This is a genomic window from Lysinibacillus sp. GW821-FHT14F06, from assembly GCF_058803665.1.
The window spans coordinates 1-46,041 of record NZ_JBXAPF010000041.1; the positions used below are offsets into that span (position 1 = coordinate 1).

Sequence of the window (46,041 nt, forward strand, 5' to 3'; positions counted from 1 at the left end):
CTGGAACGGAAATCACCTTCATTTTGACTAAATATTCACAAAGAGTCCCTTGACTATTTAATTTTTCAACACTATGAAAAGGCTGTCTTTAAAAAAGACAGCCTCTTCTATTCTAATTTTAATGGTTGTACAGCAGGACCTTCAAGAACCTCTCCCTTAGCATTGAAGCGGGAGCCATGACAAGGGCAATCCCAAGTTTCATCAGCTTCATTCCATTTTGTTTTACAGCCTAAATGCGTACAAGTTGGTGCACTGGCATTTCTAAGATAGCCACCGACAAATTCCTTGGCTACAAATCCTCCTACCTTAAGCATTTGCATAAATTGAGCGCCAAATTTTGTACGTGCTGGTGAATAAAGAGCAATTGCACCGTCTTCACTCCTTGAACCTGTAATCAAGGAAGATAATATATCTCCAGCTACAAATGAGTTGGAGATTCCCCATTTACGGTATCCAGTTGCAATAAGAACATTAGGCAGCGATTTTGTAATCCTTCCTACATAAGGAATCATGTCAGGTGTTTCAATATCCTGTGCGGACCAACGATAGATTGGTTCTTGATCGAAATGTGCCTTCATTTCTCCTTCAATGGCCTCATAATAGGGCGCTGTCTTTGCTGTTCCACCTGCAATATGGTTAGCGCCACCTAGTACTAAATAATGCTCATTGTTAATGGTTGCGGTACGAATCGAACGGGAAGGGAAATCTACGCAGAGATATTGTCCTTGCATCGTATCATTAATTTTGCTGGCAACCATATAGGAACGGCTGTTAGAAAGCTTAAAAAGCTGTAGCCCTTTAAAGGCTTCAATGGGGTAATGTGAACACAAAATAAGTTTGTTATATTGAACCGACATGTTATTTTCGGTATGTAGATTATTTTGTGATATGTTTAATTGTTGCACACGGGTATTTGTATAGAGTTTTGCACCCATTGACAATGCTTCTTTTGCAAGAAAATTACATACCTCCACTGGATTTATTTGTGCCTGCTGCGACATACTAAGTGCTTTTGTAATTGGGAAAGGGAGCTCTGTTTCAGAGGTGATCTTTGCTTTGATATTTAAAACTTTATAGGCATTCCATTCTTTTAATAACTGGGCATATCCTGTTTTTGTTTGGCAATAAAGTAATGAATCAACTTGCTGGATACTATTCTTCGGAAGTAATTGCATCGCCTTTTCAATAGCGAGCTGATTGAGCTGATAATAAAGCTTTGCTTCTTCTACTGATAGTTTTTCAATAAGTTCTGAATAAACTAAGCTATGCTGTGCAGTTAATTTTCCTGTTGAATGACCAGTTGTGCCATGGCCTAAATGTGTATTTGCTTCAAGTAAGACTACGTCAACACCCGATTTTGCCAAGACATAGGCCGTATAGAGACCTGTCAAGCCTCCGCCTATTATGCATACATCACAATTTGTAGAAGCATTCAGAGATGTTAAGGAGATGGAATCAGATGTTGCGAGCCAAAGAGATTGTGTCATACATAAAACCCTCACATTGTTTTTATGTTCAGTATGTAGATTGGTTTGAAAATTTATGCAAAGAGGCATAAAAATTGCCTTGCTGTAAAGACTATCGCTACAATGTAGCAAAAAGGAGTGTGTTGGTTGATGAAAATTGAAATATGGTCAGATTATGTATGTCCATTTTGTTATATTGGGAAAAAGCAGTTGGAGCAGGCAATAGAGGATACAGGTTTTGCAGGGCAGGTAGAGTTTGTATATAAAAGTTATCAACTTGATCCAACAACACCTGTTGATACAAATGTATCCACGTTTGAAGCTTTAGCGAAAAAGTATGGGATGTCTTTAGAGAAAGCAAAAGAAATGACGCAAGGCGTGGCTGCTAGGGCCAAAGAGGTTGGTCTAAACTATAATTTCGATAAGTTAATGGAAGAAAATACATTAAAGGCACATCGTCTAGTGAAATGGGCGGAGCAGCAAGGGGATGCTACAGCACTTGTAGAAGCGCTATTACATGGTTATTTTATTGAAGCAAAACGGATCGGACAGGATAATGTATTAGTTGATATAGCTGAGCAAGTAGGTCTGAATCGTGATGAAGTTGCGAAGGTTCTTGCGACTGAAGAGTATAAAAGTGAGGTTGAATCAGATATTCAAGAAGGGCTAGAGCTTGGTGTACGTGGTGTACCGTTCTTCGTTCTCAATCGTAAGTATGGTATCTCTGGTGCCCAATCACAGGAAGTGTTTGAAGATACTTTGCGTAAAGTAGCGCAAGAAGAGGGCTTAAAACCAGCATTAAAAATGGCTGGCACTGACGATACTAGTGTATGTACAGATGAAAGCTGTAAATTTTAAATACAAGGTAGTCATACATCAAGAGGAACTGGAAGTATAAATCAATATGTCTATATAAGTATTTCAGTCAAAAGTGTTGACTTTTGACTGAAATTTTTTTAGACTAAGAAAGTCATATATCTCGAAATCAAGATATATTAAATTATGATTTTTAAGGGAGATTTTATATAATGAACGTATTAGTAATAAAAGCTAACAACCGACCAGATGGTATTTCAACTAAAATGTATGAGACATTTATGGAAAATGTACAAGGTGTTAATGTTACAACTTTTGATGTGTATAAAGAAGATATGCCATATTTTGGTCAAGATCTATTCAATGCTTTTGGTAAAGTCCAAAATGGAGGGGAGTTAACTGACATTGAATCTCGTCTTTTAGCTGCAAAGCAAAAAGCGATGGATGCTTTAACTGCAGCTGATGTAGTTGTATTTGCTTTCCCACTTTGGAACCTAACAATTCCAGCTACATTACAAACTTTCATTGATTATGTATACCAAGCTGGTTTCACTTTCAAATATAATGAGCAAGGGCAAATGGTTAGCTTAATGACAGACAAAAAGGCAATTATTTTAAATGCTCGTGGTGGTTACTACACTTCACCAGAAGCTCAACCATTGGAAATGGCAGTTAACTATATTAAAAATGTTGCAGGTGGCGTATTCGGTATGGAAATTATCGAAGAGGTTGTTATTGAAGGACACAATGCTTCACCAGATAAAGCTCAAGAAATTATTGCAAATGGCCTAGAAGAAGTTAAAAAAGTAGCTCAATCTTTACAATCTGTCCATGCATAATCATTTATTTTTTAACGAAAGTTCTCTCTAATCTGAGAGGACTTTTTTTATTGTGTAGCAGAGGTACGGTGGTGGTATAGTAGTCTGATATATTGATGCTAAACACTTATTGTCAATTCCATTAAATAACATTACATAGTAAAGAATAAAGGGAAGTGGTATTAATTTGTGATTTTCTAGTAAAGTGCTTTGCTAATCATTCAAAAGTACATACAATTAGGTCTATTTATTCAGTGAATATATGTATTAGTATAATATAATAGAAATCGTAGGAAAATATTGGATTATTAAGGAGGCTGTTACATGAATAAGAAATTAATGACTAAATTCTTATCGATGTTACTTCTTCTAATCACGTTGCTACCATTTGAACTGTCTGCAAATGCAGCATCGAACGACGTGACACGAGGAGACTACGTGAAAGAATTAGTAGAAAAATTAAACATTGAGCTAGATGATGGTTCTAAACTGTCCTTCACGGATGTTCCAAAGGATTTAGCCCCTTATGTGGAAAAAGCAGTAGAGCTGAATTTGATTAAAGGTAAAAGTGTCACATCGTTTGCACCAGATGATAAATTAACACGTCAACAAGCTTTTGTTATATCTGCCCGTGGACTAGTTAATGAAAACGCATCACTTTCGGTGTTGGATAAATTCAAGGATGCCGATTTAATTGCTATGACACATAAGCAAGATTTAGCAAATGCTGTTGCAGCAAATATTTTACAAGGCTTTGATGATAACACAATTCGCCCTCGTGACTATGTGACTTTCGAGCAAATGCAAAGTATTGTGGAACGTTTTACAGCTGAATATAAATTACCAACAGCTAAAACTACAATGGATCTACAAATTTTAGGAACGACAGATATCCATACGAACCTTGCTAATTATAATTATTACTTAGATGCTGAATCAGCTGATGTAGGATTAGCGAATACTGCCGCATTAATTGAGCAAGCACGTGCTGAAAATCCAAACACATTATTGTTCGATAATGGCGATTTAATTCAAGGAACGCCATTAGGCTCTTATAAGGCGTTAGAAAATGTATTACAGCCTGGTGAAGTTCATCCAGCTATCGCAGCACTTAATGCATTGAAATATGATGGTGGTACATTAGGTAACCACGAATTCAACTACGGTTTAGCGTTTTTAGATGAGGTATTAAATGATGCACAATATCCAGTCGTAAATGCAAACACTTATGATGCAAAAACAAAAAAGCATATGTATACGCCTTATGTCATTTTAGATAAAGAGGTTGTAGATCATACAGGTAAAAAGCACACAATTAAAATAGGTGTGACAGGTATCGTGCCTACAAAAATTGTTGAGTGGGATGCCATTCATTTAGCGGGTAAAGTTGCTATGCAAGAACCTGTTGAAGCGATAAAAGAAGTTGTGCCAGAAATGCAAAAAGCAGGCGCAGATGTAATTGTTGTTCTTTCACATTCAGGTATTGGTGAAGATACGTATGTGGAGGGCGCGGAAAATGTTGGCTATCAAATTGCTGATATCGAAGGTATTGATGCTTTAATTACAGGTCACTCTCATTTAACCTTCCCAGGTGACTATAAGGATCTAAAAAATGTAGATCAAGAAAAAGGAACAATTAATGGAGTACCTACTGTTATGGCAGGTAGCTACGGTAGTCATCTTGGTGTTATTGATTTAAAGCTAGAGCTACAGGGCTCAAAATGGGTTGTTGTGGATGGACAAGGTTCTATTCACTCTATTAAAAAAGAGGGATTACAGCCTTCTAATATTGTTTTAAATGCAATTAAGGAAGCCCATGAAGGTACATTAAAGTATATCCGTCAACCTGTTGGTGAGACAACTGCTCCAATCCATAGTTACTTCTCTATGGTGCAAGATGATTCTTCCATTCAAATTGTTACACAGGCTCAAAAATGGTTTATTGAAAAGGAATTAAAAGGTACTACTGATGAAAAGACACCACTGCTTTCTGCCGGTGCACCTTTCAAAGCAGGTTCTCGTAATAATCCTGCTGATTATACAAATATTCCTGTAGGTCCTCTTGCAATTAAAAATATGGCAGATATTTACCATTATGATAACACTGTTACAACGATTAAAGTGACAGGTGCTCAAGCTATTGAATGGTTAGAGATGGCTGCAGGCATTTTTGCAACAATTGATCCAAATAAAACAGAAGAGCAAAATATTATCGATCCAGAGGCACGTTCTTATAATTTCGACGTGCTAGATGGTTTAACTTATCAAATTGATGTGACATCGCCAGCAAAATATGATCGTCGTGGTAATCTTACTGATGAAAAGGCAAATCGTATTAAGAATGTACAATATGCTGGTAAACCGATTGATTTAAAACAAGAATTCATCATTATTACAAACAATTACCGTGTTGGCGGCTCATATGGGGCGACATTTAAAAATGCTAATGGCTCTAATGTAACGAATTATGCGTATGAAAATCGTCAAGCGGTTATTGATTACATTATGGACAATAAAATAATCAATCCTGCTGCTGATGATAACTGGTCGTTTGTACCATTCCCAACAAATACAAAGGTTATTTACCAAACTGCCAAGGATGCTCAAAAAGTTATCCCAGCAGGTAGCTCTATTAAATATTTGGGAGATACAGTGGGCGGCTTCGGTAAATATTTAATTCAATAATGAAATTGAAAAGAAGAGCGCGAGTTAATCGCTGCTCTTCTTATTTTGCCGTTCAAATGTATGATAACGTGTGCCTTGGAACGTTAGTAATCCAAAGTCGCCATCTGCAAGTAGTCCAAAATCACGACCATTCATTTTTAGCTCTATCCGATCACCACTTTGTACCTCAAACGTTACATAATAGGATGTCTGGGCACTAGTGTTACCAGACCCTCCACTTGTATTGGATCGTTTCGTAACGACTTTAGCTGGTACTGTTAAAACAGGTGAATTATTGTTTTTTGACCATTGTAAAATGCTGTTAAAAACAGTGAACACGATACCTCCAATAACAATTAAAAAGATTATTGAAATAAAAATAGACACAAATGAAAAATCATTAAACCAAAGCATAAAGTTCCCTCCTTACCTATGTTACAACAAACAAAATAGTTAGACAGGACTTATTTCAAGGTCAACAACAACATCAATCTCATCACTAATTAATACACCACCTGTTTCAAGTAGCATGTTATACACTAAATTAAATTCTCGCCGGTCAATTTGTGCCTTTGCTTGGAAGCCATATACTTCTTGTGCCCAAGGGTTTACTCCATTTCCAGTATATACTGTAGTAAATGTAATGGGCTTTGTTATGTTTTTAATAGTTAAATCACCATGAATAGCATATTTTTTATCTTCAAGTTTTTTGATATCTGTGGATGTAAATAATATTTTAGGATAAACATCGGCATCGAAAAAGTCAGGAGATACAAGATGAACATCTCGATCGAAATTTTTCGTGGAAACACTGGCAACTGCAATGGTAAAGGAAATGCTTCCTCCTTCAACTTGTTCAATACCTGGTAAAGCTATTTCTGCATTGTACGATTCGAATGTACCATGTATTTTTGATATCATCATATGTTTTACTGAAAAGCCGATTGTTGAATGGCTGAAATCAATTGCATACTTTTTCACTGGAAAATCCCCCTAAAAACAGTATCTTACAACGAATGATAGAGTAAAAAATTCAATGATTCAATGGATTACTCGTAAAAATTAGCAAATATACTATGAATAATCGTGTAATTTGTGAATATTTAAAATTATTATAAGAAAAGTAATCATGAAAGTATGAATGTCTGCTTTCTATTTGAGGTTAATTGAGAAAGTATTGGCTTTTGAAATAATCATATTGTGAAGAGTGAAGGCATATAGTGAGTTGTCCTGTACAAGATTGTTTTTCAACTACTGTGACTAAACGTTTATTTAAGACCAAGGTTAAGAGAAGGCTATAATTTTATCATTCGATTTAATGTGAATTTCTGTACATTAATTTAAAAAATACATAATTCAACTTAAACTTACTTTTAGTAATTAAATATATAACAGTAAATAAATTACTAGGTGTAAATAAGTTACTTCAAATTTACTTTTGTAAAAATAATCGTTACAATAGAATACATAAGAGGTGAAAGAAATGAATGAGACGACTTTATGTCCTCGTTTAGCTAAAGCAATGGATTTAATTGGAAAACGCTGGACAGGGCTAATTTTATATCAACTATTAGATGGACCGCAACGATTTAATGAAATTGAGTCTGCATTACCAGTAAGTGGTCGTTTGTTATCAGAACGCTTAAAGGAGCTAGAAAAAGAAGGGCTTGTGGAGCGAAAAGTGTATTCAGAAGTACCAGTACGTGTTGAGTATTCGTTAACAGATAAGGGTAAGGCGTTAGAAGGAGCTATTCGTAATATTGAATCATGGGCAACAAGCTGGCTTTAAAAGAAGCCTATATATTGCTGATAAGGGTAAGTTGGTTATATATGTTTCTTGGAATGATCTTGAATTTTCTTTATAATATTCAACATCTCTGCACAGGGTGTTTTATAACCCATGAAACGAGATAAAAACCCCTTCATTTTACTTGTCAAATCGAGGTTCTAAATCCATACTAGTGTAGAGTAAGAAGGATGTTAGAAAGGAACTAGCTCTCATGACAAAAGAACAATGGGCATCGGATTTAGCACAAAGCGTAAATCCAGCCAATATTAAATTAAATGAATCATTACAGCAATATACGATGACTAAATTAGGCGGTAAGGCAGATGTTTTTGTTTTACCTGAAACAGAAGAAGAAGCGATATCAGTTATTCGCTATGCACACATAAATAATATTCCATTATTAATGTTAGGTAATGGGTCCAATATGGTTGTTCGTGATGGCGGACATCGAGGGATTGTAGTTACATTTTCATATTTAGATGAAATTCATATAGCTGATAACCATGTTTACGCGCAAAGCGGTGCACTCATAAAAGATGTATCTAAATTAGCTGCTGCTGCCACTTTAACAGGCTTTGAATTTGCTTGTGGGATTCCAGGCTCAATTGGTGGAGCGATGGCTATGAATGCAGGAGCCTATGGTGGAGAAATTAAGGATATTATTATTTCCTCTAAAGTGTTAACTAAAGAAGGAGATGTTTTAATACTAAACAAAGAAGAGCTTGAACTAGGCTACCGTAAAAGTATTATTGCTAAAAAGGGTTTCTATGTACTGTCATCTGAATTTCAGTTAGCTAAAGGCGTACAGGAAGAAATTGATGCTAAAATTGCAGATTTAACGCTCCAACGAGAATCTAAGCAACCATTAGAATACCCATCTGCAGGAAGTGTCTTTAAGCGCCCTCCAGGTCACTTTGCAGGTAAGCTCATTCAAGATAGCGGCTTACAAGGAAAGGGTGTAGGTGATGCAGAGGTTTCAACGAAGCATGCAGGCTTTATTGTTAATAAAGGCAATGCCACAGCTTCTGATTATATCGCAACAATCCAAATGGTACAGAGAGTAGTTAAGGAAAAGTTCGGTATTGATTTGGAGACAGAAGTAAAAATAGTTGGTGATGACTTATAGCATACTACGCTCTTCGCTGATGGCGGGGGGCGTTTTTTTGGAGGAGAGAAGAAAATGAAATTTATTTCTTGGAATGTCAATGGAATCAGAGCCTGTATAGGCAAAGGTTTTTTAGATTTTTTCAATAGCATGGATGCTGATTTTTTCTGTATTCAAGAAACGAAGTGTCAGGCAGGACAAGTGGAGCTTTCTCTTGAAGGATATGAGCAGTATTGGAACTACGCACAGAAGAAAGGCTACTCAGGGACTGCTATCTTTACAAAGCATACGCCACTTTCTGTACATTATGGTGTAGGTGAAGATGTTTCTCAGGATGAAGGGAGAATTATTACGTTAGAGTATGAAGGTTTTTACCTAGTAAATGTCTATACACCAAACGCTCAGCGAGATTTAGCTCGATTATCTCTGCGTTTGGAGTGGGAGAGTCGGTTAGCTTTATATTTACAGGAGCTGAATGCCAAGAAGCCTATTGTATACTGCGGAGACTTAAATGTTGCACATATGGAAATTGATTTAAAAAATGCAAAATCGAATATCGGAAATTCTGGTTTTACATATGAAGAACGCGCCAAAATGACAGAACTTTTAGGAAGTGGCTTTATCGATTCCTTCCGTCACCTACATCCGGATACAACAGACCACTATACCTGGTGGTCTTATATGAATAAAGTACGTGAACGCAATATTGGCTGGCGCATTGATTATTTTATTGTTTCTGAGAGATTAAAAGACAGCATAGAAGAGGCGATTATTCATGCGCACATTTTAGGAAGTGACCATTGTCCAATCGAATTACAGCTTCGTATATAGTATCTAAAAAATCGTATTTTCCGTTAGGGAAGATACGGTTTTTTTAACATTCCTCAGTAGTATGGATGATTCATATTATTTATACTGTTCCTGTTCTATAAATCGCTAAATTTCGCTAATTATTTTACATTTAAAAGGATTTGATAAGCAAAAACCAGAATATATTGCAAAGAAGGGGGTTTGCATGTGAGAAAGTTTACATGGAAAAAGTGGCTGCTTGCTATTATTGGTTTTTTAGCAGTAGTTGCGATTGCGTTATTTATCAGCTTTACATGGTTTATGAATAAATCGAAGCCAGTTATTGATGGGGAACTTGCTGTAAATGTGTTGGAGCAGGATGTAAGCGTCACAAGGGATGACAAGGGGGTCCCTCATATATTCGCTCAGACAAATGCAGATTTGTATCGTGCACAGGGCTATGTACAGGCACAAGATAGGCTGTTTCAAATGGATTTAGCTCGTAGACAGGCAAGTGGTCGCTTGTCGGAGATAATTGGAGAGGCAACCATTAATTCAGATAAGCATTTTCGAACGTTTAGTTTACGAGATGCAGCTGAAAAATCATTATCTGCCTATGATCCAGAAAGCAAGCAGGTACTTGAATGGTTTGCTGAGGGTGTAAATGCTTTTATTGCAGAGGCAAAAGAAAAAAACACGTTAAGCTATGAATTTGCATTATTAGGCTATGAACCAGAGAATTGGTCTGTTGAAGATTCTATAACAATTGGAAAATATATGGCCTATGATTTAGGCGGTAATTGGAACGCACTTGCATTCCGTCATTGGGCTTTACAAAACTTCGGTGAAGACAAAGCGAAAGAATTATTTATTAAATATCCTGAAAATGCGTCATCTATTATTGAAGCTAATAAGGAAAATCCAGTCGCAGTAGTAGGGCAATTCCAAGCAGATTTATTGCCAAACGAATTTAATGGCAGTAATAACTGGGTAGTATCAGGTGAGAAAACAGCGTCAGGCACACCCATTTTAGCAGATGATCCACATTTAGGCTTAAGCACACCTTCTATTTGGTATCAAATGCACCTACAATCACCTGAGCAAAACGTTAGCGGCGTAATTTTTGCTGGTATTCCCGGTATTATTTTAGGACACAACGATGATATTGCATGGGGAGTTACTAACGTTGGACCTGATGTACAGGATTTATATATTGAAATACCGAATCCCGATAATCCAACTCAATTTCGCTATGATGGCAAATGGGAGCAAGCCGAGGTACGTGATGAATCAATCAAGGTGAAAGATGGAGATACGGTAGATTTTGAGGTCGTTGTTACGAGACATGGTCCGATTATGACTAATTTAGCATTTAAGGATACGGAGCCGACAGCACAATTTGCCATGCAGTGGACAGCACTTCAGCCAACTGCAGAGCTAAGTGCGATACTGGGCTTTAATAAGGCGAAATCGTGGAATGACTTTGAAAAAGCGTTGGAAGATTTCAAAGCACCGGCTCAAAATTTCGTATTCGCATCAAAGGATGGCACGATTGCTTATAAAGCCAATGGTCAAATACCAATTCGTAAGCAGGGTGATGGACAGCTGCCAGTTCCAGGTGATTCCAGTGACTATGGCTGGGAGGGCTTTATCCCATGGGATGAACTGCCGACTGTAGTCAACCCAAAAGAAGGCTTTATCGCGACAGCAAATAATGAAGTCATTGGAGAAGAATATCCTTACCATATAACAGACTTTTGGGCACAGCCTTATCGTTTTGAGCGAATCAAGGAAGTGTTAGAAGCAAATGATTCTATAACAGTGGAAGATATGATGCAATTACAAATGGATCAACAGAATCTATATGCACGTGAGTTTTTACCAAATTTATTAACATCCATAAAAGCAAAAGATCAGGATGAAAAGTATGCAGATACTATTAAATTGTTAGAAGAATGGGATATGACAGATGCTAAAGAATCAGGTGCTCCACTAGTCTTCCATACATTGATGGTAAAGCTGCAGGAAGTATTATTTAGAGATCAAATGCCTGAAGATATGTATAAATTAATGTCTGGGAAGTTTAATATCACTGATCAGCTTTTACGTACAGCATATGCAGGAAATAAGAGCATTTGGATGGAAGAGCAAGGTGGTGTGGATACAACAGTTTATAAGGCATTTGAACTTACCGTAGCGCAATTGGAAGATCAATTTGGACAAAATGTATCAAAGTGGCAATGGGGGAACTTCCATCAGCTTACTTTTGATCATACATTAGGAAGTGCTTCACCGATTCTTGCAGCATATTTTAATGCTAAAAAGGTTCCTATTGGCGGCTCCAAGGTTACTGTTCAAGCTGCTGATAATGATACGGCTGGGAATGTCGACCATGGTGCATCATGGCGCTTTGTTGTAGATGCGGGGGATTTAAGCTCAGCCTATCATATCGTTGGCCCAGGTCAAAGCGGGCATGTGAAATCCGATTGGTATCAAGATCAAGTAATGGATTGGGCAAATGGAAATTATCATCAAACATTTGTGAGAAAAGAAAATATTAAGGGAACAACATTACTATTAAAAGCAAAATAAACAAAAATCAGCGTACAAGTATGTGCGCTGATTTTTATTTACTTCGAAAGAGTGTTATTAAAATTTTTTTATGGAAATAATGATATAAATCCTATACATTCAAATAATCGTTTGAATAAGATGGAATATTATGTTATAGTCAAAACAATCAAACCAACATTTGAATGAGGTGAGGAAATGCCAAAAGAAGTATGTGAAGTGACACTGGTTCATGAAGAAGCGGTCATAAAGGTGCAAAATCAAATGCCTGATTTATCAGGAGTAGCAAAATTTTTGAAAGCATTATCCGATGAAACAAGATTAAAAATTGCTTTTGCCTTAACGGTGGAGGATGAATTATGTGTGTGTGATGTTGCTTCGATTATTGGTTCATCTGTAGCGACAGCATCCCACCATTTACGATATTTAAAAGAAAATAATTTAGCGAGATCGCATCGTAAAGGGAAGCAAATGTATTACTCTTTAGCGGATAGACATGTATATCAAATTGTAACGATTGCCTATGAACATGCGAAAGAGGGGATAGCAGATGACAGCAACGACTCCAACTAAACAAGAATATAGGCTACAAAACTTGTCATGTGCCAGCTGCGCAGCGAAATTTGAAAAAAACGTAAAAGCTATTCCAAAAGTACAGGATGCACAAGTTAACTTTGGTGCTTCTAAAATAACAGTTATTGGTGATATCAGTGTTGATCAAATTGAGGAAGCTGGTGCTTTTGATGGCATAAAGGTATCACAATCTCCAACTAGATCTCTGGAAAAATCAATACCTTTTTATCGAAAAACAGAAAATATATTAGCTGGAATATCATTATTATTTGTAGTGCTTGGCTATATTTTTGGGGCATGGCGTGGAGAAACAGATCCGCTGCCGATTGGAATGTTTATTATTGCGATTCTAGTTGGCGGTATGGGAATTTTTAAAACAGGCTTCCGCAATTTAGTTCGGTTTGAATTTGATATGAAAACACTTATGACTATTGCGGTTATAGGTGCAGCAATTATTGGCGAATGGGAAGAAGCGGCTGTTGTTGTTTTTTTATTTGCAGTAAGTGAAGCATTGGAAGCTTATTCAATGGATAAAGCACGTCAATCCATTCGACAGCTGATGGATATAGCTCCGCCAACGGCAACGATAAAACGAGCGCATGGGGAACATTTTCATGAGATGGAGCTGCCAACTGAGCAAATTGAAATTGGGGACATTTTAATCGTTAAGCCAGGTCAAAAAATTGCGATGGATGGCATCGTTATTAATGGATTATCTGCTGTGAATCAGGCCGCGATTACAGGTGAATCGATTCCAGTTAATAAAACAATTGATGATGAAGTATTTGCGGGAACGTTGAATGAAGAGGGAGCACTAGAGATACGTGTAACGAAGCGAGTAGAGGATACAACCATTGCCAAAATCATTCATCTCGTTGAAGAGGCACAAGCAGAAAAGGCACCTTCCCAGCAATTCGTTGATCGTTTTGCTAAATATTACACTCCAGCTATAATGATAGTTGCATTGCTTGTAGCAGTTATCCCGCCTCTTTTTGTGGGGGATTGGCAGCATTGGATTTATCAAGGCTTAGCGGTTCTTGTTGTTGGTTGTCCATGTGCACTGGTTGTTTCAACGCCAGTAGCAATTGTTACGGCAATAGGAAATGCTGCTCGACAAGGCGTTCTTATTAAGGGTGGTATACATTTAGAGCAGCTAGGTCATATAGAAGCGGTGGCATTTGATAAAACAGGTACCCTTACAAAAGGTCAACCAGCTGTAACGGATATCTATACAGCTGAGGAGCTTTCTGATGATTACGTTTTACAGTTAGTAGCAGCTGTTGAAAAACAATCACAGCATCCACTAGCAAAGGCAATTTTAAAGAAATTACATGATGAAAATTTAACAGAGCTAATCCCTACTGATTTCCAATCTGTTACAGGTAAGGGTGCTTATGCAACGGTTGATCATCAGATTATCTATGTTGGTAGCTTAAAATGGATTGCAACATTAGTAGCAGTCGATGAAAAAATAATGGAACAGGTTAAGAAACTACAAAAGCAGGGTAAAACAGTAGTAGCGGCTGTTAGTAATGAACAATTTATTGGGATGATTGGAATTGCGGATCAATTACGACAAGAAAGTAAAGATGTACTGAGTAAATTAAGTGCGCTTAAAGTGAAGCATACAGTAATGCTGACAGGTGATGCGGAGTCTACAGCAAAAGCAATTGCAACCTCTTTAAAGATGACAGATGTACGCGCAAGTTTATTACCAGCAGATAAATTGATGGCTATTAAAGACTTACGCACTCAATTTGGTGCAGTAGCAATGGTAGGTGATGGGGTTAATGATGCTCCTGCACTAGCCTCCGCTAATGTTGGTATTGCAATGGGCGGTGCTGGCACGGATGCGGCTCTGGAAACTGCGGATATTGCGTTAATGGGTGATGACCTAACGAAGCTCCCTTATACAATTGGTTTGAGCAGAAAAACATTACGCATTATTAAAGAGAACATTATATTTGCCCTAGCCTTAAAATTAATAGCGCTGTTACTCGTCATTCCTGGATGGTTAACATTATGGATTGCCATTTTTGCAGACATGGGTGCAACATTATTAGTTGTTTTTAATTCATTACGATTAATTAAAACAAAAAAGTAGTAAAAATGATTTAAACTGTTGAGGTTGTATAGGAAATTTATCTTACTGAGGATCTAGTAATTTTGTTGATATAGATGCTACTAGGGATTCTTGAAAAAGCCCGCTGTTAACGCTATTATAATTTCAGGAGCAATGTAACAATTAAACATAAATGAGGCGAAAGTTTGAATATGTCAGATCCTATTTTAGTAAATGTTACAGAGGAAATTGTGCGTGGTTTAGTTAGCTTCCTATTACGAGGACCAGAATATCAAACATTTTGTAAATGTGAAATGTGTGAACTTGACACAGTAGCACTAACATTAAATGCATTGCCTAGTAAGTATGTTACATCTATGGAATCACGAGATGAAGCATTTAGAGTCATGAATACACCTGAAAATATCGAACGTATTAACAGAGAAATTATTCATGCATTACATGTGGTCAATAAGCATCCTCGACATAAAGTAGAGCCCACTTCTATCTGAAGCAGGCTCTTTTTATGTTATATACAGAAGGATGAAATATCAGTGGACGACGTGAATTACGCTTTTTTATACAACTTAAGGAGATACAATTTGTGTTATACATGTAGCGATTTTCTGGCATATGTATTTTCAGTTAACTTTTAAGCCAAGCTTGTAGTAAACTAGAGAGTAAGAATAGGAAAGAGAGGGAATAAGATATGCCAACACCTAGTATGGAGGACCATATCGAACAAATATATCTATTAATCGCTCATAAAGGATATGCTCGTGTGTCTGACATAGCTGAAGCATTATCTGTTCTTCCTTCTTCTGTTACAAAAATGGTTCAAAAATTAGATAAAGATGGTTATTTAGTTTACGAAAAATACCGTGGTCTTACATTGACAGCCAAAGGAGAAAAACTTGGAAAACGTCTTGTGCAGCGCCATGAGCTTCTAGAGCAATTTTTGCGAATCATTGGTGTAGATGAAGAGCGTATTTATGATGATGTAGAGGGAATCGAGCATCATTTAAGTTGGAACTCAATTGACCGCATTGCAGATCTTGTGCAGGTAATGGAAGATAACCCAGACATTGCGAAAAAATTAGAGGCTTCTAGGACACACAATTTATAAAATTTTTTGCGAAAATGATGGTGTGAAGGAAAGGAAGACAATATGAACGAATTAAAATCAGGTGAAGTTGTTACGTTAACGATATTAGAGCAACAAGCATCAAGATGGATTTTAACAAATGGAGTTAAAGAACTACCTTTAAATGCTTCAGAGGTAACAGAGCCACTTGCTGTAGGTGATCGCCTTGAAGTATTTTTATTTGTAGATCGCCGTGGAGAATTAGCTGCGACAACAGCTATTCCTTCTTTTCTACAGGGCGAGTATGGCTGGGCTCGTGTCCTTAAAGTAGTGGAGCGTGAGGGTGCTTATGTAGATATTGGTACTTCACGTGAAGTGCTAGTAAAGGCAGAGGATTTGCCTGCATTAAAGGAGCTTTGGCCAATACCAGGAGATCATTTATTTATGACATTACGTACTGATCGCAATGGTGACTTATTTGGTCGTTTAGCAACAGAAGAAAAAATTTCTGAGCTATACGAAGGTGCATTTGAAGAAATGCATAATAAAAACATTACAGCACGTCCTTATCGATTGCTGCCAGTCGGTTCGTTTTTACTAGGTTTAGACAATCCTTATCGTATTTTTGTTCATGAATCAGAGCGCAATACAGAGCCGCGACTTGGACAAGACATAGTTGTACGTATAATTGATGTAAAAGATGATGGTTCCTTGAATGGTTCACTTTTACCACGTAAGCATGAACGTATTTCAGACGATGCACAACGAATTTTAAATTATTTACAAGAGGTTGGAGGAAGAATGCCGTTTGGCGATAAATCCTCTCCAGAAGAGATTCAGGAAATGTTTAATATGAGCAAAGGTGCTTTTAAACGTGCATTAGGGACACTAATGAAAGCTGGTAGGGTAAAACAGGAAGAAGGCTGGACAGAAGAAATGTAACATTTAGTTCAAATTGTGAGATATGGTGAACAGTTGCTATACGTAGTAAAGAAGAAATGACGAGAGATCCCATTGAAACCTTCTCGTCTTTTTTTCGTACTAATTATTGTATAATGACATACATTATACAGGCCAAATGAGTTTTCAAGCGAAAGGGGTCGCATAAATTGAAAAAAGCATGGATGAAAATACTAGCAGCAACTATGTTAGTATTTGGAGTGATGGCACCAGCAGCAGGTCTTGCAGCCGATAACACGCCTCCAAAAGCAATTGATGAAAAACTAGGCGTTCCAATTGTTGTATACGGTGCAAATTTATCTGAAGATGAAAAAGAGTCCGTTAAAAAATCTTTGAAAGTGAAAGACGAGCCTGAAATTGAAGAAATTACAGTATCAGGCGAAGATTTAGTTAAATACATTAAAGATAGTAATTCAAGTTCCCGCATGTATTCCTCTGCAAAAATTACACGTAAAAATGCAGGAGAAGGTTTGGTCATTGAGATTGTTACGCCATCCAATATTACTCAGGTGACATCAGAAATGTATGCGAATGCAATGCTGACTGCAGGTATTGAGGATGCAACTGTACAGGTGGCTGCACCAAAAGCAGTAACTGGACATTCAGCGCTCGTAGGAATTTATAAAGCTTATGAAGTAACAACAGGTGAAACACTTGATATTGATCGTACAGATGTAGCGAATGAGGAACTCTCAGTGGCTACTACATTAGCCAAATCGGCAGGGGTTGATGATGCCAAGGTTGCAGAGCTGCTTACAGAAATTAAAAAGGACATTGCGGAATTAAAGCCGGCAACTCGAGAAGATGTTGAAAAAATTGTACAAGAGCAGTTAAACAAACTTGACATTAATTTAAGTGAAACAGATCGACAATTACTTGTTGATTTAATGGATAAAATTAGTAAACTAGATATTGATTTTAGTAAATGGTCTGAACAATTAGATGATATTAGTAATACCATTAAGGAGAAATTCGGGTCACTTATGGAAGATGAAGGCTTCTGGACAAGTGTGAAAAATTTCTTTGCCAATTTAAAAGATACGATATCATCATGGTTTAATTAAGGAATAAAGCCCTCAGGGGATGTCTGAAAAGCAGCTGAAATTATTAATCCGCTACCTTTGAAAAAATAGAAACAGCTATGATACTATTGAAAAAAAGGAGTGGTGAGAAATGGAATTCCAATTACAGCAATTGGCGGGAAATCAGCTTGCTTACATCTATGAGCAAGAAGGGGAAAAGTTAGCAGAAATTACATGGCAGCAAAATGGGCAAGTTATGGTCATGGATCATACCTATGTATCAGATAAACTACGCGGGCAGGGGGTAGCTAAGGAATTGTTAGATCAAGCCGCAGCATATGCCCGTGAACATGACTATAAAATGGAAGCTGTGTGCTCTTATGTAGTAGCAGTCTTTAATAAATCAAACGCTTATGATGATGTAAAACAGTAAAAATAAGGCAATCTGCTTGGAAGATAAGCGGATTGCCTTTTCACTTTTTATCAAGCTGTCCACTACAATTGAATAACACTGTAGATTAATGCTGTTAAGAGGCCTGCTCCACCTATTAATGAAGCCATATCTACCCAATCGTATACTAAGTCTAAATTTTTCATATCATCACTCTCCTAATAAATAGTATTAATTCATTAATTCCCTTAGCTTGTCTTTTATAATCATAAATAGTTACAAAATTATTTTTTGTGTTAGAAAATATTTACGCTACGCTAGGGCGTTATTGATACAAAAACAGCTGGTAGGAGAATAATATATATTTGAAGTTATGACATACTATAAAGTAAGCACCTGAAGTAGTGAAAAGACTAAGCAAAAGGTACAGTTATCTCTCACTAATATATATGCGAAAGGGTTTAAAAAAATTTATGTTTAGCCGTCTTGAAATAGGGAAAAGATAAACTACAGAGCTAGTTTTTATACTTTTAGGAGGGATTTTAAATGGCAAAACGAAAAGGTAAAGGTGTTGTGATTGCAGGATTAGCAGGATTAGCAGCATCTTATTTAAGTAAAAAAGAGAATCGTGATAAAGCATTAAATATGTTTAATAATGTAAAGTCTAAATTTGAATCATATTTAAATGCTTCAAATATGGACATGGATAAAAGAGTGGCTGAGCGAGTAACTACTGAGGTAGCTACAGAGGCTGGAACTTCACCAACGAAAATCGCTTCAAATGAAATGGTGGCTGAGGGTGGAGGTCATACAGGAGTTCATTTTTATAATGAACAAATTCAGGAGCAAGAGAAATAAAGCTAAAACCTTCTCATTTCGCGTGAGAAGGTCTTTTGTGCGGGATAAGAATGACACTAGCAAATACTAGTAAAACTATTCCCGTAAAGATAAAGCCACTGACAATGCCTAAAGATAGCCAACCAAGCAATGATGAGCCAAGGACAACACCTAGTGAGAAGAAGGCATAAAAGTAACCGTATGCTTTACCACGAATATCTGCAGTTGTAGAGTCTATTAAAAGTGAATTGACGGATGGGAATAAGAAGCCAAATCCAATGCCGTAGCAGGCCATTGCTATATAAAGTAATGCACTTGAATCTGCCTGGCTAATAAGTAATTGGCTTAATCCCATTAAGCCTATACCTAAAGATAATGTTTTTATAGGAGCAACCTTATCGAAAATACGGTTAGTCGGTAAAATAAATACAAGGACAGCAATAATTCCAAATGTACTCATCAATGTTCCGCTTAAACGTGAATCAAAGCCTAAAGATTGCACTTTTAGAGGAAGTAGATAGGCAATAACGCCCTGAGAGAACATTAAAAAAAATGCACCAGTAAATGCTTTTAATGTGCCTGTATTATTGAAAAATACACTTATTGGTATATGTGTGCTTGGTGTAGATTTTTCTTTTTTAATATGATTTGACTTTAATATAAAGAAGGCAAGAATACCTAATAAGAGCATAAAGCTGGCTGTAATATTAAAAACAAATGGTACACTAGTACGACTTGCTAAAATACCGCTGAAAGCAGGACCAATGATGGCAGCAATACCAACAAAGGCCCCAGAAATAGCACTGCCTTTACCTCTTTTTTCCTGTTCTGTTGCGTTAGCTAAAAATGTGAAAGCAGCTGGGACAATAAAGCCTGCAACTAATCCATGGACAAAACGAACAATTAGTAAAGTAGTAGGATCTTCGACTACATTGTAGAACGAAAGGGATAAACCAGTTGTTAAAAGACCTATAATTAATATAACAAAAGGCCCCTTACGATCTGTTAAAAAGCCAGAGATAATATTACCAAATGTATTTGATAGAGAATACATACCTACTGCTAGACCGGTTAAAAAGGCAGATGCCCCTAATGATTCTGCATATGTACTCATAACAGGAAGCTGGGTAAAAAGGTCAAAAAATGAAAAGAAAATAATGACATAAATAAATTTTTTCATAGCTCCTCCGATGATTAATTATGTATTTACTAAATAACTAGATTTTATTATATCATTTTCGACAAAAAAGAACGTCTAATAAGTGTTTTCAACTTATTAGACGTTCACGAATCGCAGTTATTAAGCTTGAGCGACTTCTTTTTTCATTGTTTTGTTTTTAGCAAGATTTACATGCCAAGAAAGTGCTTCCTCTAAAATATGAGGTGTTTGTTGGTTACCAGTTGCTTCTACAGCACGGTTGTAGTAATCCCATAATTGCTCTTTGTAATCAGGGTGTGCACAGTTTTCAATAATTAAAGGCACACGTTCTTTAGGTGCAAGACCACGTAAGTCAGCAATACCTTGTTCAGTTATAATTACATCTACATCATGCTCAGTATGGTCTACGTGAGAAACCATTGGTACGATTGAAGAGATTGCGCCGCCTTTTGCATAGGATTTTGTAACGAAAATACCTAAACGAGCGTTACGTGCAAAGTCACCTGAACCACCGATACCGTTCATCATACGAGTACCTGACACATGTGTTGAGTTTACGTTACCATAGATATCTAACTCAAGAGCAGTGTTGATTGAGATTAGACCCAAACGACGGATAAGCTCTGGGTGGTTAGAAATCTCTTGCGGACGTAAGCAAATTTTATCAGCATATTTCTCTAAATTACCATATACTTTTTTCTGTAGTTCTTCTGTAAGAGTAATAGATGTTGCTGCTGCAAATTTAACTTTACCAGCATCGATTAAGTTAAATACAGCATCTTGAAGTACTTCAGATGCAACGACTAAATCTTCGAATTCTGAATCAGCGAAGCCATCTAAAACAGCGTTTGCCACAGAACCTACACCCGATTGTAATGGCATTAATTGATTTGTTAGACGACCAGCCTTAATTTCATCGCGGAAGAAGTCTAATAAAATGTTTGCCATTGTTTGTGTTTCTTCATCTGGTGGAACGATTAATGAAGGAGCATCAGGCTCTTCTGAAATAACAATTGCTTTAATTTTAGCTGGATCAACTTTGATACCAACATCACCAATACGTTGCATTGCATCAGTCATTGGGATTGCTTCACGTTTACCTTGCTCAGCTGGTACATAAATATCATGGATACCGATTAAAGCTTCAGGATGTGAGATATTTAATTCAATAATAATGTTTTCAGCATATTCTGCAAAGATTGGAGAGTTACCCACTGAGTTTGTTGGGATAATGAATCCATCTTCTGTAATAGCAACCGCTTCAAGAATTAAATATTTAATTGGTCCAATAATTCCTTGACGAACTAATTCAGCGTTATGGGAAAGGTGAGCATCTACATATTGGATAGCTCCAGAGTTAATTAAATTACGAATACCAGCGTCCCCTTGGAATGGTCCACGTTTACGGATAACACCAGCTTCAGCTAAATATTTATCTACTTCTGGACCTAAAGATGCACCTGTATAAACATCGATTTTGAAATTTTCGTTTTTAGCGCGCTCTACTAATGCCATAGGAACAACTTTTGCGTCCCCAGCACGAGTGAATCCACTCATACCAACTACATCACCGTCAGAGATAAGTGCTGCAGCTTCATCCGCAGTAACAATTTTACTTTCTAGTTCTTTTAAACCTAGGCGTTTTTGAACATTTGCATCCATTAAAAAAATCCTCCCCTAAAAAGTTTTGATGGAAACCGATTACAAAACTAGAAAAAACGTGTAAGAATTTTCTGTTTATTTAGTTGTAGTATAACTCCAACCATTTGAATAATACTATCACCAATTTGTCACAAAAACTTTAGGATAAGCATTAAATTGAGAAAAAATAGGAAAAACGAGCATAATTGTGAATTTTCGACAGAGAAAACGTTTTAATGTAGAGCTATATAATTTTAGCGAAAACTTTCATTTGCAAATCTAAAAACGAAATTAAAAAGTACAGTGAGCTGATAAGTAAGGTGCTCGCTGTACTTTTTAATTATTAGAAACCTAAAGAACGACGGAAGTAACTTGCATAGCGCTGACTTACAGGAATACGAGTACCATCTTTCATGATTAATAAAAACGTTGAATGTGAGTCTGGTTGAATTTCATCGATGTAGTCAATATTAACAATATAAGAGCGGTGACAACGAATGAATGAGTCAGGTGCTAAAAATAACTCTAAATCACTAAGGTTTAAGCGGTGGTAGCCCTCACGACTCATTGTTTTAACAAATGTTTTTCGGAGCTGTGTTTCAAGATAAATAACTTGATCATGTTTAATCGGGTACCAGCAATCATCAATTTTGATTGTGATGTAATTCGTTAAAAATGCTGATGGTTTTTGTGGGAAGATCGCAGTAATAGCCCCCTTCGTTTCGCCTTCCTCCATAAGAGGAATACTCATGCCATAGTAGGCTACGCCAAATACATCCGGCTCAATGTAAGAGCTAATTTTTTGCCCATAGCTCAATGCCTTATGGGCTGCTGAGCCTTCTTTAATTGGATCACCTGGCTTAATTTTTAAATCAACTTTCTTGCTTGGTTGGTAATACAAGTATTCGTTCGTGTCGGAAATTGCGATTGAAGTATTCTCGGGGAAGAACTCCTTAATAATCTCCATAATCTCTTCTATTTGTTTTGGATCCACTATTAACACCTCATCTTAGCTTTTAAAAATAGTATTATCATCTATTTTACTACATATTCGTATAAATTATATAGAGAAGATTTCGGAATAAAAAAGAGATATGTCGATTGTTGAAAAAAAAACGTGCAAAATACCTAGCACAATTTGTCACAAAATTTAATTAATTACTAATTTTTTTTAATATGTATATGGTAAAATTTAATTGTGTGATGTGAGTTTACGAGGTTTCTACTGTGAGTATATGATAAATTAGAACTAGAGTGGAGCGTAAAATGTGGTTGAAAGGAAATCGCAGAATATGGTAAAATTCACTGTATAGTCTATTTTTTTTAAAACTGGTGTTTTAGTTGGGTTATTTTTAAGTTGTATTCAATATAAAATTGTGAAATAGGACTCAATTCATATAATAAATAAAGAAATACTATTTTCTTATTTTAAATATGTAATTTGATGTCTAATTTTGTAAAAGTAATTCGTGCAATCTGAGGAAAGATGGGGAAGATTATGCAACTACATCAACATTCTATGTCAGAAACGATATCAAAAAGATACTTCCAGGAAATCGATAATATTAATCAATACATCGGTGTAGAAGAATTTTTTAATATTGAGTCGAAATTAATATTTGAAATTTACCATTTAGAATCTGCAAAGGCTAAGAAATCTTTGCATGAGTTAATTGATATTCTCTCAATACGTTTTGGCAAGCAAGTCATTAAAATGGTTCGAAGTTATTTTTCTGTGCTGTCGTCAATAGTTGCACGTAAATTGCTAGACAATCAAGTACCTTCGAAAAAAGCCTTTGCTTTTAACATTGCTTGTAATGATATGATTGAAAATCAGATGAAAGACGCGGAATTTTTACAATTTGCTGATGATTTAATTGATTTCTTTGTCTATTTTATCGCAGATCGCAAGCAACCGACTTTCCGTCACCAGACAGTTAACAAAGTGATTATGTATATAAATGATGAATTAGAAAATGACCTAACAGTTGAAAGCATCGCAAATAACTTCCATATTAGTACTAGTCACTTATCACGTATTTTTAGAGAACATGTCGGTATTACACTGGTCGAATATTTAAATGTTCGTCGTGTAGAAGAATCGCAATATTATCTACGTCATACAAATAAAAGTATTACTTCTATTTCAGATCAATTCCATTTCTGTAACCAAAGCTACTTTACACGTATATTCAAAAAATACACTGGGGTTACTCCCAAGCATTTCCGTGATGAGCTGCATCATGAGTTTTATCGTTTTGAAATGGCGGAAACTGAGCTTCAAAATGTTTAATGACATGACAATAAATAAGGTATGAATGAATAGGATGCGGACGTGTTAGCGATGCTAAAGCTCGCATCTTTTTTATGCTCTTGCAAAATACGAGGTAATTAGTAGCACCTTGCTATTTGATAAAGATAGACCCTATAATGTATACTTCACTTTAGTTGATAAATAATAGTAGGTGGAAAAATGAAAAATTTGAAGCTATTTTCAATGCTTGGACTTGTCGTTTTTGTTCTTAGTGGCTGTCAAGCTGTGCAAAACAAAGAAGGTTTTTTCTATAGTATTTTTGTGAAGCCTATGGAATTTTTATTGGAGTTTTTCGGAAATACTATTTTTTCAGGTAGCTATGGTCTTGCGATTATTGCTATTACAGTTTTGATTCGTTTAGTTTTAATGCCGATTATGTTAAAAAATTATCGTCAGCAGCAATTAATGAAAACGAAAATGGATGCGTTTAAACCTGAAATGGAAGCTGTTCAGAAGAAAATGAAGGAAGCAAAGACGAAAGAAGAGCAAATGCAGCACCAGCAAGAAATGATGGCACTATATCAAAAGCATGGCATCAATCCACTAAATATGGGTTGTTTACCAATGTTGATTCAAATGCCTATTATCATGGGTCTTTATTTCTCAATTTTATATTCAGCAGATGTAAAATCACATGAATTTTTATGGTTTAGCTTAGGATCACCTGATATTGTTATGACGATTGTTGCAGGTATTGTGTATTTAGTTCAGGCGCGTGTGTCATTATGGACTGTACCAGAGCAACAAAAAGCACAAATGAAAATGTTTATTTATATTTCACCAATTATGATTGTCTTTATCTCGATGTCATCTATGGCCGCTCTACCACTGTATTGGTCAGTCAGCGGTGCTTTACTGATTATTCAAACCTATATTGGTCGAAAGTATTATTCGGAACATCCAGAAAAAGCAAATTCATAAATTAATTTACGTCGAGGCGCCTTAGTAGCCTCGATTTTTTTAGGAGGACAACAGGATGAACATAAAATGGCTATCATCTATTTTAGTGGCGCTTTTTAGTATTGCAGCTATAGTATTTATCATTATGGGGAATTTTAATTTTGCAGTACTGGCAATGACGATTATGTTTGCCTTATCAAATGGTTTCAGAGCTAAAAGCTTTAAGGAACAGGGCTATGTAAAAGAAGCAAAATGGATGAAGTATATGGCCATTTTTTTCTCCATGGCTTCTATAATTGTAATAATTATTATTCTCACTGAAAAATAAACTAATTTAAAAATCTATAGTGAAAACTTACACCCTAAATTGTGAACAGTGATAAAATAAGACTATACCAATAAGGTCGGATATTAGAGGTAGAATATTAGTCATTTCTGATGTACCTGCAAGAGGTAAATGTTCAGTACTTGCATAAGGACATTTTCCCATGTGGATAAATACGAGGAATTTTAACCACATAGTACTTGGAAAATTATAAAAGGGGTAAAAATAGTGAAAAAAAATCGTCTATTACTCATTATTGGTGCTTTCATTTCAGTAGCACTAATTGTTTCTATTTTCGTAGTTTATAACTATAAAAATAAGCAAGTAAGTAATGAAGCAGAGAAGCAATCAATAACAACCGAACCAAATAAAAATGATTCAGTGGCAGCAGAAGAGCCGAAAAAAACACCTGAAAAGCCAGTGGAACCAGAGCAACAACCCGACGAAAATGGATATTTACCAAACCAAACATTACCTACTGAACCTACGTATATTAATGGTATTTTACTAGCGAATAAAATATATCCACTCCCATCTACCTTTGCGCCTGGAGAAAATAAGGAAGCACGTCAAGAATTAGATAAAATGCTAGCTGCTGCTAAAAAACAAGGTTTTGATTTTGTGGCATTTAGTGGCTATCGCTCCTTTGATTATCAAACAACGTTATATAATAATTATGTGAATCGTGATGGACAGGCAGCAGCCGATCGTTATAGTGCGCGACCAGGTTACTCAGAGCATCAAACAGGTTTAGCCTTTGATGTTGGTGAGCGTGGCAAAGAGAATCTATGGTTAACTGAGGAGTTTGGAGAAACACCAGCAGGACAATGGTTATTAGCAAATGCACAAGACTACGGATTTATATTACGATTCCCCAAAAACAAGGAAGATATTACAGGGTATATGTATGAGTCATGGCATTACCGTTATGTGGGTATAGATATTGCAAAAGAAATTAAGAAGAAAAGTATAACTTTAGAAGAATATTTAGGCGTAAAATAAAGGAAGGGCAGCTACTCCATAGGTAATGGGCTAGCTCCTCTTCCTTTTTGTTCTATAATATAGGCGTTAGTAGGCGAGAAATGGATTCTTTAAATTTAATCAAATTGGAACGATTCTGATACATTTCCCATGTTAATTCGGTACAATCAAAAATATCTTTTTCAAATAGCTCAGCAAGCTGATGTGAAATAGTTGAGTCGTAAATGAAGGCATTTACTTCAAAGTTTAAACTGAAGCTTCGAACATCAATATTGGCAGTACCAACAGTAGAGGCTTCATCATCAATTATTATGGCTTTCGCATGGATAAAGCCCTTTTCGTAAATATATACTTTTGCCCCTGCACGCAATAATTGTCCAACATATGAATAGGTAGCCCAATAAACAAACATATGGTCAGGCTTATTTGGAATCATAATACGTACATCAATACCTGATAATGTAGCAATTTTAATAGCATCTAAAAAGCTAACATCAGGAATAAAATATGGTGTTTGAATATAAATGTATTTTTGAGCCATATTAATGAGCTTTAAATAACCAATTTTAATCTGTTCCCAGTCAGAATCCGGTCCACTTGAAACGATTTGCAGACCTACATTGCCCTTTTTGGGGATAGCCGGAAAGTACCTATCTGAATATCCCATTTTTTGCTGTGCACAAGCCTGATTCCAGTCTAATAAAAAGCGTGTTTGAAGTGGGTGTACAGCGCTACCCTCAATACGTAAATGTGTATCTCTCCAATAGCCAAACTTCTTTTGTAGACCTAAATACTCATCACCTACATTAAAGCCGCCAATAAAACCAATACGTCCATCAATAACAGCGATTTTTCGGTGATTTCTAAAGTTTAAACGAGGGTTTAGAAGGGGGAAAATGGATGGGAAAAAAACTTCTACCTCGCCACCAGCATTAATCAGTTCTTTAAAATGGCGCCTCTTAACATTTCGTGAGCCCATTTCATCATATAAGAGACGAACCTTTACACCTTGTTTTGCTTTTTTAATCAGCTTATCGACAATACGTGTACCTAAGTCATCCAAACGAAAAATATAATATTGAATGTGGATGTGGTCTTTAGCTACTTCAATATCATTTAGTAGCTGTTCAAATTTTTCTGCACCATCATCAAAAATTTTAATGGAGTTGTCCTGAGTTAACACAGCATTGTTTGTTTTCAGATGCATATAGATCATTTCTTTATAATTTTCCGCATTCTCTATACGAAACTCGAATGTATCATCTCGGATGGCATCCGTTTGATAGGTAATGAGATTGTCGATTCCTATATCCTTACGTCCTTCCCAACGGAATAAATGCTTTTTTCTTAGCTGTCGACCAAAAAGTAAGTATAAAATAAATCCAGCTAATGGAAGGAAGAATAGTACGAGAATCCATGCCCATGTAGAAGTAGCATCTTTACGTTCTAAAAAAATAATCGTCAACGCTGCTAAAATATTTACAAACATAATTAAAGGTACTAGATATTCCACATCTGTAAAAATGCTCCTGCACCTGCCTTTACTATATTTCACAATATATCTTAGTATAGCTTACTTCATTGGTGGAAAGAAGAGAAGAAATTTAATCGTAAGCATAGAAAAGGATTACTCCGTAATATGGAACGAAGTAATCCGAAAAATGATTAGTAATGCTCCCATTGAAATAAAATATCAGAAAAATCTTTTTGAAGTAGCTTTTCACGATTGATAAAAAATTTTCCTACACCACTATCTGCCCACATAATACCGAGTTCATCGTTAGAGTCAATTTGGAGTAACAAGACATCATAGCGTTGAAGGAGCTTTGATTCATGACGGATGTCATCCTCTAAAAAATAAGCATAGCCACCAATTTTAGCACCAGCACCTAAAAAATGTTGAAGATAAATTTCTTGTAAATCCATATCCAACTGTGAAGGTATTAAATTAGGCAAATAACATACAGCGCGATAATCTAAAGCAGATACAGGTTCCTGATTTGGGTGGAAGTGTAATGCTAATTCCTGATGAATAGGGAACCAATCATTTGAATATGTTATAAATTCTTGTATGGGAATTGCCACTTTAGAATTTATGGTAGGGTAAAATCTGATTTTATAAAACTGTTGAAAAATATCTTCATGGTAATGATCTGCATTCACAAATATATTAGATGAAATATAAAATTGAAGAATACCTTGAGTTGGAAAATCCTTTAGTGGTGGCATTTGTGCAAAGTTAATTTGCGCTAATAGCCGCATTGACTCACCTGTTATATCTTTAGGATATGTCTGATAATAAGGTAAATATGGCACACCAGCAAATTTACTTTCAGTTATGGTTGTTGAACGCTTGTAAGGTGTAATAATCATAGATGAAAGCAGTGTGTTTTCAATTTCGAAACGAAGCAATTCCAGCTCTTTTGGAAGTAAGAGATTTGTTGTTTTATTCATCATGCAGAGCCCTCCGTTATTCATCTTAAGCAATAAATTATTTCTTATTAGTTCTTCATACTTAGAGATTCTATAATCTAAACAGTATATTTATCTAAATTTTCCTATGCTTTGGCTAGATATTTTTGGTTACCTATTAAGTTACGGCTTTTGTTGAACAATTTATTCAAGTCGTAAAGATTTATTTGAGGCTTTATAGATGAATATGATACTTATCGAAACTACAGCTATTGCTGCGGAGATATAATAACCAAGGCTCGATTGTACTGTAAATAACCAAGTGAAGAATAAGGGACCTAGAATGCGCCCTAGATTATCCATTGAATAGGAAAGGCCTGCAGCAGTTCCATACTGGCCTCCTGATTCTTTTGATGACAGTGATACAACACAAGTTCTTGCAAGTGCATTACCCGCAGTAAAGACACAAAGTGCAAGACCAGCTATAAATAAGTTAGCTGTTAAAGTGAATAAAAGCATACCAATAGCTGTTATGATTTGAGCACCTATTAACCAGGCTGTCTCATGTCCATTTTTAATTCTTCTTACAACCCCGCCTTGGATGGCTGCATCTACAAAACCACTAAACATAAATAAATAACCAATTTGTAATGGGGTAATTTGAATGCGATCGATTTGAAACAGCTGGAAAGTTGCCTCTACTCCTGCCAGCATAAAAGTCACTAAAAAGGAGAACATAAACAAATAACGCACTCGATATTGCAGCATTTTACCAGCACCTTTTGGCACAATGGCACGTTTATTTGTATCTTTTCGTTTTTCAGGTTCTTTTAAGACGAAACTTGCATAAATAAATAATAGTGCAATTAATAGTGCTGAACTAATAAAGGGTAATTGTAGACTATAATGACCTAGCATACCACCGATTGCTGGACCAAAAATAAAGCCAAGCCCGATGGACATGCCCATTAGACCCATGTATTTATTGCGGTCTTCCTCACTTGACATATCGCCAACGAAGCCAGTTACCGCTGTATAAAGTGCACCTGAGAATAAACCGCCCACAACACGTGAGACATATAAAATTACTAGATTATCTATAAATAAAGAGAAAATAACAAAGCTTAAACTAAAACCAACTAGACCCATTAAAATAAGCTGTTTACGTCCTACCTTATCAGATAGAATACCCCAAAGTGGTGCAGTAAAGAAACTCGCAAGGGAGTACACAGTTAATAAGCCGCCCACATGTAGATCATCCCAATTGTGCTGAACAATAACCTCTGGTAAGACTGGAATTATAATCCCAAATCCTAGATATACGAGGAATTGAACAGACATTAATAATAAAATTGCCTTTTTCATACAGTTCCCTGCTTTCATACAATATTTCAGTATGTATATTCTACCTCTCTTGAACTTGTTATTACAAGAAAACGGAAGATAGAACATTGGAAGAAGCGCAGTAAAAATCTTTTTCTCTCAAAATATGTAGAAAATTAATTGAACTTATTTACAGTAAAAAAATAGAAATGGTTAACAAGGGAGCTTATAACGTTAAAAATAACATGAGCTGTATTAAGTTAATTACATGCATGTGTCTAAGTTTTTATATCGATTTTCATATGGTATAGGGATTTAAATTTGGGGTATACTACTATAGGGTATATGAAGTGCAAGTTTTATTTTTTTGAAATTGGTGGTATTAGTGTAGTGAAGTAAAAATTTACATTGTAACAAAAATGAAAAATTTTAAAGATGAGTTAAGTGGTATGATAAGAAGTGATATACTCGTCGGACATCATACACGTAGAAAGAAAAATGAAACTTTTTTGGAAATAAAACGTTATATTAATTCGAGGAAAGATTGAGGTGGAATGTATGAAAAAAGAAGTAGATTTGAAAAAGATTGTTTCGAATTTATCTAAGTTGGGTGTAACAGCCACTGTAACAAAGTCTCGACTTGAACTTTTAAAAGTGCTCACACCACCAACGCAAACACCGCAAGTTCAAGCTTAACTCGTACAAATGAAAATAGGTAGTCTCCGTTACAAAGAGACTACCTATTTTCATTATCTAAATAAGTTCCAATCAATCGTCTTCATCATGAGTAGTAAACATGTAGGTACGATAGTGGAAGCGCATGCTAAAGACAAGACCAATAGCGAGGGCGTTCCCCATTAATGAACTACCTCCATAGCTGATAAATGGTAAAGGAATACCTGTTATCGGTAATAATTGAATTGTCATGCCGATGTTTTCGAATACGTGGAACGTTATCATGGCAATAATACCAGCGCACACATAGGTTGAAAATGGATCTTTTAATAATAATGTCGTTTTTGTTAAATGATAAATTAATAAGAAGAAAATACAGATAACAATACTAGCACCAACAAAACCCCATTCTTCGCCAATAACTGTGAATATGAAATCGGTATGGTTTTCAGCAACGTAGACCTCACGTCCCCTGAAACCTTTACCAAAAATTTCTCCAGAGCCAATGGCGTTGAGGGAAGTAATTAAATGATAGCCGTCACTTGACGAATATGAATAGGGATCTAACCACGAATAGATTCGGGCAAACTGGTATGTCTTAAAGCCGAATGTTTTCTCTAAAAAATCCTGCATATAGAGCGCCATCCATAAAAGTGTACCACCAGCGACAGCTCCACCAAAAAGGGTTGGTAAAATTATCTTCCAGGATATTCCTGCTACAATAATAAGTGCGGCTGTAATGGCAAAGAATACAAGGGCTGATCCAAGGTCAGGCTGCTCCCAAATTAGCGCTAAAGGAACTATCAATGTAGCAGCGATTTTAGCTAATAAAATAAAATCTGTTTTTAATGATCGTAGTGAATGAAATTCGTGATGCTTACTAATAAGACGAGCAAGCGCTAAAATGTAAAAAGTTTTCATAAATTCAGAGGGCTGCATATTCCCCATTGGAGTATGATACCAGCTTTTTGCACCGTTCACGGGCTCTCCTATTTGCCCTTTACCTTCAGGCATAAAAATAAGAAGTACTAACAGAACGATACCTACACCATACATATACCATGACATTTTTTTATATTGATCAGGCTCAAAAAACATAACTATACCAATGATTACTGCACCAATTATGTACCATTGTAGCTGTTTAGGAACATAGTTGATGCCATACTGCCCGGATGTTTGCGCCGATGCAATGGCTAACAAACTAATGACCAGGAAGGTAAAAAGTATAAAAGCGAGCGTCCAATCAAAACGATTCGCGAAATTTCGTTTATTTTCCATACAAGCCACCTATTAAAATAGTATCTCTTTATGAGTAAATCTGGTTTTATGCCATTTACCACATAAGAGTAGTTGAACATCCATGCAATAGCATGTTTAACATTCACATTATAACGTAAAAAACACTTTTACGCCTGTGAATATTGTTAAGACGATATTTAGCATAAAATGTTTCAAAAAATTCACGATTAGTCTTATAATGTAGTGAAGAATGGGGTGATGATTGTGGCTAAAAAATTGAAGTCAGCTGAGGATTTTATGTACCATATTTATGTTCATATGAATGATGTCGATAAATTTGTCATTTTTAGCGGTCTGAAATTCTCGCAATTTGTGGCTGCTCTTGAACCACTGCATCACTTACTGTTATTAAAACATTCCTATGAAGACGGGTCATTTAATATGCATACACAGTTTGATTATATACCAGACGAAGAAGTACCTCAGTTTGTAAAAAAAGCTGCGGAGTCTAAGGAATTATGCTGGGTAGATTTTATGGATGAAAAGAGGCTAGACCAATTAACGCCAATGGAGCAAGGCGAATTGCTGTACATAAGTCATAAAAAAGAGCCAATTACTTCGCCTTTTTTTAATAAATTACAAAATAGGTTTGTCTACTACTCCTCAGACTTAGAGAAAATGACTAAAATTTATTTTCGTCATTTAAGTGATTCGGATTTACTTATGGCTAATGTATTTAACAGTTTAATTCGAGAAAAGGAACGAAGCTCAGGCTTTTGGCGAAGGAAAGTGAAATCAAGTATTCCTTCTATTTCACCTGAATTTCTACGTGCCTACCGGTCTTTTGCTAAAGATGGAGCACTATTGTCACTGTATCGAATTGAAAAACCAAAACTTGCCTATGGTATTGAAATTCGAAACCTATCTGAATATTCATTCCCAGATGAGGTGTGGGATGATTTAAACACAATTTTGAAAAATGAGCACGATGAATTGATTTATATTATTTAGCGATTCTTTCTACACGTAGAATGAATATACACTTAAATCTCACCGTCAAAAATACGGTGAGATTTTTATGTCATTTGTCAAGACGTTTCATGATAAACTAATAGTACTCAAGAAGTATGTGGAGGGCACAAAAATGAAAAAAAGAATCGGTTTATTATACGGCGGAAAGTCAGCAGAGCATGAGGTGTCATTGTCGACGGCACGTGCAGTCACTGGAGCTTTGAATTTCGAGGAGTATGAAGTATATCCGATTTTCATTACACCTGAGGGGGAATGGCGCCGAGGTGAGCGTCTAGAAAAACCCGCAAGTACAATTGAAGAATTACAATTTGGTGATGAGGCCACAATTCTAGAAAATAATATTACGGATTTTTTAATCGATAAAAATGGGGAAGCTACACAGTTTGATGTTATTTTTCCGTTGTTACATGGAACAAATGGTGAGGATGGCACGGTCCAAGGGTTACTTGAAGTTCTAAATTTACCGTATGTTGGAAATGGTGTGTTAGCATCCTCAGCAGGTATGGATAAAGTAATCATGAAGCAGTTATTTGAAATTGCTGGCTTACCACAAGTACCATATACGTACTTCATACGCAGCGAGTGGGTGAACGAAAAGCAAACGATTTTAGCTCGTTGTGAAGAACAATTGAAATGGCCGATGTTTGTAAAACCTGCAAACTTGGGTTCAAGTGTCGGAATTAGCAAAGCAACTAATCGTGAAGAACTGGTGACTGCAATTGACATAGCCCTGCAATATGACCGTAAAATTGTTGTTGAGCAAGGGGTTGTAGCCCGTGAAATTGAACTAGCAGTGCTAGGTAATGACTCACCAGAAGTTTCTGTACCTGGAGAAATTAAACCAGTCACTGAGTTTTACGATTACGATTCAAAATATAAAGATGGCTCAACAGCTCTTATTATTCCAGCAGAGCTACCTGCTGAAACAGTAACAAGCTTACAGGAGCTAGCGAAGCGTGCATTTAAAGCAATAGATGGAAGCGGATTAGTTCGTGCAGATTTCTTTGTGACGGCCGACAACAATATTTATATGAATGAAGTAAATACAATGCCTGGTTTTACGCCTGTCAGCATGTATCCTCTACTTTGGCAACATACAAATGTAAGCTACCCAGTGCTTATTGATCGTCTGATTACACTAGCAATCGAACGTTATAAAGAAAAACAACAGCTTCACTATAAAAAAGACTGAGTGGGATTATTGTGAAAAAAACATTAAAACAATTAGCTGCATGGTTAAATGATGAGGTGTCAGCTTTTGGTGATACAGAAGTATCAGGTATTTCGATTGATACACGAACGATTCAGCAAGGAGATTTATTCGTACCATTTCGCGGCGAACAGACTAATGGTCATAAATTTGTTAAGCAGGCATTTGAAAAGGGAGCAGGCGCTTCCCTGTGGCAGAAGGATGAACCAAATCCACCACAAGATGTACCTTTATTATTTGTAGATGACCCAGAAATAGCCTTACAGCAAATGGCGCAAGCCTATAGAAGTGAGCATAAGGGGAATTTTATTGGGATTACTGGTTCAAATGGTAAAACGTCAACGAAAGATATTTTAGCTGGAATGCTGTCTCCGTTTTTTAAAGTACAAAAGACAATTGGAAATTTTAATAACCAGCTTGGTCTTCCGATTACAATTTTACAGCTTGATGAGGATACGGATGTTGCTGTACTAGAAATGGGAATGAGTGGCTTTGGGGAAATCGAATTTTTAACGAAACTCGCTCGTCCACATATTACGGTGATTACAAACATTGGAGAAGCTCATATGCAAGACTTGGGTTCACGCGCAGGGATTGCAAAAGCAAAATTTGAAATCGTTCAAGGAATGTCGGCAAATGGCGTACTATTTTATGATGGAGATGAACCGTTGCTTAAAGAATTAGTAGCAAACGAGCAAAATCTTCATGCGACGGCATTTGGCTTAACGTCAGAAAACCTATTGTATGCGAAAAATATCGAAGCAACTAAGGATGGAAGTAGCTTTACAGCACATGGAGTGATTGAAGGGGACTTCTTTATTTCAGTTCTTGGAAAGCATCAGGTGAAAAACACACTAGCAGCCATGTTAATTTCTCAAAAGCTAGGTTTAAACGATGACCAAATACGTGCATCCTTAAAACAAGTGACTCTTACAGATATGCGTATGCAGCAAGTGCAGGGAATAAATGGGGCGTTATTTATAAATGATGCCTATAATGCTGCTCCAACATCTGTAAAGGCGGCTATCCAATTTATCGCATCTTCAACAATCCGTTCAGAAAAGTGGCTTGTGTTAGGTGATATGCTTGAACTTGGACCAAATGAAAAGCTCTTTCATGAGAATCTATCAGAGGATATTCATACACAGGAAATTTCCTATATTTGCTTGTTTGGCCCACGCATGGCTTATTTATATGATATTTTAAAAGAGCGATTTGATGCGGAGCATTTATTATATGTAAAGGATGATTATGCCCCAATTATTGAAAAGCTACAGCAAGCTAATAAAGAGTCTATTGTTTTACTAAAAGGCTCTCGAGGAATGAAATTAGAAACAATTTTAAATGCTTTTACGTGATAAATGATACAACGAATCGGTGAGACAATATTCTCACCGATTTCTTCATTCAATAAGCTCCAATGCAGTTATCTTCATTCAGCAATTGTTTTTTGTATCGAAAGCATAGCCGCAGATACAGAGGATTCCCACCTATATAGGTGGTGAGATGAATGCGATATTGGTTCCTTTTCAGTAGGTAACACCTACTGAATGAAGATAAAGCCTCCGGCGGATGTCACGGATTTTCAAAGGAATGAATTGTGTAGGCACAATTCAAAATCCGGACGCAATTACGCCAAGGCGAAATTGATAGAGGTGAAAGTAATGTCAGTAGGTGTGTTATGTATACACGGATTTTCAGGAGGTCCCTATGAGGTAGAGCCCTTTACTTCCTATTTACGAGCTCATACAGATTGGCTCATCGAAGAGCCTACTTTATCAGGGCACGGTGAGGAATTACAGATGCGAGGATTTACTGCTAAGCATTGGTTAATGGATGCTGAACTCGCCTTTCGTGCACTGGCTAAGAAGGTAGACGAGGTTCTAGTAGTTGGTTTTTCAATGGGTGGTATTATTGCGCTATACCTGGCTAAACGCTATAAGGTGAAAAAACTTGTGTTACTAAGCGCAGCTGCCAAATATGTAAGTCCAAAGCAATTGGTTAAGGATTTTAAAATGCTTGCCACGGAGGCGTATCATCGCAATCTATCTAATAATGAGCTATTTATGCGATATCGACATAAGTTTAACAATGTACCTCTATCATCAACAATAGAATTTATGAAGCTTGTTAGAATGGTCGAGCCATACTATAAAGATATTGAAATTCCTGTTTATATTGTTCAAGGAAAATTAGATGGTATAGTGCCTTATCATACAGCTCAATTCTTATATGATGAACTAATCTCAAACAAAAAAACTTTGTATTTTTCTGATAGTGGGAAGCACCATATATGTTTCGACAAGGATTGTGCTAAGTGGTTTTCTCAAGTTTTGACGTTTTTAAAGGAACAATGAAATAGTCAGATTATTACGACTCATGCGTTATCGTTGCATACGATTTAAAGCCATGTTAGACTAGTGTAAGCAATGGATACATTTTGTGCGAAGACTCTTCATATTTGGTTGAAGAGTACTTTTTTTTGAACACAACGGTTTTATTCTAAAGTGATTATTACGACAGAATCGAACCGCTCGGTAAAGACCGGGCTTTCCTTTTCATATAAGAGAGCTCTATATGAACATTATATAGAGGAAATTTTTAAGTAACGGAAACGTTCCACATAACAGGCTCGAATTTGCCGACAACTTCATCTGAAAATGTAACCATTTGTCAACTTAAAAGCAAAAAAAGGAGAATGAGAAGTTTGACAAATTTTTCAGAATTAAATATTAGTGAATCAACATTACGCTCTGTTAAGCGTATGGGATTTGAAGAAGCAACACCAATCCAAGAAGGTACTATTCGTTTTGCTATTGAAGGCCGCGACGTATTAGGTCAAGCGCAAACTGGTACTGGTAAAACTGCCGCTTTCGGGATTCCACTTATCGAAAAAATTGACCCAAAAAATCCAAATATCCAAGCATTAGTAATTGCTCCAACTCGTGAATTAGCAATTCAAGTATCAGAAGAGCTTTATAAAATTGGTTATGATAAACGTGTGAAATTATTATCAGTTTACGGTGGGCAAGAAATTGGCCGTCAAATTCGTGCACTGAAAAATAGACCTCAAATCATTGTTGGTACGCCAGGACGTATTATTGATCATATTAATCGTCGTACGTTAAAATTAGAAGATGTACAAACATTAGTACTAGATGAAGCAGATGAAATGTTAAACATGGGCTTTATCGATGATATTAATTCAATCTTAGAAAACGTGCCTTCTGAGCGTCAAACATTACTGTTCTCAGCAACAATGCCACCAGCTATTCGTAAAATTGCTGAAACATTTATGCGTGATCCAGAAATCGTAAAAATTAAAGCAAAAGAATTAACAGTTGATAATATTGATCAATATTTTGTGAAGTCTGCTGAACGCGAAAAGTTCGACGTTTTATCTCGTTTATTAAACGTTCACCAACCAGAACTTGCTATCATCTTTGGACGTACAAAACGTCGCGTGGATGAGCTTGCACAAGCATTATCAATTCGTGGCTATCTTGCAGAAGGTATTCATGGTGATTTAAGCCAAGCAAAACGTATTTCGGTATTACGCCAATTTAAAGAAAATAAAATTGATATTCTTGTTGCGACAGATGTAGCTGCTCGTGGACTTGATATTTCTGGTGTAACACATGTTTATAATTTTGATATTCCGCAAGATCCTGAGTCATATGTTCACCGTATTGGTCGTACAGGTCGCGCAGGTAAATCAGGTCTTGCAGTGACATTTGTAACACCTCGTGAAATGGGTTATTTACGTATTGTAGAGGAAACAACGAAAAAACGTATGACACCACTTCGTCCACCGACTTCTGATGAAGCTCTTGAAGGTCAACAACGCCTAGCAGTAGAGACTCTAGAAGGTCTTATCGCTAATAACAATCTAGGTGATTATCGTACATTTGCAGCAGAATTACTTGAAAACCATGATGCACTTGATGTAGTTGCTGCTGCTCTTCGTACATTAACAAAAGAGCCAGATGATACACCAGTAACTATTACGGAAGAACGACCATTACCAATGCGTCGTGAACGTTCTTCTAGTTCTAGCAATCGTGGCGGAGATCGTGGACGTAATAACCGTAGCTTTAACGGACGTCGAGATAGCGGACGTAGCGGAGATCGCCGCGGCGGCGGAAGTCGTAGAGATGGCGGCGGACGCCGTGAAGGTGGTGCTCGTCGTGAAGGTGGACAAGGGCGTTCTCGTGCACCACGACGTCACGAAGATTAAATTTTGTTTTATTATTATCATGAACCTTACAGTCAAAGTGGCTGTAAGGTTTTTTTTCGAATATATTGAAACAAAAGGAGCATTAAGCTCGTATACGTAATTAAAGAAAGAGAGGGAGCAACTTTGAGAGCAGAACCAATTCATAAAATTTCCCGAAAAGGGTTAACCGTGTGGCGTTTATATGGTGTATTACAAACAATATTGCTATTGATTGCGGCAATAATTGTTTCCTTCTGCACGTATTACTTTGAGTGGCCATCATTTATTTATTTCATTGCAGCTGCAGTAGTCTTACTTAGTATTATTTTATCAGTTTACCTGTTTCCAAAAATAAGATGGGAACGTTGGCGTTATGAAGTACGCGAGAATGAAATTGAAGTACAGCACGGTTTATTTGTTGTTAAACGTACACTTATTCCAATGGTGCGTGTACAGCATGTTGATACAACACAAGGACCAATATTAAAAAGATATAATTTAGGTAATATTTCAATATCAACAGCAGCAACTGTACATACGATTCCTGCGCTTGTGATGGATGAAGCTGATGGACTTCGTGCACGAATTTCGGAATTAGCAAGGGTGGCGGAAGATGATGTCTAAGGAAATTAATCGTTTACATCCAATTTCAGCTATTATAACGAGTGCGAAAGTATTAAAAAGCATGATTTTACCTGTTGCTATTATTTTTATAACAAATGGTTTTAATTTCTCGTTTAATGTTAATAGTGATCATTTTTTTCAAACATTGTTATTGTTCGGCGTTTGGGGAGTAGTGGCTTTACTTGCGGTTGTTAGTGGGATTATTAGATGGCGTACTTTTGTCTATTGGTTTGAAGATGGCGAATTGCGTGTAAAGTATGGTCTGTTTGTTAAAAAGAAGCGCTACATTCCATTTGACCGTATTCAAAGCTTAAATTATAATGAAGGAATTTTTCACCGTATATTTGGTTTAGTAAAGGTACAGATTGAAACTGCAGGGAGTAAGGATGGAAAGCCTGAGGCTGAGTTAACGGCAATACGTAAACCGGCAGCTGATGCAATAGAGCTGGAAATGCGTCGAGCAAAAAAACAAATAGTGGAACAAATAGTTGATGAACAGCCGACTCAAATGACAGAGGAAGTAGTAATTCCACAGATATATCGTATGTCTATCCGCGATTTACTAATATTGGCAACGACCTCAGGTGGAATTGGCGTCGTACTATCGGGTCTTGCTGCAATAGTCTCTCAGTTTTCAGATATAATTCCTTATGAAACTGTATTTCATGAGTTGGCTGACTTCGTTAAAGTAGGTGCTTTTTTAGTTGCGCTAACAGTAATGTTCATTTTAATCATTGCATGGCTTGTTTCTGTAGTAATTACATTAATTAACTATTATGAGTACACAGTCAAAATTGAAGATGAAAAGTTAATCATTACAAAAGGGTTACTTGAGAAAAAGCGAATTACTTTACCTTTAAATAGAATCCAGGCAATTCGTGTTGTGGAGAATCCATTACGTCAATTATTTGGTTTTGCAACAGTGGTTGTTGAGAGTGCTGGAGGAAATGGTGAGAATGGAAAAGATAAGAAGATTACTTTATTTCCACTCATAAAAAAGCAGGCCTGTCTGGAAACGTTAGAACAACTTTTTCCAGAGATGAACTGGCATCCAGAATTTATTCATTCACCAAAACGTGCACGTCCATTCTTTTATCGTATCGATTTTATTTGGCTCATTCCTATAATAGGTGCATGTAGCTACTTCTTGTATCCGTATGGTTTACTTTCGCTGTTGCTGATTCCACTTACAATACTTTTGGGCATTTGGCAGCATAAAACAGCTGGTTATATGATTGATGGAAGACAACTTACAATGCAATATCGTGTATTCAATCGTATTACATTTTTTATGGAGAAAAAACGTATACAATCTATTGAAAGTACTCAAACGTACTTCCAAAAGAGAAAAAATGTTATGTCTGTAAATGCAACAGTAATGTCTGGAATGACTGGAATGACTGGAAATGTTCCAAGCTTAGAACAAAAAGATGCTGAAACTATATTATCTTGGTTTGAGCATTAACCTTATGGAAGGCTAACCATTTACAATTTTTTGTAATGGTTAGCCTTTTTTAGCTATAAATAAACAAGAATAATTTATATAATAGAATATATCTAACAAAAGGGGTGGAATTTTTGTTTAAATATGATATTAGCGAAAACACGTATTTGAAATTGTTGGATTTAAACGATGTAGATGAATTATTTACATTGACAGATCGGTCAAGGGAGACTTTGCGAGAGTGGATGCTTTTCGTAGATGATGTGAAAACGGTAGAGGATACAGAAAGATTTGTAAGAAATGCGATGCATCAATATGCAAATAATAATGGCATACAAGCAGGGATTTATTATGAGGGAAAACTTGCAGGAGTCATTGGCTATCATCAAGTGAATTGGCAGCATAGATGGACGAGTATTGGTTATTGGTTAGGAAACGAATTTGTTGGTAAGGGGTTAGTTACTAATTCAATGAAGGCTTTTATTGACTATGCCTTTAGTTATTTAAAGTTAAATCGAATTGAAGTACGTGTTGCTGTGGGGAATATTCGAAGCCGTACAATACCAAAAGTGCTTGGCTTTAACGAGGAAGGCCGTTTGAGAGATGCTGAGTGGTTACATGATCACTATGTAGATCAAGTTGTTTACGGATTAACGGCAGCTGAATGGAAAAAACTAAAATCAGCAAACGAGAATACTGCCGTTTTATAAAATAGAAATTGGGTATGTTACCATAACAGATAAATTAAGAGGAGCATCCCATGTACTAAGGATTCTCCTCTTTGTACCTGTTATTTACCTGCCATCTTTTGTTTACGCCAGCTTAAAATTCTTTTGGGGTGTAAATAGATAAGCCCAAGAACGAATCCAGTTACTAAGCCGCCTAAATGCGCATAGACATTCACATTTGGCTGTATAAAAGTCATAATGACACTGATTACAATGATTGGCAAAATAAGCTTGCGAAGCATAGGCATTGTGCGGCGTGTGTAATAAACAAGCGCCCCAAAAGCACCAAAAATTCCAAAAATAGCCCCACTTGCGCCAAGGCTACCATAGCTACTATCATTAAGTAGATAGGTCGCCATGTTTCCTACAATGCCGGATAATAAATAAATTGTTATAAAACGTGCCTTACCCGCGATTTTTTCAAGCTCTGGCCCAAATATATACAATGAAAACATATTAAAAAGCACATGTAAAAAGCCGGCATGTAAAAACATTGCAGAAAAAATACGCCACCATTCACCGTTCTGGATTAGGAAATTCACTTGGATTCCGTAATTTAATACAAGTACCCCAATACCAGGTAAAATAGTTAATACATAAAAAATTAAATTAATCGCTATAAACATAGAAACAACAGGGTAATACTTTGTATATTGCTTAAAATTTTCTGTTCTACTAAACATGGCTCCACCTCAATTTACAATTATTATACATGGCTTTTTGGCAATAGGAAAAGGAGAAGTTCAAATGATTAAAGGAATTGGTCTCGACATCGTGGAAATTGATCGTATTGCTAAGGCACTGACGCGCACAAATAAATTTAAAGATCGGATTTTATCTGAAAAGGAAAGACTTTTATTTGAGGCACACTCTGAAACTCGTAGAATAGAGTTTTTAGCTGGGCGATTTGCTGCAAAAGAGGCATTTTCCAAGGCTCTAGGAACGGGTATTGGCGAGCAATGCAAGCTTCATGATATTGAAATTTTAAGAGGAGAAGCTGGGAATCCTGTTTTATATTTTAAAGGAAAGCTTGTAAATGGGTTTGTCAGTATCACACATGCTAAGCAATATGCAGCAGCACAAGTAATACTGCTGCTGTAAGTAATAGTGAATATCGTACTACCATATAAAAGACGCTCTACTTTCTGTAAATATTTTGAACATTAAAGGTCAATTTCGCCTTGGCGTAATTGCGTCAGGATTTTGAATTGTGCTTGCACAATTCATTCCTTTGAAAATCCGTGACATCCCCCGGAGGCTTTATCTTCATTCAGTAGGTGTTTGGAAACCCACTGAAAAGAAACTAAAACCGCATTCATCTCACCACTTGTAGAGGTGGGAGTCTTCTGCTGAATGAAGATAAATATATTGCCTGTTCTTCAGATGACATAACTGACAAATAAGGTTCATATATTGTCGTAGTGGATTTGAAAGAAGAAAGGGTGAAAGCGTGGGCAACCGTATAGTTAAATGGCTCGTCTTAATTTGTACGATATTACTTCTGTCGGCGTGTGGTACAGCCTCACAGGAAAAAGTGTTGAAGAAGGTTAACGGTAAATGGGCAGAGACAAATGGTTATGAGTTAAATGCCTCGATGGAGATTAAATCGGGTGGAGAGCCAAGAAAATATGATGTAACAGTTTGGCATACTAAACCTGATTTTTATCGAGTAGAAGTAGTGGAAAGTGGGAAAGATGTTTCACAGATGATAGTACGAAATGCAGATGGAGTGTTTGTAGTTACACCAACTTTGAACAAAATGTATAAGTTCCAAAGTGACTGGCCAAAGAAAAACAGTCAGGCATATTTAATAGGTGCTCTGGCAGAAGATTTAGCTGAAGATAAAAATGTAGTCATGAAAGAGCAAGAAAAAGCATATATATTTGAAGCAGCTACTAGAAATAGCTATAAAAATAGTATGCCTCATCAGGTGATTACAGTAGATAAGAAAACATTGCTTCCAACTTCCGTAGTCATAATGAATGATGTAAAGGAAGAACAGATACGTATTACATTTAAAAATGTAAAATTAGGTGTTCAACATGCTGCCAAGGAATATGCAGTTGAGCAATTTACGGAAACAGATCAAACAAAAGGTGAACAAGCTGCTCCGCCAGAAAAGGATGATAAAGGTGAAAAAGATGGTAAAGAAGCAGTAGGTGCTGAAATTGAAAATAAAGAGTTCCAAACAAATTACCCTGTTGTAAATTGGGAAAATACGAAGATGACTGAGGAAAAGGTTATTCGTGAGAATGGAATGGATCGTGTCATTTTAACATTCGAGGGTGACAAGCCATTTACAGTTATGCAACAGCCGGCTACTAAAGAGAGTGCGATGTTACCAGTATCGTCACCAGGTGATCCGGTAGATTTAGGCTTTACAATCGGTGCAATTACAGATACATCTATTAGTTGGGAAAAGGATGGAGTTGCATTCTTTGTTGCATCAAGTAAATTAACTCGTGATGAAATGGTAGAAGTTGCTGCTTCTATGACGATAAGTAGTATGAAGTAACTTTTTGCAGCTACAGCTTTCTAATACTGAAGGCTGTAGCTTATTAAGCTAAATAGTGATTAAACACTGTTTAGAAAGTTTTAAGTTGTATAGTATATTATAGGAATTAGCAAAAGCGAATTTAAAGAAGTAACTTATGCATTGGAACGAAATTATGGCAATACATAATGTTTTAATAAAAAATAAAGAGGGTATCCTAATGATGACACAGCAACATTTTAGACCAACAAAAGCAATTGTAGACTTACAAGCAATCCAGCAAAACGTACAAAATTTGAAAAGATTACTTCGACCAGATGTTCAAATTATTGCTGTAGTAAAAGCCAATGCATATGGTCATGGAGATGTAGCTGTTGCAAAAGCAGCCTTGGAAGCTGGTGCAACTATCCTTGCCGTAGCAACACCTGACGAAGCATTACATATTCGAGCATATTTTGAAGAACCTGACATACTAGTTTTGGGTGCATCTCCAGTTTCGTTTGTACCTTTTGCAGCTCAAAAGCGCATTATTCTTACTGTATTTGCAAGTGAATGGGTCCAGCATGCTGCTCTGTTGATAGCACATGAAGCTGACCCCTTACGACTGCATATAAAAGTAGATAGCGGTATGGGTAGAATCGGCGTTCGCTCTATACAAGAGCTTTTGGAGCTGTCTCAAACAATTCAAACTGCAAATAATATGAAACTTGATGGGATATTCACACATTTTGCAACAGCAGATGAGGAGGATACATCCTACTTCGATAGACAGGCTCAATTCTTTGAGCAATGCCTATCTGTATTACCTGAAAAGCCTAGACTTGTCCATGCCTCTAATACGGCTGCATCTTTAGTTAAAGATGCTCATTTACAATATGATGCTGTCAGATACGGCATTTCAATGTATGGATTATCACCGTCGCCTTATGTGGAAGGTATTCTTCCTTTCGAGTTACAGCCTGCGTTTACACTTGAAAGCGAGCTTGTCCATGTGAAGCGATTACAAGCAGGTGATTCTGTTGGCTATGGAGCTACGTTTGCTGCCTCAACTGATATGTGGATAGGGACAATACCAGTTGGCTATGCAGATGGGGTAATTCGTAAATTAGGTGGACAAGAAGTATTAATTGATGGTCAAAGAATGCCAATAGTCGGACGAATTTGTATGGACCAATGTATGGTTGCCCTGCCAAAAGCATATGCTATAGGGGAGAAGGTAACACTTATTGGCCATCAAGGGAATGATGTCATTTCAATGGATGAATGGGCAGTTAAACTTGAAACCATTAATTACGAAGTACCATGCATTATTACAGCAAGAGTACCTCGAATATACATTTAATTGATCTTAAGCAAGCACAAAATAGTTATATTATACAGATTTGAACAAAAGAATTTCTTGCATAATTGGTGAATATAAACACTGGAGAAAATATAAATTCACCAAAAACTTAATTTGTTGATTGTTGCCAATAAGATGAATCGGCACATACCTTCGACAACCTACATATTTTTACAACTTGTCCTTCAAATTGTCAGATATTTTGTCATTTCATGTCTTTTCAACAATATCTTTCAATGATAGAATGAGTAGTAATGAAAAGTGGATGGTTCCGTTGGAGGTGCTTGCTGTGTACGAGAAAAAGTTAAGAGAAGCTACAATTGCTGTTCAAGACAGACTATTTCTACAAACAAAGGAAGTAATTGAAGGTGAATCGTTTGCGCGTGTTTTGTCGCGCAATATTTTAATGCAGGAGCAACCAAATCAAATACGGGAAGCTATGATGAAAGGATATGTTGAAATGTCTCATATAAATCTGATGATTGCAAGTGAATGCTTGCATGCGGAATATGAAGCACAACATATGGTGGAGCGTCTCGTTAGCGGGGGATGACACTTTGAATGTAAAACGTGGTGACGTTTTTTTTGCAGATTTATCGCCGGTAATTGGGTCCGAGCAAGGAGGGACTAGGCCGGTGCTGATTATTCAAAATGATATTGGCAATCGATTCAGTCCGACTGTCATCATCGCAGCTATAACTGCACAGATTCAGAAAGCAAAGTTACCGACTCATGTTGAAATCAATGCTGAAAAGTATGGTTTTGAACGTGACTCGGTTATTCTGCTCGAACAAGTGCGAACAATCGACAAGTCAAGATTGACGGATCGTATTACGCAGCTTGATCATGCAGTGATGGAGAAGGTTGATGGTGCACTGATGATTAGTTTAGGGCTTGTCAAATTTTGATATACATATATGTATAGAGGCATCGAGATGATTTTCCATCTCGATGCTTTTTTGTGTGCGCCCGGCATGTGCATGAACTATAGGGTGTAAGTCCCGAACCCCGAAGACAGAAGTAGAGGTTAGC

General features: G+C 36.5%; 44 protein-coding genes. 33 read left to right on the forward strand and 11 right to left on the reverse strand.

What is annotated here, in order from left to right:
* Positions 1-107: 107 nt before the first annotated feature.
* A complete protein-coding gene (locus AC1RNS_RS23405) occupies positions 108-1,487 on the reverse strand; it encodes an FAD-dependent oxidoreductase (protein WP_492996166.1) in 1,380 nt (459 codons plus the stop codon).
* Positions 1,488-1,616: 129 nt separating this feature from the next.
* Between AC1RNS_RS23405 and AC1RNS_RS23410 the strand changes: the two genes are divergently transcribed.
* From AC1RNS_RS23410 to AC1RNS_RS23420, 3 genes are all read left to right on the forward strand, one after another.
* A complete protein-coding gene (locus AC1RNS_RS23410; protein WP_492996217.1) occupies positions 1,617-2,324 on the forward strand; it encodes a DsbA family oxidoreductase in 708 nt (235 codons plus the stop codon).
* A 170-nt stretch (positions 2,325-2,494) separates the two neighbouring features.
* The gene (locus AC1RNS_RS23415; RefSeq protein ID WP_492996167.1) at positions 2,495-3,121 is read left to right on the forward strand and encodes an FMN-dependent NADH-azoreductase; all 627 of its coding nucleotides are present in this window, start codon (positions 2,495-2,497) and stop codon (positions 3,119-3,121) included.
* Positions 3,122-3,424: 303 nt separating this feature from the next.
* Positions 3,425-5,785 (forward strand): bifunctional 2',3'-cyclic-nucleotide 2'-phosphodiesterase/3'-nucleotidase, encoded by a 2,361-nt coding sequence (locus AC1RNS_RS23420; protein ID WP_492996168.1) that lies wholly within the window; start codon positions 3,425-3,427, stop codon positions 5,783-5,785.
* A gap of 24 nt (positions 5,786-5,809) precedes the next feature.
* Here the strand turns inward: AC1RNS_RS23420 and AC1RNS_RS23425 are convergent, their stop codons facing one another.
* Positions 5,810-6,178: a DUF2500 domain-containing protein gene (locus AC1RNS_RS23425; protein ID WP_492996169.1), complete on the reverse strand. Its 369-nt coding sequence runs from the start codon at positions 6,176-6,178 to the stop codon at positions 5,810-5,812.
* Between the two features lie 39 nt (positions 6,179-6,217).
* Positions 6,218-6,745 (reverse strand): YceI family protein, encoded by a 528-nt coding sequence (locus AC1RNS_RS23430; protein ID WP_492996170.1) that lies wholly within the window; start codon positions 6,743-6,745, stop codon positions 6,218-6,220.
* Positions 6,746-7,247: 502 nt separating this feature from the next.
* Here AC1RNS_RS23430 and AC1RNS_RS23435 point away from each other — a divergent pair.
* The 12 genes from AC1RNS_RS23435 to AC1RNS_RS23490 all read left to right on the forward strand — a co-directional run bounded on the left by AC1RNS_RS23435 (position 7,248) and on the right by AC1RNS_RS23490 (position 18,968).
* The gene (locus AC1RNS_RS23435) at positions 7,248-7,553 is read left to right on the forward strand and encodes a winged helix-turn-helix transcriptional regulator (protein ID WP_054771027.1); all 306 of its coding nucleotides are present in this window, start codon (positions 7,248-7,250) and stop codon (positions 7,551-7,553) included.
* 211 nt (positions 7,554-7,764) lie between these two features.
* Positions 7,765-8,679 carry a UDP-N-acetylmuramate dehydrogenase gene (gene murB, locus AC1RNS_RS23440; protein WP_492996173.1) on the forward strand — a complete coding sequence of 305 codons (915 nt, stop codon included), beginning with the start codon at positions 7,765-7,767 and terminating at the stop codon, positions 8,677-8,679.
* Positions 8,680-8,733: 54 nt separating this feature from the next.
* Positions 8,734-9,489 (forward strand): exodeoxyribonuclease III, encoded by a 756-nt coding sequence (locus tag AC1RNS_RS23445; RefSeq protein ID WP_492996175.1) that lies wholly within the window; start codon positions 8,734-8,736, stop codon positions 9,487-9,489.
* Positions 9,490-9,669: 180 nt separating this feature from the next.
* Complete coding sequence (locus AC1RNS_RS23450) at positions 9,670-12,039, forward strand: penicillin acylase family protein (RefSeq protein WP_492996176.1); 2,370 nt, start codon at positions 9,670-9,672, stop codon at positions 12,037-12,039.
* A gap of 177 nt (positions 12,040-12,216) precedes the next feature.
* Positions 12,217-12,591 (forward strand): ArsR/SmtB family transcription factor, encoded by a 375-nt coding sequence (locus AC1RNS_RS23455; protein ID WP_492996177.1) that lies wholly within the window; start codon positions 12,217-12,219, stop codon positions 12,589-12,591.
* Complete coding sequence (locus AC1RNS_RS23460; protein WP_492996178.1) at positions 12,569-14,695, forward strand: heavy metal translocating P-type ATPase; 2,127 nt, start codon at positions 12,569-12,571, stop codon at positions 14,693-14,695. Before AC1RNS_RS23455 ends, AC1RNS_RS23460 begins: the two co-directional genes overlap by 23 nt.
* Before the next feature lie 170 nt (positions 14,696-14,865).
* A complete protein-coding gene (locus tag AC1RNS_RS23465) occupies positions 14,866-15,165 on the forward strand; it encodes a late competence development ComFB family protein (RefSeq protein ID WP_427546656.1) in 300 nt (99 codons plus the stop codon).
* Between the two features lie 197 nt (positions 15,166-15,362).
* The gene (gene mntR, locus AC1RNS_RS23470; RefSeq protein WP_492996180.1) at positions 15,363-15,779 is read left to right on the forward strand and encodes a transcriptional regulator MntR; all 417 of its coding nucleotides are present in this window, start codon (positions 15,363-15,365) and stop codon (positions 15,777-15,779) included.
* 42 nt (positions 15,780-15,821) lie between these two features.
* On the forward strand, positions 15,822-16,679 hold the full coding sequence (locus tag AC1RNS_RS23475; protein WP_492996182.1) for a CvfB family protein: 858 nt from the start codon (positions 15,822-15,824) through the stop codon (positions 16,677-16,679).
* Between the two features lie 167 nt (positions 16,680-16,846).
* Positions 16,847-17,761 carry a DUF1002 domain-containing protein gene (locus AC1RNS_RS23480; RefSeq protein ID WP_492996183.1) on the forward strand — a complete coding sequence of 305 codons (915 nt, stop codon included), beginning with the start codon at positions 16,847-16,849 and terminating at the stop codon, positions 17,759-17,761.
* A 109-nt stretch (positions 17,762-17,870) separates the two neighbouring features.
* Positions 17,871-18,152, forward strand: coding sequence for a GNAT family N-acetyltransferase (locus tag AC1RNS_RS23485; protein ID WP_492996184.1), 282 nt, complete (start codon positions 17,871-17,873; stop codon positions 18,150-18,152).
* 504 nt (positions 18,153-18,656) lie between these two features.
* A complete protein-coding gene (locus AC1RNS_RS23490) occupies positions 18,657-18,968 on the forward strand; it encodes a YbyB family protein (protein ID WP_492996185.1) in 312 nt (103 codons plus the stop codon).
* Between the two features lie 13 nt (positions 18,969-18,981).
* Here AC1RNS_RS23490 and AC1RNS_RS23495 read toward each other — a convergent pair whose 3' ends face one another.
* The 3 genes from AC1RNS_RS23495 to AC1RNS_RS23505 all read right to left on the reverse strand — a co-directional run bounded on the left by AC1RNS_RS23495 (position 18,982) and on the right by AC1RNS_RS23505 (position 22,741).
* A complete protein-coding gene (locus AC1RNS_RS23495) occupies positions 18,982-20,127 on the reverse strand; it encodes an MFS transporter (protein ID WP_492996186.1) in 1,146 nt (381 codons plus the stop codon).
* 120 nt (positions 20,128-20,247) lie between these two features.
* On the reverse strand, positions 20,248-21,768 hold the full coding sequence (scpC, locus tag AC1RNS_RS23500; RefSeq protein WP_492996187.1) for a succinyl-CoA:acetate CoA-transferase ScpC: 1,521 nt from the start codon (positions 21,766-21,768) through the stop codon (positions 20,248-20,250).
* 322 nt (positions 21,769-22,090) lie between these two features.
* Positions 22,091-22,741, reverse strand: coding sequence for a LytTR family DNA-binding domain-containing protein (locus AC1RNS_RS23505; RefSeq protein WP_054609424.1), 651 nt, complete (start codon positions 22,739-22,741; stop codon positions 22,091-22,093).
* A 504-nt stretch (positions 22,742-23,245) separates the two neighbouring features.
* Here AC1RNS_RS23505 and AC1RNS_RS23510 point away from each other — a divergent pair.
* The 4 genes from AC1RNS_RS23510 (at position 23,246) to AC1RNS_RS23525 (ending at position 26,288) form a co-directional block, all read left to right on the forward strand.
* Positions 23,246-24,040 (forward strand): helix-turn-helix transcriptional regulator, encoded by a 795-nt coding sequence (locus AC1RNS_RS23510; RefSeq protein WP_283869812.1) that lies wholly within the window; start codon positions 23,246-23,248, stop codon positions 24,038-24,040.
* Between the two features lie 180 nt (positions 24,041-24,220).
* Entirely contained in the window at positions 24,221-24,982 is a 762-nt protein-coding gene (gene yidC / locus AC1RNS_RS23515) for a membrane protein insertase YidC (RefSeq protein WP_492996188.1), read from the forward strand.
* 55 nt (positions 24,983-25,037) lie between these two features.
* A complete protein-coding gene (locus AC1RNS_RS23520; protein ID WP_492996190.1) occupies positions 25,038-25,289 on the forward strand; it encodes a hypothetical protein in 252 nt (83 codons plus the stop codon).
* Between the two features lie 225 nt (positions 25,290-25,514).
* A complete protein-coding gene (locus tag AC1RNS_RS23525; RefSeq protein ID WP_492996191.1) occupies positions 25,515-26,288 on the forward strand; it encodes a M15 family metallopeptidase in 774 nt (257 codons plus the stop codon).
* Between the two features lie 52 nt (positions 26,289-26,340).
* Here the strand turns inward: AC1RNS_RS23525 and cls are convergent, their stop codons facing one another.
* The 3 genes from cls to AC1RNS_RS23540 all read right to left on the reverse strand — a co-directional run bounded on the left by cls (position 26,341) and on the right by AC1RNS_RS23540 (position 30,044).
* Positions 26,341-27,756, reverse strand: coding sequence for a cardiolipin synthase (gene cls, locus AC1RNS_RS23530; RefSeq protein WP_492996218.1), 1,416 nt, complete (start codon positions 27,754-27,756; stop codon positions 26,341-26,343).
* 176 nt (positions 27,757-27,932) lie between these two features.
* Positions 27,933-28,724, reverse strand: a complete 792-nt coding sequence (locus tag AC1RNS_RS23535) for a YwqG family protein (protein WP_492996193.1) — start codon at positions 28,722-28,724, stop codon at positions 27,933-27,935.
* Between the two features lie 159 nt (positions 28,725-28,883).
* Positions 28,884-30,044: an MFS transporter gene (locus tag AC1RNS_RS23540; RefSeq protein WP_492996194.1), complete on the reverse strand. Its 1,161-nt coding sequence runs from the start codon at positions 30,042-30,044 to the stop codon at positions 28,884-28,886.
* Positions 30,045-30,560: 516 nt separating this feature from the next.
* On the opposite strand from AC1RNS_RS23540, the gene AC1RNS_RS23545 reads away from it, so the two are divergent.
* Complete coding sequence (locus AC1RNS_RS23545) at positions 30,561-30,698, forward strand: Lmo0850 family protein (RefSeq protein ID WP_166672133.1); 138 nt, start codon at positions 30,561-30,563, stop codon at positions 30,696-30,698.
* 72 nt (positions 30,699-30,770) lie between these two features.
* Here the strand turns inward: AC1RNS_RS23545 and AC1RNS_RS23550 are convergent, their stop codons facing one another.
* A complete protein-coding gene (locus tag AC1RNS_RS23550) occupies positions 30,771-31,958 on the reverse strand; it encodes an FtsW/RodA/SpoVE family cell cycle protein (protein ID WP_492996196.1) in 1,188 nt (395 codons plus the stop codon).
* A 219-nt stretch (positions 31,959-32,177) separates the two neighbouring features.
* On the opposite strand from AC1RNS_RS23550, the gene AC1RNS_RS23555 reads away from it, so the two are divergent.
* The 8 genes from AC1RNS_RS23555 (at position 32,178) to AC1RNS_RS23590 (ending at position 41,155) form a co-directional block, all read left to right on the forward strand.
* Complete coding sequence (locus tag AC1RNS_RS23555; protein ID WP_492996198.1) at positions 32,178-32,930, forward strand: hypothetical protein; 753 nt, start codon at positions 32,178-32,180, stop codon at positions 32,928-32,930.
* 133 nt (positions 32,931-33,063) lie between these two features.
* Entirely contained in the window at positions 33,064-34,143 is a 1,080-nt protein-coding gene (locus AC1RNS_RS23560; RefSeq protein ID WP_492996200.1) for a D-alanine--D-alanine ligase, read from the forward strand.
* A gap of 11 nt (positions 34,144-34,154) precedes the next feature.
* Complete coding sequence (locus AC1RNS_RS23565) at positions 34,155-35,519, forward strand: UDP-N-acetylmuramoyl-tripeptide--D-alanyl-D-alanine ligase (protein WP_492996201.1); 1,365 nt, start codon at positions 34,155-34,157, stop codon at positions 35,517-35,519.
* A 306-nt stretch (positions 35,520-35,825) separates the two neighbouring features.
* Entirely contained in the window at positions 35,826-36,518 is a 693-nt protein-coding gene (locus tag AC1RNS_RS23570) for an alpha/beta hydrolase (protein WP_492996202.1), read from the forward strand.
* Between the two features lie 350 nt (positions 36,519-36,868).
* A complete protein-coding gene (gene cshA, locus AC1RNS_RS23575) occupies positions 36,869-38,398 on the forward strand; it encodes a degradosome RNA helicase CshA (protein ID WP_492996204.1) in 1,530 nt (509 codons plus the stop codon).
* A gap of 123 nt (positions 38,399-38,521) precedes the next feature.
* On the forward strand, positions 38,522-39,001 hold the full coding sequence (locus tag AC1RNS_RS23580) for a PH domain-containing protein (protein ID WP_492996206.1): 480 nt from the start codon (positions 38,522-38,524) through the stop codon (positions 38,999-39,001).
* Positions 38,994-40,466: a PH domain-containing protein gene (locus tag AC1RNS_RS23585; RefSeq protein WP_492996219.1), complete on the forward strand. Its 1,473-nt coding sequence runs from the start codon at positions 38,994-38,996 to the stop codon at positions 40,464-40,466. Before AC1RNS_RS23580 ends, AC1RNS_RS23585 begins: the two co-directional genes overlap by 8 nt.
* Before the next feature lie 113 nt (positions 40,467-40,579).
* The gene (locus AC1RNS_RS23590; protein ID WP_492996208.1) at positions 40,580-41,155 is read left to right on the forward strand and encodes a GNAT family N-acetyltransferase; all 576 of its coding nucleotides are present in this window, start codon (positions 40,580-40,582) and stop codon (positions 41,153-41,155) included.
* An 80-nt stretch (positions 41,156-41,235) separates the two neighbouring features.
* On the opposite strand, the gene AC1RNS_RS23595 is transcribed toward AC1RNS_RS23590, so the two are convergent.
* Positions 41,236-41,856 (reverse strand): rhomboid family intramembrane serine protease, encoded by a 621-nt coding sequence (locus tag AC1RNS_RS23595; RefSeq protein WP_492996210.1) that lies wholly within the window; start codon positions 41,854-41,856, stop codon positions 41,236-41,238.
* 64 nt (positions 41,857-41,920) lie between these two features.
* On the opposite strand from AC1RNS_RS23595, the gene acpS reads away from it, so the two are divergent.
* The 5 genes from acpS to AC1RNS_RS23620 all read left to right on the forward strand — a co-directional run bounded on the left by acpS (position 41,921) and on the right by AC1RNS_RS23620 (position 45,917).
* Complete coding sequence (acpS, locus tag AC1RNS_RS23600; RefSeq protein WP_492996211.1) at positions 41,921-42,274, forward strand: holo-ACP synthase; 354 nt, start codon at positions 41,921-41,923, stop codon at positions 42,272-42,274.
* A gap of 349 nt (positions 42,275-42,623) precedes the next feature.
* On the forward strand, positions 42,624-43,688 hold the full coding sequence (locus AC1RNS_RS23605; RefSeq protein ID WP_492996213.1) for a LolA family protein: 1,065 nt from the start codon (positions 42,624-42,626) through the stop codon (positions 43,686-43,688).
* A gap of 199 nt (positions 43,689-43,887) precedes the next feature.
* Entirely contained in the window at positions 43,888-45,009 is a 1,122-nt protein-coding gene (gene alr / locus AC1RNS_RS23610; RefSeq protein WP_492996215.1) for an alanine racemase, read from the forward strand.
* A gap of 289 nt (positions 45,010-45,298) precedes the next feature.
* Positions 45,299-45,562, forward strand: a complete 264-nt coding sequence (locus AC1RNS_RS23615) for a hypothetical protein (RefSeq protein ID WP_427546565.1) — start codon at positions 45,299-45,301, stop codon at positions 45,560-45,562.
* Positions 45,563-45,566: 4 nt separating this feature from the next.
* Positions 45,567-45,917, forward strand: coding sequence for a type II toxin-antitoxin system PemK/MazF family toxin (locus AC1RNS_RS23620; RefSeq protein ID WP_004232054.1), 351 nt, complete (start codon positions 45,567-45,569; stop codon positions 45,915-45,917).
* Positions 45,918-46,041: the final 124 nt, after the last annotated feature.

Coding starts and splice junctions, on each gene's coding strand:
- AC1RNS_RS23560 (WP_492996200.1), top strand. CDS start 33,064: ATGAAAAAAAGAATCGGTTTATTATACGGCGGAAAGTCAGCAGAGCAT.
- AC1RNS_RS23495 (WP_492996186.1), bottom strand. CDS start 20,127: ATGAAAAAATTTATTTATGTCATTATTTTCTTTTCATTTTTTGACCTT.
- AC1RNS_RS23545 (WP_166672133.1), top strand. CDS start 30,561: ATGAAAAAAGAAGTAGATTTGAAAAAGATTGTTTCGAATTTATCTAAG.
- AC1RNS_RS23535 (WP_492996193.1), bottom strand. CDS start 28,724: ATGATGAATAAAACAACAAATCTCTTACTTCCAAAAGAGCTGGAATTG.
- alr (WP_492996215.1), top strand. CDS start 43,888: ATGATGACACAGCAACATTTTAGACCAACAAAAGCAATTGTAGACTTA.
- AC1RNS_RS23550 (WP_492996196.1), bottom strand. CDS start 31,958: ATGGAAAATAAACGAAATTTCGCGAATCGTTTTGATTGGACGCTCGCT.
- AC1RNS_RS23540 (WP_492996194.1), bottom strand. CDS start 30,044: ATGAAAAAGGCAATTTTATTATTAATGTCTGTTCAATTCCTCGTATAT.
- AC1RNS_RS23455 (WP_492996177.1), top strand. CDS start 12,217: ATGCCAAAAGAAGTATGTGAAGTGACACTGGTTCATGAAGAAGCGGTC.
- AC1RNS_RS23425 (WP_492996169.1), bottom strand. CDS start 6,178: ATGCTTTGGTTTAATGATTTTTCATTTGTGTCTATTTTTATTTCAATA.
- AC1RNS_RS23595 (WP_492996210.1), bottom strand. CDS start 41,856: ATGTTTAGTAGAACAGAAAATTTTAAGCAATATACAAAGTATTACCCT.
- AC1RNS_RS23485 (WP_492996184.1), top strand. CDS start 17,871: ATGGAATTCCAATTACAGCAATTGGCGGGAAATCAGCTTGCTTACATC.
- yidC (WP_492996188.1), top strand. CDS start 24,221: ATGAAAAATTTGAAGCTATTTTCAATGCTTGGACTTGTCGTTTTTGTT.
- AC1RNS_RS23585 (WP_492996219.1), top strand. CDS start 38,994: ATGTCTAAGGAAATTAATCGTTTACATCCAATTTCAGCTATTATAACG.
- AC1RNS_RS23475 (WP_492996182.1), top strand. CDS start 15,822: ATGAACGAATTAAAATCAGGTGAAGTTGTTACGTTAACGATATTAGAG.
- AC1RNS_RS23460 (WP_492996178.1), top strand. CDS start 12,569: ATGACAGCAACGACTCCAACTAAACAAGAATATAGGCTACAAAACTTG.
- cls (WP_492996218.1), bottom strand. CDS start 27,756: ATGTTTGTAAATATTTTAGCAGCGTTGACGATTATTTTTTTAGAACGT.
- AC1RNS_RS23415 (WP_492996167.1), top strand. CDS start 2,495: ATGAACGTATTAGTAATAAAAGCTAACAACCGACCAGATGGTATTTCA.
- AC1RNS_RS23445 (WP_492996175.1), top strand. CDS start 8,734: ATGAAATTTATTTCTTGGAATGTCAATGGAATCAGAGCCTGTATAGGC.
- mntR (WP_492996180.1), top strand. CDS start 15,363: ATGCCAACACCTAGTATGGAGGACCATATCGAACAAATATATCTATTA.
- murB (WP_492996173.1), top strand. CDS start 7,765: ATGACAAAAGAACAATGGGCATCGGATTTAGCACAAAGCGTAAATCCA.
- AC1RNS_RS23555 (WP_492996198.1), top strand. CDS start 32,178: ATGATTGTGGCTAAAAAATTGAAGTCAGCTGAGGATTTTATGTACCAT.
- acpS (WP_492996211.1), top strand. CDS start 41,921: ATGATTAAAGGAATTGGTCTCGACATCGTGGAAATTGATCGTATTGCT.
- AC1RNS_RS23420 (WP_492996168.1), top strand. CDS start 3,425: ATGAATAAGAAATTAATGACTAAATTCTTATCGATGTTACTTCTTCTA.
- AC1RNS_RS23510 (WP_283869812.1), top strand. CDS start 23,246: ATGCAACTACATCAACATTCTATGTCAGAAACGATATCAAAAAGATAC.
- AC1RNS_RS23410 (WP_492996217.1), top strand. CDS start 1,617: ATGAAAATTGAAATATGGTCAGATTATGTATGTCCATTTTGTTATATT.
- AC1RNS_RS23435 (WP_054771027.1), top strand. CDS start 7,248: ATGAATGAGACGACTTTATGTCCTCGTTTAGCTAAAGCAATGGATTTA.
- scpC (WP_492996187.1), bottom strand. CDS start 21,768: ATGGATGCAAATGTTCAAAAACGCCTAGGTTTAAAAGAACTAGAAAGT.
- AC1RNS_RS23465 (WP_427546656.1), top strand. CDS start 14,866: ATGTCAGATCCTATTTTAGTAAATGTTACAGAGGAAATTGTGCGTGGT.
- AC1RNS_RS23570 (WP_492996202.1), top strand. CDS start 35,826: ATGTCAGTAGGTGTGTTATGTATACACGGATTTTCAGGAGGTCCCTAT.
- AC1RNS_RS23405 (WP_492996166.1), bottom strand. CDS start 1,487: ATGACACAATCTCTTTGGCTCGCAACATCTGATTCCATCTCCTTAACA.
- AC1RNS_RS23520 (WP_492996190.1), top strand. CDS start 25,038: ATGAACATAAAATGGCTATCATCTATTTTAGTGGCGCTTTTTAGTATT.
- AC1RNS_RS23490 (WP_492996185.1), top strand. CDS start 18,657: ATGGCAAAACGAAAAGGTAAAGGTGTTGTGATTGCAGGATTAGCAGGA.